30 protein-coding genes and 1 pseudogene are annotated in these 40,823 nt (G+C 73.2%); 10 read left to right on the forward strand and 21 right to left on the reverse strand.

Annotated features, from left to right (window positions below; genetic code table 11):
• The first annotated feature begins 27 nt into the window (after positions 1–27).
• Genes ettA through IE136_RS20725 form a run of 3 tightly spaced genes read left to right on the forward strand, consistent with a single transcriptional unit; the run spans position 28 to position 2,776 of the window.
• Positions 28–1,692: an energy-dependent translational throttle protein EttA gene (gene ettA, locus IE136_RS20715; protein ID WP_158987382.1), complete on the forward strand. Its 1,665-nt coding sequence runs from the start codon at positions 28–30 to the stop codon at positions 1,690–1,692.
• Between the two features lie 2 nt (positions 1,693–1,694).
• Positions 1,695–2,117 (forward strand): acyl-CoA thioesterase, encoded by a 423-nt coding sequence (locus IE136_RS20720; RefSeq protein WP_158987380.1) that lies wholly within the window; start codon positions 1,695–1,697, stop codon positions 2,115–2,117.
• On the forward strand, positions 2,114–2,776 hold the full coding sequence (locus tag IE136_RS20725) for a DUF8010 domain-containing protein (RefSeq protein ID WP_158987378.1): 663 nt from the start codon (positions 2,114–2,116) through the stop codon (positions 2,774–2,776). Before IE136_RS20720 ends, IE136_RS20725 begins: the two co-directional genes overlap by 4 nt.
• On the opposite strand, the gene IE136_RS20730 is transcribed toward IE136_RS20725, so the two are convergent.
• From IE136_RS20730 to IE136_RS20750, 5 genes are all read right to left on the reverse strand, one after another.
• Positions 2,754–3,224, reverse strand: a complete 471-nt coding sequence (locus IE136_RS20730) for a hypothetical protein (protein WP_189601057.1) — start codon at positions 3,222–3,224, stop codon at positions 2,754–2,756. The two genes, IE136_RS20725 and IE136_RS20730, sit on opposite strands and share 23 nt — an antisense overlap.
• A gap of 229 nt (positions 3,225–3,453) precedes the next feature.
• Positions 3,454–4,500 (reverse strand): ABC transporter ATP-binding protein, encoded by a 1,047-nt coding sequence (locus IE136_RS20735; protein WP_229818983.1) that lies wholly within the window; start codon positions 4,498–4,500, stop codon positions 3,454–3,456.
• Positions 4,497–7,271, reverse strand: coding sequence for an FtsX-like permease family protein (locus IE136_RS20740; RefSeq protein WP_189601058.1), 2,775 nt, complete (start codon positions 7,269–7,271; stop codon positions 4,497–4,499). The genes IE136_RS20735 and IE136_RS20740 overlap by 4 nt, the downstream gene beginning before the upstream one ends.
• A gap of 101 nt (positions 7,272–7,372) precedes the next feature.
• The gene (locus IE136_RS20745; RefSeq protein WP_189601059.1) at positions 7,373–10,726 is read right to left on the reverse strand and encodes an FtsX-like permease family protein; all 3,354 of its coding nucleotides are present in this window, start codon (positions 10,724–10,726) and stop codon (positions 7,373–7,375) included.
• Between the two features lie 145 nt (positions 10,727–10,871).
• Positions 10,872–11,276 carry a globin gene (locus tag IE136_RS20750; RefSeq protein WP_189601060.1) on the reverse strand — a complete coding sequence of 135 codons (405 nt, stop codon included), beginning with the start codon at positions 11,274–11,276 and terminating at the stop codon, positions 10,872–10,874.
• Between the two features lie 114 nt (positions 11,277–11,390).
• On the opposite strand from IE136_RS20750, the gene IE136_RS20755 reads away from it, so the two are divergent.
• Positions 11,391–12,365 (forward strand): methyltransferase domain-containing protein, encoded by a 975-nt coding sequence (locus tag IE136_RS20755; protein WP_189601061.1) that lies wholly within the window; start codon positions 11,391–11,393, stop codon positions 12,363–12,365.
• Between the two features lie 11 nt (positions 12,366–12,376).
• Here the strand turns inward: IE136_RS20755 and IE136_RS20760 are convergent, their stop codons facing one another.
• The 14 genes from IE136_RS20760 to IE136_RS20825 form a co-directional block, all read right to left on the reverse strand.
• Positions 12,377–13,651: an FHA domain-containing protein gene (locus tag IE136_RS20760; protein ID WP_189601062.1), complete on the reverse strand. Its 1,275-nt coding sequence runs from the start codon at positions 13,649–13,651 to the stop codon at positions 12,377–12,379.
• A gap of 44 nt (positions 13,652–13,695) precedes the next feature.
• Positions 13,696–15,033 carry a vWA domain-containing protein gene (locus tag IE136_RS20765; protein ID WP_189601063.1) on the reverse strand — a complete coding sequence of 446 codons (1,338 nt, stop codon included), beginning with the start codon at positions 15,031–15,033 and terminating at the stop codon, positions 13,696–13,698.
• An 80-nt stretch (positions 15,034–15,113) separates the two neighbouring features.
• Positions 15,114–16,694 (reverse strand): PP2C family protein-serine/threonine phosphatase, encoded by a 1,581-nt coding sequence (locus IE136_RS20770; protein ID WP_189601064.1) that lies wholly within the window; start codon positions 16,692–16,694, stop codon positions 15,114–15,116.
• Positions 16,695–16,696: 2 nt separating this feature from the next.
• Complete coding sequence (locus tag IE136_RS20775; protein ID WP_229818998.1) at positions 16,697–19,294, reverse strand: serine/threonine-protein kinase; 2,598 nt, start codon at positions 19,292–19,294, stop codon at positions 16,697–16,699.
• Between the two features lie 59 nt (positions 19,295–19,353).
• Positions 19,354–20,652 (reverse strand): coiled-coil domain-containing protein, encoded by a 1,299-nt coding sequence (locus IE136_RS20780; protein WP_189601065.1) that lies wholly within the window; start codon positions 20,650–20,652, stop codon positions 19,354–19,356.
• A gap of 15 nt (positions 20,653–20,667) precedes the next feature.
• Positions 20,668–21,708 (reverse strand): glutamate ABC transporter substrate-binding protein, encoded by a 1,041-nt coding sequence (locus tag IE136_RS20785; protein ID WP_189601089.1) that lies wholly within the window; start codon positions 21,706–21,708, stop codon positions 20,668–20,670.
• Between the two features lie 38 nt (positions 21,709–21,746).
• Entirely contained in the window at positions 21,747–23,180 is a 1,434-nt protein-coding gene (locus tag IE136_RS20790; protein ID WP_158987361.1) for a GlnX family signal transduction membrane protein, read from the reverse strand.
• A gap of 237 nt (positions 23,181–23,417) precedes the next feature.
• A complete protein-coding gene (locus tag IE136_RS20795; RefSeq protein ID WP_189601090.1) occupies positions 23,418–24,371 on the reverse strand; it encodes an N-acetylglucosamine kinase in 954 nt (317 codons plus the stop codon).
• Positions 24,372–24,436: 65 nt separating this feature from the next.
• Entirely contained in the window at positions 24,437–25,702 is a 1,266-nt protein-coding gene (locus IE136_RS20800) for a 6-phospho-beta-glucosidase (RefSeq protein ID WP_189601066.1), read from the reverse strand.
• Positions 25,703–25,711: 9 nt separating this feature from the next.
• Positions 25,712–26,614 (reverse strand): carbohydrate ABC transporter permease, encoded by a 903-nt coding sequence (locus IE136_RS20805; protein ID WP_189601067.1) that lies wholly within the window; start codon positions 26,612–26,614, stop codon positions 25,712–25,714.
• Between the two features lie 2 nt (positions 26,615–26,616).
• Positions 26,617–27,579 carry a carbohydrate ABC transporter permease gene (locus IE136_RS20810; RefSeq protein ID WP_189601068.1) on the reverse strand — a complete coding sequence of 321 codons (963 nt, stop codon included), beginning with the start codon at positions 27,577–27,579 and terminating at the stop codon, positions 26,617–26,619.
• 18 nt (positions 27,580–27,597) lie between these two features.
• Positions 27,598–28,935: an ABC transporter substrate-binding protein gene (locus IE136_RS20815; protein WP_158987355.1), complete on the reverse strand. Its 1,338-nt coding sequence runs from the start codon at positions 28,933–28,935 to the stop codon at positions 27,598–27,600.
• A gap of 84 nt (positions 28,936–29,019) precedes the next feature.
• The gene (locus IE136_RS20820) at positions 29,020–30,234 is read right to left on the reverse strand and encodes an ROK family transcriptional regulator (protein ID WP_158987353.1); all 1,215 of its coding nucleotides are present in this window, start codon (positions 30,232–30,234) and stop codon (positions 29,020–29,022) included.
• A 201-nt stretch (positions 30,235–30,435) separates the two neighbouring features.
• Positions 30,436–31,503, reverse strand: coding sequence for a mechanosensitive ion channel family protein (locus IE136_RS20825; RefSeq protein WP_158987351.1), 1,068 nt, complete (start codon positions 31,501–31,503; stop codon positions 30,436–30,438).
• 265 nt (positions 31,504–31,768) lie between these two features.
• Between IE136_RS20825 and IE136_RS20830 the strand changes: the two genes are divergently transcribed.
• Positions 31,769–32,332 carry an HNH endonuclease gene (locus IE136_RS20830; protein WP_158987349.1) on the forward strand — a complete coding sequence of 188 codons (564 nt, stop codon included), beginning with the start codon at positions 31,769–31,771 and terminating at the stop codon, positions 32,330–32,332.
• Between the two features lie 39 nt (positions 32,333–32,371).
• Here the strand turns inward: IE136_RS20830 and IE136_RS20835 are convergent, their stop codons facing one another.
• Complete coding sequence (locus tag IE136_RS20835) at positions 32,372–35,398, reverse strand: glycoside hydrolase family 84 protein (RefSeq protein WP_189601069.1); 3,027 nt, start codon at positions 35,396–35,398, stop codon at positions 32,372–32,374.
• 207 nt (positions 35,399–35,605) lie between these two features.
• On the opposite strand from IE136_RS20835, the gene IE136_RS20840 reads away from it, so the two are divergent.
• From IE136_RS20840 to IE136_RS20850, 3 genes are read left to right on the forward strand one after another with little or no spacing between them, the layout of a single operon-like run.
• Positions 35,606–35,800 (forward strand): hypothetical protein, encoded by a 195-nt coding sequence (locus tag IE136_RS20840; protein WP_158987345.1) that lies wholly within the window; start codon positions 35,606–35,608, stop codon positions 35,798–35,800.
• Positions 35,801–35,848: 48 nt separating this feature from the next.
• Positions 35,849–37,936, forward strand: coding sequence for a 4-alpha-glucanotransferase (malQ, locus tag IE136_RS20845; RefSeq protein ID WP_189601070.1), 2,088 nt, complete (start codon positions 35,849–35,851; stop codon positions 37,934–37,936).
• Between the two features lie 20 nt (positions 37,937–37,956).
• The gene (locus IE136_RS20850) at positions 37,957–38,187 is read left to right on the forward strand and encodes a hypothetical protein (RefSeq protein WP_158987341.1); all 231 of its coding nucleotides are present in this window, start codon (positions 37,957–37,959) and stop codon (positions 38,185–38,187) included.
• Between the two features lie 95 nt (positions 38,188–38,282).
• Here the strand turns inward: IE136_RS20850 and IE136_RS20855 are convergent, their stop codons facing one another.
• Positions 38,283–38,792 (reverse strand): MarR family winged helix-turn-helix transcriptional regulator, encoded by a 510-nt coding sequence (locus tag IE136_RS20855; protein ID WP_158987339.1) that lies wholly within the window; start codon positions 38,790–38,792, stop codon positions 38,283–38,285.
• Between the two features lie 184 nt (positions 38,793–38,976).
• Between IE136_RS20855 and IE136_RS20860 the strand changes: the two genes are divergently transcribed.
• Together IE136_RS20860 and IE136_RS20865 are read left to right on the forward strand one after the other, a co-directional pair.
• Complete coding sequence (locus IE136_RS20860) at positions 38,977–39,927, forward strand: EamA family transporter (RefSeq protein ID WP_189601071.1); 951 nt, start codon at positions 38,977–38,979, stop codon at positions 39,925–39,927.
• Positions 39,928–39,961: 34 nt separating this feature from the next.
• Positions 39,962–40,720: pseudogene (locus IE136_RS20865) on the forward strand (DMT family transporter); the annotation flags it as partial.
• Between the last annotated feature and the right edge of the window lie 103 nt (positions 40,721–40,823).

A 40,823-nucleotide genomic window follows, 5' to 3' on the forward strand; every position in this document is an offset into this window, starting at 1 on the left:
CACTCACTCTTTGCCGGACGGTTTCTCTTGGCTGAGTACATCTACACGATGCGCAAGACGCGCAAGGCGCACGGCGACAAGGTCATCCTCGATGACGTGACGCTGAGCTTCCTGCCCGGTGCGAAGATCGGTGTGGTCGGCCCGAACGGTGCCGGTAAGTCCACCGTCCTCAAGATCATGGCCGGCCTCGAGCAGCCGTCCAACGGTGACGCGTTCCTGTCGCCCGGCTACAGCGTCGGCATCCTCATGCAGGAGCCGAAGCTGGACGAGTCCAAGACGGTCCTGGAGAACGTCCAGGACGGCGCCGCCGAGATCATGGGCAAGCTCAAGCGCTTCAACGAGGTCGCCGAGCTCATGGCGACCGACTACTCGGACGCGCTGATGGACGAGATGGGCAAGCTTCAGGAGGACCTGGACCACGCCAACGCCTGGGACCTCGACGCGCAGCTGGAGCAGGCCATGGACGCGCTGGGCTGCCCGCCCGGCGACTGGCCCGTCACCAACCTCTCCGGTGGTGAGAAGCGCCGCGTCGCGCTCTGCAAGCTGCTGATCGAGGCCCCGGACCTGCTTCTCCTCGACGAGCCCACCAACCACCTCGACGCCGAGTCGGTGAACTGGCTGGAGCAGCACCTCTCGAAGTACGCGGGCGCCGTCGTCGCCGTCACGCACGACCGGTACTTCCTGAACAACGTCGCCGAGTGGATCCTCGAGCTCGACCGCGGCCGCGCGATCCCCTACGAGGGCAACTACTCCACGTACCTGGAGAAGAAGGCCACCCGTCTCAAGGTCGAGGGCCGCAAGGACGAGAAGCGCGCCAAGCGCCTCAAGGAAGAGCTGGAGTGGGTCCGCTCCAACGCCAAGGGCCGTCAGACCAAGTCCAAGGCGCGCCTCGCCCGTTACGAGGAGATGGCGGCTGAGGCCGACAAGATGCGGAAGCTGGACTTCGAGGAGATCCAGATCCCGCCGGGCCCGCGTCTGGGTTCCATCGTCGTCGAGGTCAACAACCTCTCCAAGGCGTTCGGCGACAAGGTCCTCGTCGACGACCTGTCCTTCACCCTGCCCCGTAACGGCATCGTCGGCATCATCGGCCCGAACGGTGCCGGCAAGACCACGCTGTTCAAGATGATCCAGGGCCTCGAGGCCCCGGACTCGGGCACGGTCAAGATCGGCGACACCGTCAAGATCAGCTACGTCGACCAGACCCGCGCCAACATCGACCCCAAGAAGACGCTCTGGGCCGTCGTGTCGGACGAGCTGGACTACATCAACGTCGGCCAGGTCGAGATGCCGTCGCGCGCGTACGTCAGCGCCTTCGGCTTCAAGGGGCCGGACCAGCAGAAGCCCGCCGGTGTCCTCTCCGGTGGTGAGCGCAACCGTCTGAACCTGGCGCTCACGCTCAAGGAGGGCGGCAACCTGCTGCTCCTCGACGAGCCCACCAACGACCTCGACGTCGAGACCCTGTCCTCGCTGGAGAACGCGCTCCTCGAGTTCCCCGGCGCGGCCGTGGTCATCTCCCACGACCGTTGGTTCCTGGACAGGGTCGCCACGCACATCCTGGCGTACGAGGGTGACTCGAAGTGGTACTGGTTCGAGGGCAACTTCGAGTCCTACGAGAAGAACAAGATCGAGCGCCTCGGCCCGGACGCGGCCCGTCCGCACCGCGCCACGTACAAGAAGCTGACCCGAGGCTGAGCGTGCGCCACATCTACAGCTGCCCCCTGCGTTGGTCGGACATGGACGCCTTCGGGCACGTCAACAACGTCGTCTTCCTCCGCTATCTGGAGGAGGCGCGGATCGACTTCATGTTCCGACTGGCGCCGGGGAACGGCTCGCCGTCGTTCGCGGGCGGGTCCGTCGTGGCCCGGCACGAGATCGACTACGTACGGCCGCTGGTGCACCGGCACGAGCCGGTCACCATCGAGTCGTGGGTCACGAAGATCGGCGCGGCGTCGCTGACGATCGCGTACGAGATCAAGGACCCGGACGTCACGTACGTACGGGCCTCGACGGTCGTCGTGCCCTTCGACCTGGAGGCACAGCGCCCGCGGCGGATCAGCGCGGAGGAGCGGGCCTTCCTCCAGGAGTACGTCGACGACGGGATGACGGCCGCCGCATGATCGCGCCGCTGCACTTCGCCGACGCCAGGGAGGCGGCGGACCTCGCCGCCTTCCTGGGCCGGCTGATCCACTACGACCGGGCCGCCGCCGTCCGCCTGCAGGCGGGAAGCGGCGCGCTCGCCGTGTTCGGGCGGCCGCCGTCGTTCGAGGTGCTGGCCATCCGTACGGCGCGGCTGGTCGACGACGTGCGGCTGGACGTCACCGTCTCGGCCGGCGAGCTCCTGGAGGGCATCGAGGAGTCGGCCGGCAAGGCCGTCGTCCCCGACACCGTCACCGGCCCGCCCTGGGCCGGTGTGCTGCCGCCGCGCGGCGGCTGGGAGCCGGTCGGGGGAATGCCCGGCGCGATGGAGCTGCGGGGCGCGGTCGCCGCGGCGGTCGCCGAATTCCGTTCCCGGGACGAGGAGTTGCCGCAGGAGCGGCGGACACGTGCGGAGCGGGACCGGCTCGGCCGCGAGATCTGGTCGCGCACGGTCGCGGGTACGGACCTTCCGCTCCGGGCGGTCCACGCGGCCCAGTCCCTCGGCTTCCTGCCCCCGCACGAGGTCCCGGTGGCGCTGCTCGCCTCGGGTCCCTGGCTCCGGCTCCGTACGCCCTACGGATCGATCGCCCTGCGTACGGCCCCGATGTCCCTGACGCTCACGCCGGGCGCTCCTCGCTGAGCCTTTGCCGACGCCCGCGCAGCGCGCCCGCCGTGGCCGCCGCCAGTAAGGGCAGCGCAAGCAGTGCCGGCCGCCACGGCGAACTGGAACCCTCCACCGCCGGGGCCACCCGGCGCTCCGCGTCGTAGGCGACCCGCACCTCCCCGCCCTCGGGGGCGGCCCGCCGGTCCTCCGCGAGGGACGAGGGATAGCCGCCGGGACAGCGCAACGCGTGGTGGTACAGGGTCGTTCGCGCGCCGCCCTCGCCGACCGACTCCCGGAGCTCCTCCCGGATCTTCGTCACGACGCAGGTGGCGGTCTCCCCGCGGGCGGCGGCCTGGTCGGCCACGGCCACGGTCAGCAGAAGTCCGCCGATCAGGGCGAGCGCCCCGAAGAATCCGGTGTTGCCGTCGACCAGCAGGAAGTACGCCGCCCCCGCGCCGACGACCAGGGCTCCGCCGACCGACACGGCGACCGTGGTGGACGGCGACGAAGACCCTCCGAAACACCAGGCCGCCCAGGCGTACACCAGCACCGCGGTGACCGCCGGTACGGCCGCGACCAGCCGACCCGGTGAGCCCTGCGACGACTGCGTCGGCTGGGACGACTGCGACGGTTGTGACGGTTGTGACGGCGACTGTGATGGCATGGACACACCCCCCGCCAAGGGGGACGCTCCCGCATCCCCGCCAGGTTCCTCAGCGCTCCTCGTCGTCCGGCCACACCCCGATGTGGTCCCGCTCCAGTTCCAGCATCACGCGGTGCTCCATACCCAGTGCCTCGGTGTACTCCGCCGGGAGCTGCAGCCGGCCCGCCCGGTCCAGCATCGCGTACTCACGAGCCACCAGGGACTCCTGCCCCTCCTCGTCGACCTCCGTGCGGCGCAGGACCTCCGAGGACGTGCGGCCGTCGCGGATGGCGACCGTGCGGCGGACCTCGGAGGCCACCGCCTGGTCGTGGGTGACGATCACGATCGTCGTGCCCAGCTCCTCGTTGGCGCGGCGGAAGGCCGCGAAGACCTGCTCGCCCGTCGCCGAGTCCAGCTCACCGGTCGGCTCGTCCGCCAGCAGCACCGACGGGTTGTTGGCGAGCGCGACCGCGATCGCGACCCGCTGCTGCTGACCGCCCGACATCTGGTGCGGCCGCCGGTCCCGGCAGTCCGCGACGCCCAGCATGGTCAGCAGCTCCTCCGCCCGCGCCGCCTTCTTCGCACGGCTCGACCGGCCGCCCCGCAACTGCATCGGCAGCGAAACGTTCTGTGCGCCCGTCAGGTACGGAAGGAGGTTCCGCGCCGTCTGCTGCCAGACGAAGCCCACCACGTCCCGGCGGTACCGCAGCCGCGCCTTCGCGTCCATGGCCAGCAGGTCGCGGCCCGCCACCTTCGCCGCGCCCGCCGTCGGTACGTCGAGGCCCGCCAGGATGTTCATCAGCGTCGACTTGCCACTGCCCGACGCCCCGACCAGGGCCATCAACTCGCCCTCCTCGACGAGCAGATCGAGGCCCTGGAGCGCCTGCACCTCCACCCCGTCCGTGGTGAAGATCCGTACCAGCCGGTCGCAGGCGATCAGGGCGCCGTGGCCGTACGAGGGCCGGTCGCGCCGCGCCGCCGCCCGCCGCTCCAGCTCGCTGAGGGAGGTGGGAGCGGAGCGAGACGTGGAAGTGGCCCCGGCTCCGGCCCCGGTGGCCCCGGTGGCCTCATTGGCTCCGAAGGCCCCGGAGGTCTGAGAGGTGTCGGTCGTCGTCATCGCGCGTCCCCTGCCCTGAGTTCCTTGATCGATCCTCTGCGCCCCGACCACCACGCCTGGACGGCCGCCGCCGCCCCCGCCAGGACCACCACGCCCGCGGCCGGCAGCCCCAGCGACCACGGATCGGCCCGCAGTGGCACGCCGTCGAGGCCGGCGAGCCCCGGCGTCGCCGACAGGGCCAGCCGACCCAGGTCCACGCCCGGCGCGAGCAGCAGGATCGTCGCCCAGCCGACGAGGGTCCCGCCGACCGCGGCGAGCAGGGCCTGCGGCAGCGCCTCGAGACCGAGCAGCCGCCGGCCCTGCCGCCGGGTCAGGCCCATCGTCCGCAGCCGGGCGAGCAGTGTGGCCCGTTCCGGCGAGGTCTGGAGGAGCGACAGGAGGACGGCGAGCACCGCGTAACCGGCACCCGCGCCGATCGCGGCCAGGTAGATCGACTCGGCGCCCGACTGCATCGGCGAGTCCACGTACGCGGCGCGCCGTTCGGTGCGCAGCGCCACCGAGAAGTCCGGGGACTTGGCCGCCACCGCCTTCCGCAGCGCGCCCCCGTCCAGCGACGGCCCCGAGGCCAGCAGCGCCGTGTCCGCCCGGTTGGTCAGGTCCGCGCCGTTGACCAGCAGGAAGTCGGCGCCGGACAGCGCGGGGGTGGCGGTGCGGACGGCCACGATCCGTACCTTGAAGGTGCCCGCCGCCGCCGCGATCTCCTGCGGCTCGGTGCCGAGCCGCGCCGCGACCCCGGGGGAGGCGACTGCCGGAAGAACCCGTTCCGGATCGATCCGGCCACCCGTTCCGGTGGACTTCAGCAGGGAGGCGGCGAAGGGGCCGAAGCCGGTCCGCCGGGCGATCCGCTCGTACGACTCCGGTTCCACCCCGATCAGCGGCACGCCGCGCGTCTCCGCCGCACGGCCCGTGCCCACCGGCAGCGGGATCCCGTACTCGACCTGGAACGTGGTCACGTCCCGTACCCCCGCCGCCCCGCGCACCGCCCGCGCCAGGCCGGCCGGCAGCGGCATCGCCTCGGCGTTCCCCGCCACCCGCGCGTCCGCGCCGGTCTCCCGGAGCGCCGCCCGGTCGCGCGCGTCGGCGACGCCGGCGAGCACCGAGCCGCCGAACGCGGCCGTCGTCAGCGCCACCAGGAGCGCGAGCAGCGGCAGCGTGCCGGTCGCCGAGGACCGCCCGGCCCGGGCGAGCGACAGATAGCCGACCGCGCCGCGCAGCCTGCGGGCCGGCCGGGCCGCCCACCGCAGCGGCAGCGGATACAGCCGTACGAGAACCAGCGCGGCGATCAGCGCCACCAGTACCGGGGCCGCGCTGACCAGGTAGTCCCCGGCATCGGCCGTGCCCCGGCGGCGCAGCGCGACGACCGCGCCGACGGCCAGGACGAGCAAGGTGAGTTCGGCGACCGTACGTCCCTTGGAGGGGCGGGCGTCGGCCAGGTCCTCGCGGCCGCCGTGCGTGAGCGGCCCGCGGTGGAGGAACAGCGCGCGCAGCGGCAGCACCGCCACGGCGAGGAGCGCGACCGCTCCCGCCGCGAGCAGCGCGGGCAGGAAGCGGGCCCCGGGGAGCGCGAGCGTCGCGAGCAGCAGTCCCAGGCCGGCCGCGGGCAGCGCCAGGACACCGGTCTCGCCGAGGAGCCGGACGCCGATCCCGGCGACGGAGCCGCCTCGCGAGCGCAGCAGCGCCAGTTCGGCGGCGCGCCGCCCGGCGAACAGGCCGCCGGTCATCGCGAGCACGACCGCGGCGACCGCGCCGATGCCGAAGGTGGCGACGGCGACGACCGGCGCGACGGCCGCGCGCAGGGAGCGGTAGGCGCCGACGAGTTCGTCGAGGCCGGTGGCGACCGCGCCGGACCGGCCGACCGCCTCGCGGACCTTCACCAGGCCGGGGCCGCCGGAGAGCGAGGCGATCGCCGCGCTCAGCCGGGGCTCGTCCTGCGCGGTGAGGTGGCCGGAGGCGGGGGCGAGCCGCCAGTACAGCTCCGGGTCGCCGGTGCCCGACAGGAGCACCGGGCCGCCGGCGGGCGCGAGCAGCAGCGCGGCCTGCCAGTAGAACCGCGTGCCGTCGCCGCCGGGCTTCAGCGCGTACACAGGCGTGCGCAGCAGCGGTTCGGCGGACCAGTAGCCGCCCTGCGAGCGCACCGGTTCGACGATGCCGGTGACGGTCACGGCGAGGGGAGTCGAGGAGAACCTGGCCGGTACGTGCACCACCGAACCGACCTTCAGGCGCAGCGACTTCGCCGTCTCGACGGTGACGGCGGCCTCGCTGGTCCCTTCGGCCGGGTCGGCCTTCGTGGGCAGCCGGCCCTCCCGTACCGTGGCGTGCTCGGCGAGCCCGGACGGTGCGGTCAGGGTGAACTCAGGCGGCAGCTTGTACGGCTGCGGCAGCCAGGGGTCGAGCCCGATGACCCGCTGGACGGTCCGCACGCCGTGCACGGACTCCTCGGGGTCGACGCGGAGCGGGGCAGGCAGCAGTTTCTCCAGCTCGGCCCGGTCCTTGGCCAGTTGGTCGGGTCTCATGCCCGCCTCGCGGGACTCCCGCGCGAGATCGGGCGGCGGGGGAGGGCTGGTGATGTCGAGGACGGTGAGACGGGGCGGGGCGGTGGCGAGGTCGTGCCGCAGGCCCTCCGTCTCGTACACGTCGACGGCCCGGGGGAGTGCGGCGGCCAGGAACGCGGTGACCAGCACGAGGAGTGAGAAGGCCCAGGCAGCCCCCGGCGCGGTCCGCAGCCGGGTCCGGACCCAGGGAGCCACGGCGCGGACGGGCTCGGCGGACATGGCGGTCGCCTTTCTCGACGGTGTCCTCGACGGCTTCCTCGACGGTGTCCTCGGGGCTGCCGGATGTCCCGTACGCATCAGTCGCTTCAGCGGCCCGCCCATCAGTGGTCCCCCTGGTGGCGCAGTGTCACGGCCGGGTCGGTGCGGCGCAGCGCGATCCCGGCCACGATCAGCAGCGGCAGCGCGGCCACCCCGGCGAGCAGCAGGGCGACGTGCCCGGGCGGGAGTTCGACCAGGACGCGGGGGACGGGCCGGGCCGCCTGTCCGGTCAGGACGACCAGGGGCACGACGGCCCGGGTCAGCACGGCGCCGAGCGCCGCACCGACCACCAGACCGATGCCGACCAGCAGCCCCTGCTCGGCGGCGATCAGCCGGGCCAGTTGACGGCGCGGGGCACCGAGCGCCCGCAACACCCCGAACTCGGCGGACCGTTCCCGCGTGGAGCCGGCCGCGCTGACCGCGAAGCCGACCGCCGCGAGCGCCGCCGCGGCCGCCGCCACCGCCATCAGCGCCGAGTCGGGGCCCGCGCCCAGCGGGTCCCCGAGCAGTTCGGCGGCGGCCTCGTCCCGGACAAGCACCTGCGCGGGGTCGGCGTCCGGCCGCGCCCGCAGCGTCCGGGCGACCTCGTCGGCGCGCCCGGGCGCCGTGGTGAGCCACCACTCGGTGGGCGGCAGGGTCGCGCCGGTGTGGGAGGGGTGGGAGAGGAGGAACTGGTTGACCGCGCGCAGGTCGACCAGGAGCGCGCCTCCGTCGTCGGGCGTGGCGGTGGGGGCGGCCGCGGACACGGCCCGCGCGCCGGGCCCGGTGGTGGGCAGCTCGCGGGCGGTGTCCACGATCGTCACGGTGACCCTCATGCCGCCGAGCGACGCCTCGACCCGGTCGCCCTTCCTCGCCCCGGCCGCCGCCAGGAACGCGTCGGTCGCCACTCCGCGCAGGGTCGCCGGCGGGGCGGGGCGCGGGGCGGTGACCCGAAGACCGTAGTCCTCCCTTCCGGCGAAGGGGCTCGCCGCCGTCTCGGCCGAAACGGCGCCGACCGAGAAGCCGACGGTGTACGGCGTCGTGGGGGTGGAGCGAGCGGCCAGTGGTACCGCGTCCCGCCGCTCGCCGTGGGCGGTCTCCTGGTAGCCGGTCTTCCAGGAGGCGAAGGCGCGCGCGGTGTCGACCGGCCTCTCCGTGCCGTCCTGGAGGAGGGAGACGAGCCGGTCCACGCTGAAGGTCTGCTGCCCGCCCTCGCCGTCGCGGACCCGTCCGTCGAGCTCGACACCGGTCAGCGTGAGCGGACCGACGGATACGCCGCCCCGGAGGCTGAGGCTCAGCCGGTGCGGCTTCCCGTCCGGGGGGAGCGGGCCGAGGAGTTGGCGGTACGGAATGCCGTACTGGTCCTCCAGTACGACCGTCACCTGGGCCGGCGCCGTGCCTGCCGGCGCCGTGCGCCGCAGGTCGAGCGCCACGCCCGCGGTCCCGGAGGGCAGCGGGATGCCGGGACGCGGACCGGCCGCGGGCGCCGACGACGTCAGCAGCGACGGACCGGGGCGGTCGGCGAGGTCCGCGCGGAGCAGGAAGCCGTCGGCGGCGAGGCGCGTGTCCAGGGCGAGGACGGTCGCGGTGCGGTTGCCGGCGACGTCCATCGTGGCGCGGTGCGCGGGGGACGCCGAGCGGACACCGGGCAGCGAGGAGTACCGGCCGGCCTGGGCCGGGTCCGCCGAGCCGCTGGTGAGGACCCGTACTGCCGTTCCCGTACGGAAGTCGGCCTGGTCCTCCTGCGATCGGCTCCAGGAGGCGCTCTGCCCGACGGCGAGCATGCCCATGGCGACCGCGAGGACGAGCAGCAGCACCGGGCCCGCCCCGCGCAGCGGCCGGCGGCTGAACTGCCAGCCCGCGAGCGCGGCCGGCAGCCCGCGCCCGCCGGCGGCGCGCCGCTCGGCGAGCCGGGCCGCGGGCGGCAGCAGCCGCAGCGTCAGGACGGTGCCGGCGAGCAGGGCGAGCGCGGGGGCGGCGACGAGCAGGGGGTCGATGCCGAGGCCGCCCTCGCGGTCCCCGCTGAGCGCGCCGCTCCCCGAGGCCCCGGTCTGCCGGTCGAGTTGCCAGTAGGCGACCGCGGCGAGGACGAGCAGACCGACGTCGGCCCCGGCCCTGACCGGCGCGGGCAGCGCGGCCGTGCGCCCCTTGCGCAGCGTCACGGCGCCGCCGTCACCGGTGCTCAGCGCGGGGGCCACGACGGCGGCCGCGCAGCACACGGCGACGATGCCCGCGACCAGCCAGACCTGGCCGAGCGGGATGTCGTCGAGTCGTACGCCGAGCGAGCGAAGCGAGGACCGGTCGGCGAGCAGCCGGGTCAGCGGCCCGGCGAGCAGCGGCGCGATCACGGCCGCCGGCAGCGCGAGCAACAGCGCCTCGACGGCGGCGAGGGAGGCGATCCGGCGCCGCGAACCGCCGCGCGCCCGCAGCGACGCGGTCTCCCCCGACCGCTCGGAGCTGAGCAGCCGGGCGACGAGCAGCAGGGCGTACGCGGCGAGCAGCACCAACTGCACGGCCACGATCATCAGCGTGGAGCGGGAGACGAGCAGGGCGCGTTCGGTCTGCTCCAGGACCGTCGGCAGCGCGGTCCGCACGCTCGCCGTGGAGCCGAAGGCGGCGGTGTCGGCGGCGAGCGTCTGCGGCACCCGCGTCGCCGAGGCGCGCAACGCGTCCATCCGGTCGGTGGTGACGCCGGTGAAGTCGGCGGTGGCCAGCCAGGACGTCTCGCCCGGGGTGATCTGCCCGGAGCCGAGGACGGCCGGGTGGGCCAGGAGCGGACCGTATGTCGTGAAGACGACGGTCTTCACCCCGCGCCCGCCGGCCGGGTCGAGCTGCCAGTACGGGTCGGTGAGGTCGGCGGGCCGGTAGACGCCGGTGATACGTGCCTTCACCGGCTTCCCGCCGATCCGGTCGGTGAGGTCGAGTACGGTCCCCGGGCGGACGCGCAGCCGCTTGGCGGCCTCTTCGGGTACGGCGGCCTCGACGGTCCTCGCGGCGGCGGAGGCGCCGGTACCGGAGGCCGTGGGCCAGGCCCCCTCGACGAGGGTGAGACGCGAGCGGTCGAGCGCCGCGACGTGGGTGAGGTCGGGCTCCCCGAGGCGCGCGGCCGGGTCCTGAAGACCCCGCGGCAGCGCGTACGGCCCCGAGAGCTCCAGCCTCCGCACGCTCACGGGCAGCCCGTCGAAGGCCTTCCGCGCGCCCTCCCGGGCGGCGGTGTCGGCTCTCTCCCGCCGCTCCACCGGAACCTGCGCGGCCATCACCAGCGCGGCCGCGGGGGCGGCGCGGCCCCGCAGCGTGCCCTGCAGAGCCGCGTCACCGATGGAGCCGGAGAAGGCGGCGAGGGCGGCGAGGACGGAGGTCGTCAGCAGGACGGCGAGCAGCGCCGCGGCGAGCAACAACCGGTGTGCTCTGACGCGCAGAAGTACGAACCCCGTCACCCATCCCCCTGAACCCACCGAACGCACATCGAACGTTCACGTACGTTCATCGGATGCTTTCAGAGGGCACCGGCCCTGGAAACCGCTTGCACGGGGACCTTGACTGGATCGTGACCGTTATCCGGGACCACGGCTCCGGAATGCGTTACTCCGCGGTGTTCACCATCGACGCCGCCGCGTACGTCAGGTAGTTCCACAGCTGCTGCTCGTGGTCGGGAGCGAGGGCCAGCTCGTCCACGGCCGCCCGCATGTGGCGCAGCCAGGCGTCGTGAGCGGCCTTGTCGACGGTGAACGGGGCGTGCCGCATGCGCAGGCGAGGGTGGCCGCGGTGGTCGCTGTAGGTGCGGGGGCCGCCCCAGTACTGCATCAGGAAGAGCACGAGCCGCTCCTCCGCCGGGCCGAGGTTCTCCTCGGGGTACATCGGGCGCAGCAGGGGGTCCTCCGCGACTCCCTCGTAGAAGCGGCGGACGAGCCGCCGGAAGGTCTCCTCGCCACCCACCTGCTCGTAGAAGGTCTGCTCCTGAAGCGTGCCGCGCGGAATCTCGTTCACCGTTCCATCGTCTCAGATGACCCGGCCGAGGACCGGAGGTCTAGGACCACAGGCTCCGGGACCTGAAGGCCCGGGCCACTCGCCTCCCTCCCCGCCGCGCAGGAGAGTGGAGGCATGGGCGGACACGTGGACGGCTTCGCCGAGGAGGCCGCGCGGGCGCGACGGGCTCTCGTGCGGGAGATCGAGGCGTACGGCGCGCTGCGCGACCAGGCCTGGCGCGCGGCCTTCTCCGAGGTCCCCCGCCACCTGTTCGTCCCCTCCTACTGCGTCTCCGGGACCGGCGGTTACGAGCGGCTCCGGTCCGGTCACCCCGACCCCGCCCGCCGGGCCCGCTGGCTGCGCGGGGCCTACCGCGACGAGCCGCTGGCCACGCGTGTACGGGACGGGGAGCTGGTCTCCTCCTCCAGCCAGCCGTCCCTCATGGCCGAGATGCTGGAGGCGCTGGACGTACGGGACGGTCAGGACGTCCTGGAGATCGGCGCCGGCACCGGCTACAACGCCGCCTTGCTCAGCCATCGGCTCGGCGCGGAACACGTCACCACCGTGGACCTGGACGAGGAGATCACCGAGTCCGCCCGCACCCATCTCGCCGCCGTCGGGTACAAGCCGACCGTGATCACCGGCGACGGCGCCCGAGGCTGCCCCGACCGCGCGCCCTTCGACCGGATCATCGCCACCTGCACCCTGCCGTCGATCCCGTACGCCTGGCTCACCCAGTGCCGTCCCGGCGCCCTCGTCCTGACCCCGCTGTCCACCGGGCTGGTGCTGCTGCGGGTGCGCGACGCCGCTCACGCGGAGGGGCGGTTCCTGGCCACCCCGGCGTACTTCGTCGCCCTGCGCGGCGGCAACGCCCGCTTCCCGCGCGCACGGCCGATGGGGCTGCCCCGGCCGGCGTACGAGGACGACCGGTTCCGGTTCCTGTTCACGCTGGCGGCGGAGAGCCTGGACGCGCGCGAAGCGCTCGCGCTCTGGCAGCGCGAGGGCCGGCCGGAGCGGGAGCGCTTCGGGGTGACGGTGAGCGAGGGGCGGCAGTGGGCCTGGCTGGACGACCCCGAGGGGCCGTACGCCTGGCCACTGCCGAGCGGATGATCCGCCAACCGCTATCCGCGACGGATCGTGATCGTCGTCCAGGCGCCGACGTGCACCCGGTCGCCGTCCTGCAGGGCGACGGGCACGTACGGCTGGATCGGCTCCTCGGCGCCGTTGATCGTGGTGCCGTTGGTGGAGTTCTGGTCCACCACCGCCCACGATCCGTCCGGCTGCTGCACCAGCACGGCGTGCTGGTGCGAGACGCCCGGGTCCTCCGGCGGCACGGACAGATCGATGTCGGGCGACTCGCCGGTGGAGTGCCGGCGGCGCCCGATGCTGACCTGGTTGCCCTGGAGCGGCAGATGCTGCTCGGGGGAGTAGGCGGGCAGGTTCAGGCCCGTCGCCTCGGGACCGCTGCGCTGCATCATCGCCAGGAAGTACTCGCGGTCCGGGCCGATGAAGGCGGACCACCCCCTGGGCGCCTGCTGCTGCGGCGGCTGCGGCGGCTGGTACTGCTGCTGCGGAGCCTGCTGCTGGGGCTGCTGGGGCGCGTGCTGCTGCGGAGCCTGCTGGTGGGCCTGGGCCTGGGGCTGCTGCTGCGGCGCCTGCGGTCTCTGCGGCTGCTGGGGCTGCGAGGGCGGCGGCAGCATCCAGTCGTCGTCCGGGCGCGAGGGTGCCTGCGGCTGCTGCGGCGGTGCCTGCGGAGGGCCCTGGAGGAACGACGGAGGCGGAGGCGGCGGCCCCTGCTGGAACCCCTGCGCGTGCTGAGGCGGCTCGGGCGCCTGGGAGGGTGGCGGTCCCTGCTGCATCGGCGGGCGCTGCGGCGGCGCCTGCTGGTGCGTGGGGTCGGCGGACAGCGGCTCCGCCGGCCGGTTCATCTGCGAGGGCCGCGAGGCCTGGTACTCGTACGGATCGGACTGCTGCGGCTGCCGCGGAGGCTGGGGCTGCTGCTGCTGCTGGTGCTGCGGCGGGCGCGGCGGCGACTGGAACCCCGGCGGCAGGTTGAGCCCGGGCGGCGGGCTCTGCTGCGCGGACGGCGGGGCCACCGGCGTGTAGGAGGTCGCCGTGTTGGTCTGGAAGTTCCAGCGGCACTCCTCGCAGAACGGCGCCATGGCCTCGCGCGGGGTACGGCACTGCGGGCAGAGCTCCGCCTGGGCGGTCGCGTTCGGGTCGTATCCACCCGGGGCGGGACCGGACCCGGCCGGGCCGGGATATCCGTACGCGGGCGGCGGCGGGGGAGGCGGCGGTACGGCACCCGCCGGCGCACCCGCCCCGGCCATGCGATGGCCGCAGACCTCGCACCAGTCGTCGGAGACCGACTGGTGTCCGTTCGGGCAGGTCGGCATGTCGGTGCTTCCCCCTCTCGTCGTCCGGCTCCCTGGCCGGCGGGCTACTTCTTGACGCGAACGGTCTTGGTGGAGCGGGTCTCGAGAGTCATCTCGTCCGCTTCCGCGACCTTCGCCTTCAAACGCACAGTACCCGTCGCCGCGTCCACGACGTCCACCACCTTCGAAAGCAGTTTCGCGGTGTCCGCGTTGCCCGAGGCCGCCGCCAGCTGCACCGCGCGGCCCAGTTTGGCGGTCGCCCCGTCATGGTCACCGGCCTTGCGGGCGTCCAGTCCCTGCTGGATGACCTGGGCCAGTTCGGCCTGTCCGGTGTAGTGGGCGACCTGCGGATTGATCGAGGTGGACATCGCCATGTCGTCCGTCCACACCGCCCGCACCAGGCCCTGGCCGAGCGTCGTCGGGGCGCCTCCCGCCGGGTCCGGGACGATCAGCGAGACCCGGGCGGCGAGCATCTCCTGGCCGATCCCGGCCTGCGGCACCCGGACGCAGACGTGGTAGTCGCGCGACTCGTCGCCCCACGAGCCGGTCGGGTAGTCCCCGGCGCGCGGTCCCGCCTCCGTGCGGCGCCCGGTCAGGTCCTCCACCGTCGGCGCCACCTGCTTCACGAACGCGATCTCGACCCCGACCGGAGTCCACAGGCGCAGCGCGACATCCGCCACCTCCTTGCCCATGGCGTTCTCCATCATCGTGGTGAAGTCCGCGGCGAGGCCGCTCGGATCGGCGACGATGTCGGCCGTGCCGAGCAGCGCGGAGGCGATGCCGGTGACCTCCTTGACCTCCCAGTCCGTCCCGACACCGCGCGCGTCACAGGTGAAACGGCCCGCGCAGGCGTCCAGCGCGGCCCGCAGGTCCTCCGGCGACTCGTGCTCGTTGCGGCCGTCGGTGAGCAGGATGCCGTGCCGGATGGACACCTCGGCGGAGCCGAGGAGCCGGTCGGCGAGCCGCAGCCAGGTGCCGATCGCCGTACCGCCGCCGGCGCTCAGCCGGCGCAGCGCGTCCTTGGCCTGGCCCCGGGTGTCCGGCCCGGCGACGGCGAGCCGGCCGTTGCCGGGGTAGACCTGCTGCGCCAGGTGCGTACCGGCGACCACGGCGAAGGAGACCCCGTCGCGCAGGGTGTCGATGGCGGCGGCCGTGGCCTCCCGGGCGTTGCGCATCTTCGTCGGCGGGTACTCCATCGAGCCGGAGCAGTCGACCATGATCACCACGGCGGCGTCGGCGCCGTCGGCATCGTGCCCAGCGAGCACCGCGCCGCCGGTGGTGCCGCCGCCGGTCGAGGTGACCGTGACGATGGCGCTGACCTCACGCCCGCCCTCCGGCAGGAATTCGTTCTGGTACACGTCCACCGAGAACTGCGGCACGTTCGACTTGGAGAAGTTCGCCATCTGATTCGGCTCCTCGACAACAACGGCGTGTACGGAACGGCGTGTACGGGACAGCGTGTACGGACGGGGACCGGCGGGGGTCAGGCCGATCCTGCCCCTTGCGGCGAGAGGGTGAACGGCAGCAGCGCCACCGTTACGTTGTCGTGGCCACCGCCGTCCAGGGCGTGGCCGACCAGCACCTGGGCGCCGTGCAGCAGGCGCCCCGTGGCGTCCGCCGGTACGACCCGGGCCATGTCGTCGGCGGCCTCCGCGTAGTTCCAGAGCCCGTCGGTGCAGACCACGACGACTCCGGGGCGGTCGGGCTTGAACGCGGAGGTGTGCGGCTCCAGTTCGTACGCGTCGGCACCGAGCCAGCCCGTGATGGCGTGGGCGCGCTCGTCCGCGTACGCCTCGGCCTCGTTCATCAGCCCCGCCGCCACCATCTGGGCCGCCCAGGAGTCGTCCTGGGTGAGGCGGGCGGGTGGGGAGGTGCGGTCGTCCGGCACCCAGTAGACCCGGCTGTCGCCGACCCAGCCGACGATCAGCAGGCCGTCGGCGACGACCGCGCCGACGATGGTGCAGGCGGGGGCGTTCTGGTGGCGGTGCGGATCGTGCTCCATGGCGCCCTGGCCGGGCTCCTCGGCGAGCGCGTTGACCGCCTCGGCCGCCGCGACGATCGCCTCGTGCATGGCCTGCTGCGGGTGGGTGCCCCGGGGGAGCGCGTCGAGCAGCGACTGGTTGGCCGCCTGCGCGGCGGCGGCGGAGGCCTCGTCGGGGCGGGTCGCCGAGGAGACGCCGTCGCAGACGATCGCCAGGGTGGCGGGAGAGCCGTCGGGCAGTGCGGTGGCGGAGACGGCGAAGGCGTCCTCGTTGCGGTGGTGGCGCAGGCCCCGGTCGCTGACGGCGGCCACGGTGGAGAGCTCCTGCTCCATGTGGTCGCGCTCGCGCGGCTGCGCGTGCCCGCAGTTCTCGCAGTAGCCGTCGGGATCCACGTGCCCGGCCCGGCAGGCGACGCACAGCTTCGTCCCGGCCGGCGGGGTGGTGGTCCGCGGGTCGGCCACCGGCTGCGGTGGTGCCGACTGCGGGGGCGCGGGCTGCGCGGCGGCGGCCCGGGGGTCGGGTGCGGCGAGCGCGAAGTCCCCGTCGGCGGTGGGGACCGGCGCGGGGACGGTGCCCTCGGCGAGGGCCGCCAGACCGTCGCCGGACGTCGCCGCGGCGTGTGGCCCGTCCGTGCGGACCGGAATCGTCGGCAGGTCCCGCGCGGGCGGCGCCGCCGGCACCTCGGGCACCTGCGGCTGGGACGCCTGCGCCTGTGCCTGGAACGCCTGCGGCCCTTGCGCCTGCGCCGCCGGCACCTGCGGTTGGGACGCCCGCGCCTGTGCCTGGGCGCCGGGGGCGCCGTGCGCGGGTGGTGTCGTCGGAAGGTCGTGGCCGCCCGAGTCCGTGCCCGGGAGGTCACCCGGGTGCTGGGTCGACGTGGAGAGCGAGCCCGGCTCGCGCGCCGGCGGCTCCGGCCAGCTCACCGGCGTACCGATCGCCACCGTCGGACGGTCGGGCTCCGGCGCCGCCGCCGGTACGGCCGACAGGTCGTATCCGCACGCGCCGCAGAAACGGTCACCCGACTCCAGCGGTTCCGCGCAGCCCGGGCAGGCGGAGAAGTCGTGCTGGGGCATCTGGGACATACTCACACCCACGTCCGGGGGCGGAAACGGTTGGCCCGCTCCACCAGTTCGATCCTCTCCTCGCCCCGCTGAGCGAGCCGGGCGAGCACCCGGTACGAGCGTTCGAGGCCGAAGCGCAGTCCGCGCTCGTCCAGTTCACTGCCGAGCAGCAGCGTGCCGCCGGGCCCCGCTCCGGGACTCCCGGAGAGTACCCAGTCGAGCGCCGTGCCGAGGACCTCCGTCGACAACCGCTCCCGGCGCACCGCGTCCAGACCGAAGCCCTGGAGAGCGGAGACCTGGGCCGCGGCCGCCGTCAGGTCCTCACCGAGCGGCTCGTGCGCCGCACGCCGCCGCAACCGCGCCCGCACGGTGGCGACCCTGGCCGCCGTGTAGTGGATGGACGCCTCCGGTACGGATTCCAGGGTCCGTACGGCTCCGGTGCGGTCGCCGGCCGCCAGCCGCACCCGGGCGAGCCCGAACGCGGCGCTGACGTAGCTCGGGTCGGTCGCCCACACCAGGCGGTAGTACTCGGCGGCGTTGTCCAGCTGGCCGAGCACCTCGGCGCAGATGCCGAGGGCCAGCTTCGGCGCGGGCTCTCCCGGGAAGGCGTCGTAGATCGCGTCGAAGGAGAGCGCCGCGTTCTCGTGGTCGCCGGTGACCAGCGAGCTGACGCCCCGGTACCAGACCACCCGCCAGTCGTCGGGGTACTGCTCCTCCAGCGCGGCGAGCGCGCCCGTCGCGGCCCCCAGGTCGCCCATCTCCAGGCGGGCCCGCAGTTCGCGCAGGCGCAGTTCCACGGAGGGCGCCGGCGCGGAGTGCAGCGCGCTGATCAGCTCGGCGGGCGCGGAGGCCATCAGACCGGCGAGGAAACCGGCGTTCGGGTCGCCCGGGTCCACGCGCGGTACGGGCAGCGCGAGCGAGGCGGCCCGCCCGTCGAGAGGCCGCAGGAACGCGCCCGCGCCGGGTGCCGCCCCGGACGCCAGGGCTCCAGGCACAGCTCCAGGCACAGCCCCCGCCACCGCTCCGGGACCGGGCACAGCCCCCGCCACCGCTCCGGGACCGGGCACAGCCCCCGCCACCGCTCCGGGACCGGGCACAGCCCCCGCCACCGCTCCGGGACCGGGCACCGCCCCCGTCGGCGCGCCACCGCCCCGCTTCCGGCCGCCGCCCGGCCGGCGCGCGCCGAGCAGGGAGACGTCCTCCGTCTGCTCCGCGAACAACTCCGTGTCCGTCACGCGCACTTCCGTGCCGAACAGCGTCGAGAGCGCCGGGCGTGGACGGCCCGACTGGAGGGCGACGACCTCGCGCAGGACGCCCGTCAGCTGGTCGGCCATCTCCTGCGCGGAGGCGAACCGGCGGCCCGGGTCCGGGTCCGTCGCGCGGACCAGGAGACGGTAGAACGACTCGTACGTCCGGAAGACCTCGATGTGCTCCGGGTCGGGCAGCGAGTCGACGAAGACGTTCGTGTAGCCCTGGAAGTCGAAGGTCAGCACGGCCAGTGTGCGCGCCACCGTGTAGAGGTCGCTCGCCACCGAGGGGCCGACCTCGGCCACCTCCGGTGCCTGGTAGCCGACCGTCCCGTAGATCGCGGACTCGTCGTCGTCCATCCGCCGGACCGCGCCCATGTCGATCAGCTTGAGCTGGTCCTCGGTCTGGATCGCGTTGTCGACCTTGAAGTCGCAGTACAGCAGGTTCCTGCTGTGCAGGTGCCCGAGCGCCTCCAGGGCCTCGATCCCGTACGCGCACGCCTGCTCCACCGGCAGCGGATCGCGCCGCCCGTCCGCCGTGCGGCGGTCGTTGGCGATCTCCTTGAGCGACTTGCCGCCGACGTACTCCATGACGATGTAGCCGTCCAGGGAGCCCGTGCGCTGGTCGAGGTGCTCGACGAAGTTGTAGATCCGGACGATGTTGGAGTGCTCGATCTCGGCGAGGAAGCGGCGCTCGGAGATCGCCGCGGCCATCGCGTCCTGGTCACCGGTGTCGAGGAGACCCTTGAGGACCACCCACCGGTCCGAGACCGCCCGGTCCACGGCGAGGTAGATCCAGCCGAGACCGCCGTGCGCGAGACAGCCGGCGACTTCGTACTGCCCGTGCACGATGTCCCCGCCGCGCAGCTTCGGCACGAAGGAGTACGGGTGCCCGCACTTGGTGCAGAAACCCTCCGTGCGGCCCGGCCGGTCCCCTCGGGAACGGCCCACCGGAGCCCCGCAGTCGGAGCGCGAGCAGAATCGCTTCCGCTCGGGGACCTCGGGTTTCTCCATCACCGCCGCGCGCGGATCGGGACGCGGCACCTCCGGGATCGACACCAGGCCCGCGCCCAGCCGGTTCCGCCCGGACTGCGCGGTCGAGGAGCCCGAGCTGCGCACGGAGACCGAACGGCCGGTGCTGCCACCCGACAGCGAACGCGACAGACGGCCGGAGACCGACCGGCGCGAGGTCGAGGAGCGCGAGGAGCGCGAGCTGGACCGGGACGAGGCGCGCGAACCGGACCGGGAGGAGCTGAAGCCCGCACCGGCCCTGCCGGGCACCGCCATTCCGGTCGGCGTGGACGCGAGAAGGCCGCCGGGCGCGACCACCGGGGCGAGCCCGCAGGTGTCGCAGTACAGCTCGCCGCCGCCCATGTCCTCGTACGACCCCTCGCACGACGGACGCTGACAGGTGCTCACCACTGCCTCCCCGCTCACCACTGACTCCCCTTGGCATCTCTGGGGCCGGACAGAACCTCTGCCGCGGCCTGCTGGTAGCGCAGCACCGCCTGCTCGGCGACCCGCAGGTCGCACGGCGCGCTCCACAGCATCCGGCGCGCCGTGTCGTACCGCTCGATCAGCAGCGGGTCCTCCGCCGCGCCGAGCCGTGCCACCTTCGCCCTGTAGGCGTCGAGCCTGCCGCGCAGCTCGGCGCGGACCGCCAGCGGCGCGGTGACGGCGGTCAAGGACTCACGAGCCCGCATCAGTTCGTTTTCGGCCTCCCGCTCCAGGGACTCCAGGAGCGGGGAGAGCCGGTGCCACCGGGCGTGCCTGCGGTGCTCGGCCGCCGTCGCGAGCCGCTCCTGCAGGGCGGTCGGCGGGCCGCTGACCGCCGGTACCTCGGAGGCGGCGATCTTGGCGAGGACCTCGCCGCGCGCCACCCGTGCCTCGGCGAGCGTCCGGTCGGCCCGGGAGAGGACGTCCCGCAGCCGCAGCAACCGCTCCTCGGAGTCCTGCCGGACCGCGAGCACCGCCTCGATCTCCCGCCGGATGTCCTCCAGGGCACGGGCAGCCCGGTCGTACCGCGTGGTGTCGGGCCGCCCGCCGCCGGGCGCCGAACTGCCCGTCGCGGGCCGCCAGAAGGCCAGCGGATCGGTGACGACCTGGGTGCGCAGGGCGGTCAGCTCTGCCGTGATCGACTCCAGTTCGTCGCCGGCCGGGTGCTCCCCGGGGCGTACGCCGACGGAGTGCGCGAGCGAGCGGGTCCGCCCGAGCTCCGCCGCGAGCAGATCTATCCGGGCGGGCAGCGCGGACCAGACGGCGTCGGCGGTCACGATCACGTCGAGGGAGGACGCGTACAGCTCGTTCATCCGGCTCACCAACCGCTCCAGTGTGAACCGTTCGCTGAGCTTGGCGGGCCCGTTGACCGACGCGTCCGGCTGCTGGGCCCCGCCGGCGACCTGCACGCTCTCGCCGCGCAGCCGCTCGGTCAGCTCCACCAGGTCCTCGCGGCTCGACCAGCGCCGACGCGCCCGCAGCTCACGGGCGTCGTTCAGGGCGTCGGTGTACGCGTCGAAGTACGTCCAGAGCCGCGTGATCGTGGCCTCGGTGACCTGCCAGCGCTCCCGGGTCGTCCCGGTCAGCTCGGCCCCTTCGAGCAGCCTGCGGCCCGCGTGGTCCTGGAGCGCGAGGAGCGAGTCCTCGATCGCCTTGTGCTCCGCGCCGAGCCGCGCCAGCGCACGGTCCACCTCGTCCCGGTCCATCACCGGCCCGGGGGGTCCCGTGACGGCCATCGATCACCTCTCGCTCTACTTGTACTTCGGTGCGGGCGGCCCGGATATCCCGGGCAGGTCCGCCTTCAGCCACTTGTCGTACGCCTTCGTCCAGGCGCCCTGCCGGTACTGGACGAGGATCTGGTTGACCCGGCGGACCAGGTCGTCGTTGCCGAGCTTGGCCGCGACACCGTAGTACTCGGTGGTGAACGGCTCGCCCTTCAGCTCGACCGCCGGGTCCTGGGCGGCCTGGCCGGCCGCCAGCGCGTTGTCCGTGACGACGGCGTCGACCTCGCCCAGCTGGAGCCGGGCGAGGCAGTCCAGCTGGTTGGGGACGGTGAGCAGGTCCTTGTCGTCCTTGGTGCCGTCGTGCTCGTCCTGGAAGACGGCGCCGAAGGGGTTCTTCTCCAGGGCCTCGTAGGCCGTGGAGCCCTCGGCGGTGCAGACCCGCTTCCCGTTCAGCGAGGAGTCGTAGCCGGTGATCCCGGGGCCCTTGGGCGCGAGGACCTGCTGCCCGGCCTGGAAGTAGGCGGTGGAGAAGGCGACCTGCTGGATCCGCTTGCAGTTGATCGTCATCGTCCGCACGACGAGGTCGACCTTGCCGCTCTCCAGGGCCGCGATCCGCTGGTTGGTCGGGATGGCCCGGAAGATGATGTGTTCCTCGCTGCCGAGGATGTCCTTGGCGATCGCCTTCGCCAAGTCGATGTCGAAGCCCTCGATGACGCGCTTGTCCGGGTTGCGGTAGCCCCACCGGAAGCTGTTCTGGTCGACGCCGACGACGAGCTTGCCGCGGGCCTTGATCGCGTCGATCGACGGCCCGTCGGCGCCGGACGGCCGGAGCGAGGCCTCCGGGTTCTCGCAGCTGTCCGCCTTGACGTGCACACCGGTGCCGACGCCGGGGCCGGTCACCTCCGGCGGGCCGGAGTCGCCCCGCCCGCCGTGGGCGAGCGGCAGCAGGGTCAGCGAGGCGGTCAGACCGCAGGCCACGGCCATCGCCGCGACCCCGCCCCAGCCGCGCAGCCGTCCCAGGGGGCGTCTTGTCGATCTTGCCCGGCCGTCCGGACGGCGGCCGGGCATCCCCGCGCCGTCGACGCCGCTTCGCATCCCGCTCCCTCTCACCGGTACTCCGACAGCCTGCGGTTGATGCCCAGGACGGCGCCCACCGCACCCAGCACCCCGAGCGCGGCCGCGCCCAGCGGCAGCGCGGTCAGCGCGCCCCGACCGCCCTCGGCGGCGCGGGTGAACTCCGACTGCTCATGGTCCAGGGCCCGCTTCAGGGCGGCGTCAACCTGGTCGAACGACTGGCCCGTGGTGTCCTTCGGGCCGACGACCCGGAGCCGTGCCCCCTCGAAGTCGCCCGCGTCGTCCTTGGCCCGGGCGTCCTTGTGACGCTCCTGCCACTGCGCGGTGCGCTCCGCCGCCGCGGCCAGCGGGTCGCGACCCGCGTCGTCGTCGGCCAGCTCACTCGCCTGGGCGAGCGCGTCGACCAGCGCGTTCATGCTGCTCGCGTAGTCCGTCTCGTACTTGTCGTTCTTGCCGTCGTCGGTGAGGACCGCGCCCCGGGCGACCAGCGTCAGGTTCTCGTTGGCCCGGGCCTTGAGCGAGCTGATCCGGGCGGTGGTGAGCACCCGCAACGAGTCCTGTCCGTGTTCGCGGGCCTCGTTCAGGCCCGCACGGGCGACGCCGTGCGCGGCCAGCAGCCAGAGCAGGACGACCACGGAGGCGGCCGTGGCGGCGACGAGCCCCTGGTTGAACACCCGGTTCGTCCGGGCGTAGGTGCGGCGCTGCGCCCAGACCAGGACGGCCAGGACGAGGATCCCGAGGGCGAGGGAGAGGAACGGCCAGTCGCGGGCGTCCTGGTCGTCCTGGCTCAGCCGCGCGGTCTCCGCCTCGTACAGCCGCTCGGCGGCGGGCAGCAGTTCCGTGGTCATCGTCCCGTTCGCGTACCGCAGATAGGCGCCGCCGAGCGGCAGCCCCTGACGGTTGGCGGCCCGGGCCCGCTCGATCAGTCCGGTGTAGCGCGGCAGTTGCTCGTTCAACGTGGCGATCTCGCGGCTCGACTCGGCCGAACCCTCCGTGCCCGCCGCGGCCTTGACGAGGAGCCGGGAGGCGGTGGCGATGTCGTCGGCGTACCGCTTCTGGACGTCGGGGGGCTCCTGCGCGCCGGCCAGGAAGGCGCTGGCGGCGGCGGTGTCGGCGTCGGCGAGCGAGCGGTAGATGGCGGCGGCGTCGGAGCTCAGCGGCTGGCTGCGGCTCACCACGTCGTCGGCGGAGGAGGCCCGGTCGGCGACCTCGAAGGCGGTGACGGTACCGAACGCGACGACGAGCAGGGCCAGTACGGCGCCGAGGATCTGCAGCCGGCCCGGTTCGGTCGTGGCCGCGCGGCGGAGCCGCTCACGGACCTCGGCCCAGGTGCCGGGCCCGGCGGGCGGTGCGGCGGCGGGCGGCGCGGCGGCGGGCGCCACCGACGGCTGCGCGGGCACGCCGGTGCCGGCACGCGCGGGCGCGGTGCCCTGCGCCGACGCGGGCGCGTTCGGCGGGTATGTCACGTGACCTCCCCCTCGGTCGATGACGACTCCCCGGAGGGCAGTATGGCCTCAGGGGCCCCACCCGCACACCAGGATTGACGCGATCTTGCGCCTATCGTGCCCCATGGCCCCGTCACCCCCGCAGGCGAACCCCTACTTTGAATACGCCGCCCGGCCGGAATCGGTTCCACACGTACGGGTGAACGGGGCGTCCCCCCACCGAGGAACGCCCCGTCCGTCACGAGCCTTTCGGGCCCGTCAGGCGTAGTGCGCGCGCAGCCGTGCCGCCGCCTCCGGGCCCGCCGCCACCTCGTCGAGGGCGAGCAGTGCCGCGCCGAGGACCGGCGGTGAGGTGACGACGCCGACCACGGCCTTCGGAGCCTTCACGGCCAGCAGCTCCGCGATCCGGGCGTCCAGGCCGGGGTGGCGGGCGGCGAGCACGCTGCCCCCCAGCAGGACCGGCGCCTCCTCGTCGAGCAGCCCGAGCCGCCCGAGGGCGACCGTCGCGAGCGCGACGACCTCTTCCGCCTGCCGGTCCACCAGCGCCCGTGCGACCGGGTCACCGGCCGCCGCGACCGCGAACAGCACGGGCGTCAGCTCGTGCCGCCGCTCGTGCCGGATCCGTCCCAGGTGCAGCGCCTCGATCAGCGCGTACATCGTCTCCAGGCCGAAGTGCGCGGGCAGCGCGCGGGCGAGCTCGGTCGGTTCGCCCCGCCCGTCCTCGGCCCGCGCCGCGAACCACAGGGCCTCCTCGGACAGCCCGCCCCCGCCGCCCCAGTCGCCGGAGAGCTTCCCGATCGCGGGGAAACGGGCGGTCCGCCCGTCCGGCAGCATGCCGACGCAGTTGATCCCGGCGCCGCACACGACCGCGACACCGCGCGGCTCGTCGACGCCGGCCCGCAGGATGGCGAAGGTGTCGTTGTACACGTGGACCGAGCGGCTCCAGCCCCTCGCCTCCAGGGCGGCCGTCAGCCGGGCCTCCTCCACCGGGAGATCCGCGTTGGCGAGGCAGGCGGAGACGTGTGCGAACGCCGACGGCGGCCCCGCCTCCGCCGCCGCCTGCCGCACGGTCTCCGCGAGCGCGTCGAGCGCCGCCTCGACCCCGACGACCGGCGGTTGAAACCCGCCGCCGCGCGCCGCGCCGAGGACGCTTCCGTCCGCGCCGACGACCACGACGTCGGTCTTGCTGTTGCCGGCGTCGATCGCCAGCACGGCGGAGCCGGTCGCCGCCCCGGCTCGGTGCGAGCGCGGGCCCTTCGCGTTCAGGCCCTTCTCGTTCAGGCCCACGCGAGGTGCTCCCGGTTGTGCGCGATCAGCCGGTCCGTGAGCCCCTCGGCGTACGCGTACTGCCCCACCAGCGGGTGCGCGAGCAGCGCCTTGAAGACCCGGTCCCGGCCGCCGCGCAGCGCTGCCTCCAAGGCCAGGTCCTCGTAGGCCGTCACGTTCGCGATCAGTCCGGCGTACAGCGGGTCGAGCGGGGCGACCGGCAGCGGTGAGGCGCCCTGCGGGCCCACCGCCGCCTGCACCTCGATGACGGCGTCGTCCGCGAGGAAGGGCAGCGTGCCGTTGTTGTACGTGTTCACCACCTGGTACGGCGAACCCGCGCCGCCCAACAGGGACGCGGCCAGGTCCACGGCGGCCTCCGAGTAGAAGGCGCCGCCCCGCTTGCCGAGCAGCGCCGGCTTCTCGTCGAGCGCCGGGTCCCCGTACATCTCCAGGAGTTCCCTCTCCATGGCGGCGACCTCGGCTGCCCGCGAGGGCTTGGTGCCGAGCTCCCGTACGACCTCGTCGTGCGCGTAGAAGTAGCGCAGGTAGTACGAGGGGACGACGCCGAGCCGGTCCACGATCGCCCGCTCCATGCGCAGGTCGTCGGCGATGGCGTCGCCGTGCTCGGCGAGCAGCCGGGGCAGCACGTTCTCGCCCTCGGGTCCGCCGAGACGGACGGCCGTCTCCCAGGTCAGGTGGTTGAGCCCGACGTGGTCGAGGTGGACGTCGGCCGGTGCCACGCCGAGGAGCCCGGCGAACTTCCGCTGGAAGCCGATGGCCACGTTGCACAGGCCGACGGCCTTGTGGCCGGCCTGCAGCAGCGCGCGGGTGACGATGCCGACGGGGTTGGTGAAGTCGATGATCCAGGCGTCCGGGTTGGCACGCCGGACCCGGTCGGCGATGTCCAGGACCACGGGCACGGTCCGCAGCGCCTTGGCGAGGCCGCCGGCACCTGTCGTCTCCTGCCCGACGCAGCCGCACTCCAGCGGCCAGGTCTCGTCCCTCTCGCGCGCGGCCTGTCCGCCGACCCGCAGCTGGAGCAGGACGGCGTCGGCGCCCTCGACCCCGGCGTCGAGGTCGGAGGTGGTGACGATCCTTCCGTCGTGACCCTGCTTGGCGAAGATCCGGCGGGCGAGCCCGCCGACCAGTTCGAGGCGGTCGGCGGCCGGGTCGACGAGGACGAGTTCGGTGATGGGCAGGGTGTCGCGCAACCGCGCGAATCCGTCGATCAGTTCGGGGGTGTAGGTGGACCCGCCCCCCACGACAGCGAGCTTCATGACAGTCGGTCAGCCCTTCACTCCGGTCAGTGTGACTCCCTCGACGAACGCCTTCTGGGCGAAGAAGAACACGAGGATCACAGGGGCCATGACCAGTACGGTCGCGGCCATGGTCAGGTTCCAGTCGGTGTGGTGCGCTCCCTTGAACGACTCCAGGCCGTAACTCAGGGTCCACGCGCCGGGGTTCTCGGAGGCGTAGATCTGCGGCCCGAAGTAGTCGTTCCAGCAGTAGAAGAACTGGAACAGGGCCACGGCGGCGATGCCGGGCTTCGCCATCGGGAGCACGATCTTGACGAGGGTGCGCAGTTCGCCGCAGCCGTCGATCTTCGCGGCCTCGATGTACTCGTCGGGGATGGTCAGCAGGAACTGGCGCAGCAGGAAGACGGCGAAGGCGTCACCGAACGCCATCGGGACGATCAGCGGCCACAGGGTGCCGGAGAGGTCCATCTGCTTCGCCCAGAACAGGTACATCGGGATGATGACGACCTGCGGCGGCAGCATCATCATCGAGATGACGAGCAGCAGCGACAGATGCCGGCCGCGGAAGCGGAACTTCGCGAGGGCGTACGCCACGGGGACCGAGGACACGACCACGAGCGCGGTGCCGAGACCCGCGTAGAGCAGTGAGTTCTTCCACCACGTGAGGAAGCCGGGGGTCTCGAAGACCTTGACGTAGTTGTCCCAGTGCCAGGTGTTGGGGGTGAGGTCCCGGGTGAGCGCCTGCTGGTCACTCATCAGGGAGGTCAGGAAGACGAAGACGAACGGCAGGACGAAGAAGAGGGCGGTGGCGATCCCGAGCGAGTGCACGGCGATCCAGTGCAGCAGGGCCTTGCGCCGGGCCGTCTTCTCGGCGGCCCCGGCTGTGGGTGTCCTGCTCGCGGAACGGTCGAGCGTGGATACGGAGGAGGTCATGGTCAGTCACCCGAGCCGATCAGGCCGCCCCGCCGGCGCATCAGCAGCGCCGTGAAGGCCATGGAGAGGGCGAACAGGACGAGGGCCACGACGCAGGCCGCGCCGTAGTCGAAGCGGCCGAAGCCGAGGTCGTAGACCAGCTGCGGCAGCGTCAGTGTCGAGTCGTCGGGGTAGCCCGGCTCGAAGGTCTGGCCGGAGCCGCCCATCACACCGGACGCGACCTTCGCCGCCACGATCGGCTGGGTGTAGTACTGCATCGCGCCGATGATCCCGGTGACGACCGCGAAGAGCACGATCGGCGAGATGTTCGGCAGGGTGACGTAGCGGAACCGCTGCCAGGCCGAGGTGCCGTCCAGCTCCGCCGCCTCGTACTGCTCCTTCGGTACGTCGAGCAGTGCGGCCATGAAGATGACCATGAGGTCCCCGACCCCCCACACGGCGAGGACGGTCAGCGCCGGCTTGGCCCAGGCGGTGTCGTTGAACCAGGAGGGCGCGGGGATGCCGACGGCCTCCAGGAGCGAGTTGACCGGTCCTGTGCCGGGGTTGAGCAGGAAGACGAAGGCCAGCGTCGCGGCCACCGGCGGCGCCAGATACGGCAGGTAGAAGAGGGTGCGGAAGAGTCCGGCACCCAGCTTGATCTTGGTGATGAGCAGGCCGGTGCCGAGACCGAACACCACCCGGCAGGCGACCATGACGACGGCGAGCCAGAGGGTGTTCTGCATCGCCGGCCAGAACTTCGGCAGGTCGGAGAAGACGTACGTCCAGTTGTCCAGGCCCCGCCAGGTCGGTGGGTTCAGCCCGTCGTACTTCATGAACGAGAAATAGACGGTCGAGACGAGCGGGTACGCGAAGAAGACGCTGAAGCCGATCAGCCAGGGCGACATGAACGCCGCGGTGCGAAGCGTGTTGCGCACGCGCTTCGACCGCAGCGCCGCCTGCCGCCCCTCGAGGGAGTCGGAGGACATGAGGTACCGGTCCCGGTCCTACTTCGCCTGGGCGATGTCGCGGTCGATCTGGGCCGCCGTCTCCTCAAGGCCCTTCTTCAGGTCCTTCACCTGGCCCTTCTCGTACTTCTGGGCGAAGTCCTGGAAGGTGTCCTGGTACGTGGAGCCGTTCACCGCGCCGTCGGAGGTGGAGGACTCGGGGTGCTGGGCGATGTCCAGGAAGACCTTGAAGTGTTCGTCGACCTTCAGCTTCGGTGACTTCAGGGCCTCCAGGGTGGAGGGGACGTTTCCGATGCCGTTGGCGAACTCCACCACCGCATCGGTGTCCATGGTCATGTACTTGATCAGTTTCCAGGCCGCGTTCTGCTTCCTGCTCTGCGGCGCGAGACCGATGATCGTGCCGGAGAGATAGCCCTTGCCGTACTCGGCCACCTCGTCGTCGGCGACCGGGAGCGGCGCGACGCCGACCTCGAAGTCGACCTTGGCGTCCTTGATGAAGTTGAGCCGCCACTCGCCGTCCAGCTGCATGGCGACCTGACCGGTGTGGAAGGGGTGCTTGGCGCCCCACTCGTCGCCGAAGGTGGTGCGGTACTTGTCCAGCTTGGCGAACCCGCCCAGGCCGTCGACCAGCGACTTCTGGTAGGTCAGCATCTCGGCGAAGGCCGGGTCCTCGGCCAGGTTCGACTTGCCGTTCTCGTCGAAGTACGTGTGGTCCCACTGCGACATGTAGTGCGAGGGGACGGTCTCGTAGCCGAGGTAGTTCGGCATGAAGCCGAGCTGCTCGTAGCTGTCGCCCTTCTCCTTGGTCAGCTTCTTGGCGACCTCGCGGAACTCGGACCACGTCTTCGGCGGGGCGGTGATGCCGGCCGCCTTGAAGGCGTCCTTGTTGTAGTAGAGCCCGTACGCGTCGGAGAGCAGGGGCAGCGAGCAGCGCCTGCCCTCGAACTGGGTGTAGTCCTGGAGGACCTTCGAGAACGTCTTGTCCAGATCCACCTTGTCCTTCTCCAGGAAGGGCTTCAGGTCCGCGAGCGCGCCGGAGTGGCAGAACTTGCCGACGTTGGACGTGGTGAAGGAGGCGGCCACGTCCGGGCCGTTCGAACCGCCCGCGCGCAGCGCCTGGCTCAGCTTGGCGTCGTTGATGTTGCCGACGACCTTGACCTTGATGTTCGGGTGCGCCTTCTCGAAGCGGGCGACGTTGTCCTGGATCGCCTTGACCTCGGCGGGCGCCGACCAGCCGTGCCAGAAGGTGATCGTGGTCTTCGCGTCCGGGTCGGCGCTCGCGCCGTCGGCGGCGGAGCCGGTGCAGGCGGAGGCGAGGAGCGCGGTCGAGGCGGTGACGGCGAGCGCGACGGCTGCTCTGCGCGGGTGTACGGGCATGACGGAGTCTCCCTGGGGCGGAGGGGGTTACGGAGGGACGGGCGACTGCTGGTGCTGCCGGGACGTGTGTCGCCGGGACGGGTGCTACCGGGACGTGTCGAACACCTCGTCACGGGTGGCGGCGAGGGCGCTTTCCAGAGCTCCGCGCAGCACGGGGTGCTCGCACACGTCCCCGAGGACGAGCCGGGGACGGGAGGCGGCGAGTTCGGCCAGCTCGGACTGGACGCGCTCGCGCAGGGGTTCCCCGCCGGCGACGATCACCTCGCCGGACAGGACGAGGAGCTCGGGGTCGAGCACGGCGACGAGGGAGGCGAGACCGGTGGCGAGCCGCTCGGCGTACTGGTCGAGGAGCGCCGCGTACCGGGCGTCGTCGCCGTGGTGCGCGGCCGCGTGGGCGAGCAGCCCGGAAGCGGTCGGTACGTAGGGCTGCTCGGCGGTCTCGATCCCGAGGGCCCGGGCGAGCCGGGGCACGGACTGGACGCCGGCCAGCTCCTGGAAGCCACCGGAGTTGGCCTTGGCGACCTGTCGTACGAGCGGCGTGCCGGGCACCGGCAGGAAGCCGACCTCGCCGGCGCCGCCGGTGAAGCCGCGGTGGAGCCGGCCGCCCAGGACGAGGGCGGCGCCGAGGCCCTCCTCGTTCCACAGCAGGACGAAGTCCTCGTGGCCGCGTGCCGCGCCCAGCCGCTGCTCGGCCACGGCGACGAGGTTCACGTCGTTCTCGTACTCGAACGGCATCGGGAGCACCGCCGCCAGCTCCGCCAGGAGCGTGGGGGAGTGCCAGCCGGGCAGGTGCGAGGCGTACCGCAGCCGCCCGGTCGCCGGGTCGAAGGCGCCGGGGGTGCCGATGACGAGCCGGTGGACGTCGGCCGGGGTGATCCCGGCGTCCTTGGCGGCGGCGTCGAGGGCGGTGGTGACCTGGCGCACGACGCCTTCCGCGGCCCGCCCGGGGGTTCTCAGCTCGAACTCGCCGACGACCTCGCCCGTGATGTCGGCGACGGCGGCAAGGATCCGCTGCGGGGTCACGTCGAGTCCGGCGGCGAAGGCGGCCCGGGCGTTGACCGCGTACAGCTGGGCGCTGGGGCCGGGCCGCCCCGCCGTGGTGCCGGTGGCGACGACGAGCCCGGCCGCTTCGAGCCGTGCGAGCAGCTGGGAGGCGGTCGGCTTGGACAGGCCGGTGAGCTTGCCGATCCGGGTGCGGGACAAGGTCCCGTGTTCAAGGAGCAGATCGAGGGCGGCGCGGTCGTTCATCGCGCGCAGCACGCGCGGCGTGCCGGGAGTCCCCGGAGTCGTACCGGCCATGACGGACGCACCTGCCCTTCGTCTTCCCACTGTTCACCGTGCCGGACCGCTGCACTGTTAGGAAACTTTCCTATTGGGTAGGAGGACCGTAAGGCGGCCGTCACCGGGCCGTCAATACCTCTGGACGCAGGACGCCCCCGGAGGCAACCAAAGAGTTACCTGCGGGGGCGTCGGGCCGGGGGAGGTCCGTACGGGGAGCGGCTACTTCGAGAGGTTCGGCTGCGAGGGCGGGATGGGGGTCGCCGCCGCCGACTGCGGGGAGGTCGCCGAGGCGAACACCGAGGGAGCCGCCATGCCGGCGGTCGGGTCCGCAGCGGACTCCTCCGGCTGGGCCGGGACGCCGCCGACGATGCGGATGCCCGCCGCGTCCAGGGCGCGCTTGATCCGCCAGCGCAGCTCGCGCTCGACACCCAGGGCCTTGCCCGGCATCGTCTTGGCCGAGACGCGGATCGTCATGGAGTCGAGCAGCACCTCGTTGAGGCCGAGGGTCTCCACCGGGCCCCACAGGCGCTCGTTCCAGGGCTCCACCTTGGAGATCTCGTCCGAGACCTGGGCGATGACCTCGTTGATCCGGTCCAGGTCCTCCGTCGGCCGGACCGTGACGTCGACCGCCGCCGTGGCCCAGCCCTGGCTGAGGTTCCCGATCCGCTTGATCTCGCCGTTGCGGACGTACCAGATCTCACCGTTGTCGCCGCGCAGCTTCGTCACCCGCAGGCCGACCTCTATGACCTCACCCGAGGCCACCCCCGCGTCGACCGAGTCACCTACGCCGTACTGGTCCTCCAGGATCATGAAGACACCCGAGAGGAAGTCGGTGACCAGGTTCCGGGCGCCGAAGCCGATCGCCACACCCGCGACACCGGCCGAGGCGAGCAGCGGCGCCAGGTCGATCTTGAAGGCGCCCAGGATCATCAGCCCGGCCGTGCCCAGAATCACGAAGGACGCGACGGACCGCAGCACCGAGCCGATCGCCTCGGAGCGCTGGCGCCGCCGCTCGGCGTTGACCAGCAGACCACCGAGCGCCGTGCCTTCCACCGCCTGCGCGGAGCGGTTCATCCGCTCGATCAGCTTCGTCAGGGCGCGGCGTATGGCCATCCGCAGCAGCAGGGCGACGACCAGGATGAGCAGGATCCGCAGACCGGTGTTCAGCCAGGTGGACCAGTTCTCCTCCACCCAGCCCGCGGCGTTCGTCGCCTTCTGCGCGGCCTCGTCCAAGGTGACGGGGACGGGCTGCGGCTCGTCGGCGGTCGGCAGGGCGGACCAGGACACGTGGAAACCTCCGGGCGTGGCGTACGCGGACCATCCACCTACGCGGACCATCCACACTAACGGGGCATCGCATGTACTCCCGTTGTCCTGCGCGAGGGAGAGACCGAGTTCACCCGGGGAAGTACCGGGAGACGGTTTCCGTGTGGTCGAGAACACTTCCAGCCCGTTACCGGTACGTGGTAGCGCTCCGACCTGGCATGAGGAGAAACTGAGAGCAGTTCGTCCCGGCGCGAGCCACGCGCCGCCGGCGTATTAGGAGGCATCCGTGCCGCACGTCCTGGTCCTCAACGCGTCGTACGAGCCCCTCGGCGTCGTACCGCTCCGCCGCGCGCTCGTCCTCGTCCTCGAGAACAAGGCACTCTGCCTCGAGGAGTCCGGCGCCTTCCTGCACAGCGAGACCCGCGTCATCGCCGCGCCCAGCGTGGTGCGGCTGAAGCGGTTCGTACGGGTCCCCTACCGGGGGCCCGTTCCTCTGACCCGCAGAGCGCTCTTCGCCCGCGACGGTGGACGCTGCATGTACTGCGGTGGCGTCGCAACCAGCGTCGACCACGTCGTTCCGCGCAGCCGCGGGGGTACGCACGCCTGGGAGAACGTCGTGGCGGCCTGCCGCCGCTGCAACCACGTCAAGGCCGACCGGCACCTCCGGGAACTGGGCTGGCGGCTGCGCCACCCACCCGCCCCGCCCAGCGGTCTGGCCTGGCGGATCATCGGAACCGGTCACCGGGACCCGCGCTGGCTGCCGTACCTGCAGCCGTACGGCGCGGACGACGTGATGGCCCGGATCGACGCTGTCCCCACCGCCCCCACGGGGGCCGTGAAGACGGGCTGATCCGGGCCGTCGTCGTACGGGGCCTCCGGGGCGCCTCCCCTACTCCTCCGGCCGCCCCGGCCCCGAAGGCTGCCCGGGCGGCGGTCCCGGCGGCTTCGGCGGTGGGGCGACGGCGTACGTCTCCACCGACCAGAGCGAGTACCCGTACTCCGTCGCCCGCGCGTCGCCCTGCACCCGCAGGAAGCGGGTGTCCGCCGCGTCCATGCGGACCGACTCGCGGCCGCCGCGACCGTCGGCGACGGTCGCCGCCGTGCGCCAGGTCCGGCCGTCGGCGGAGACCTGGACGCGGTAGCGGGAGGCGTACGCGTCCTGCCAGTGGAGGACCACCTGCCCTATCCGGGCCGGTCGCGGGAGCTCCAGCTGCCACCAGGCGCCGTCCTCGGCCGGCGAGGACCAGCGGGTCTTCGGGTCGCCGTCCACGGCCGAGGCGGCCGGGAAGTCGGGGGTCTCGTCGCCCGAGGAGGAGGCCGTCGCCGTCCGCGCCAGGTCCGGGCCCGCCGTGCGGGGGAAGGCGCGGACCGTCAGCACCCGCTCCTCGCCCGCGAAGGAGACCGGCACCTGGTACGAACCCGCCGCCACGTCCGGCGCGACCGAGACCTCCAGCGGCACCGTCGTCCGCGTGCCGCGCGGCACCAGCGCCTCCTTCGGCAGCCGTACGGTGACGCCCTTCGGCGCCCGTGCCGTCAGCGGCCCGCGCACCTCGCCCGCCCGCCGGCCCGTCAGCCGGACCTCCACCCGCCGCGCCGGGCCGCCGATCTCGGCGTCCGTCTCGCTCCGGGCCAGCTCCATCTCGGCGCGCGGCTCGTCCGCGAACCACGGCACCAGGGACCGGACCTCGGGGGCCGTGCCGCTCCACACGACCCGCACCGCCTCCGCGCGCAGCCCCTTCACGTCCGTCTGCGTCCAGCCCGAGGCCGACAGGAGCCCCAGCGAGCGCCATCCCTCACCGGGGACGTACGCCTCCACGCGCGCGTGCGGGCCGGCGCCGCCGGCCCCGCCCGCGCCCGGCTCCGTCATCACGGTCACCGTCTCCACCGGACGGGAACGGTCGAGCCGGAGCGTGTAGGAGTCCTCGGCACGGTCCACCGACTGCCGGCGGTCCCGGTCGGCGCCCGTCCAGGCCGCCGACTCCGCCACCGCGCGCGTGAGGAACGGGTCGAGGACGCCCTTGCCGACCGTCGCCTCGCTCGCCCTCAGCGCCTCGCGCAGGGGTTCGAGCCGCAGATGGGCCCGCCAGGCCGCCGCGCCGTCGCCGCGGGCCTGCGCGAGCAGCATGTCGACCGCCGTCTCACCCGCGAGGCCGTACCGCGACAGCTGCTCCAGCCAGGGCCGCACCTCGTCGTCGAGGGTGCCGTCCGCCGTCCCGGCCAGCCGCCGGGGCGCCTCCCGCATCACGGTGAACGCGGCCCTCAGCTCGCGTGCCGCCTTCTCCCGCGCGGCCTGGTCCGAGGCCGTGCGGCTGTTCCAGAACGCGGTCGTCAGCGGCTTGAGGTAAGCCGACTCGCCCGCCGGGTCGAGGATCGAGGAGGCGTCGTTCCCGGCCAGGGCGCGCAGCGCCTCGCGGGCCGCCCGGTCGGGTCCGGCCAGCTCGTCGACGGCGGCCCGCCAGGACTCCCGAGGCCGGTAACCCTTCGGGTTCCAGGCGTAGTCGGCCGCCGTGAACAGCGGGATGCGGGAGACCGCGGCCTGCTCCATGGCATTGGCGAGGAACGCCGCCGAACCGGCCGCCACCGCCGGCTCGCGGCCCATGGAGGGGCCGAGGAAGAGCCGGTCCTCGGCGTAGTCGTTGACGGGGTAGTTGTCCATGGTGACCAGCGGGCGGCGCAGCGCGTCGCGGGCGCCGGCCAGTTCGCGCCCGGTGATCGTGCGCGGGACGACGCCGACGCCCGTCCAGGCCACCTGCACCCGGTCGTCGAGCCGCTCGGCGAGCGCGGTGCGGTACTCCGTCGCGCCGTCCTGGTAGTACTCCGTCGGCATCAGGGTCAGCGGCTGCGCGTCCGGGTACCGCTCTGCGAGATGCCGGGCCACGGCGCCGGCCACGCGCGCGTGGGCGGTGGCGGCCGCCGCCGGCCCGCGCCCGAAGGTGTCCGCGTCCTTCGAGCAGTGCCACTCGGTGTAGCTGACGTCCTGGAACTGGAGCTGGAAGGACCGCACGCCCAACGCCCACATCGCGTCCACCTTGCGGGTGAGCGCCCTCACGTCGTCGTCCGACGCCAGACACATGGACTGGGCGGGGGCGACCGCCCACGCCAGCGTCACGTGGTTGGCACGCGCCCGCTCCGCGAGCTCGCGGAACGCGGCGCGCTGCTCGGCGGGGTAGGGATCGCGCCACTGCGTCTGGCGGTACGGGTCGTCACCGGGCGCGTAGAGGTAACGGTTCTGTTTGGTGCGGCCCATGAAGTCGAGCTGGGCCAGACGCTGTTCCCGGGTCCAGGGGTGGCCGTAGAAGCCCTCGGTCAGGCCACGCACGGCGGTGCCGGGCCAGTCGCGGATCAGGACACCGGGCACGCGGCCTCCGCCGTCCTGCCCGCCCGTCAGCTGACGCAGGGTCTGGACGGCATGGAAGAGGCCGTCCTCGCCGACCCCGTCCAGGACGACCGTGTCCCGGCCCTCGAACCGGCCGGTCGCGAGACGGTAGCCGCCGAGCGGCAGATCGGCCCGCTCCGGCGTCCGCAGCGCCCGCAGGGCCTCCTGAGCCCCGGAGACCTCGGTGGCCGAGCCTCCGGGACCGGCCGCGCGGACGACGGTCCCGGCGCCCGGCAGGGACGTGTGGACGGTCCGTACCCCCGCCGCGCGCAGCACCTCGCGCAGCGCGGCGACGGCGTACGGATCGGCGTCGGCGTCCGTGAGGAGCGTCACCTCGTCACCGAGGGGCACCGGGGAGTCCGTGGGCGTGAGGGACTGTGGGCGAGGCCACACCGAGGGCACGGCCCGCTGCTCGTCGGGGGCGGTCACCGGCGAGACCGGCGCGGCCTGGGCGAGACCGGGGAGGCCGCCGCCGAGGAGGCCGCCGATCACCGCGGCGGCCACGGCCGATGCGGTCCGCTTCCTGCGCCCGAGGTGCACGGGGGACTCCTTTGTCACGAGGGGGTTACGAGCCCACCACCCGCCCGGCTGAGGTGTCAATGCGACTGGTCGATGTGTCTGCTTTGCCCGGCGGCCTTTCGGCGAGGTGGCACTCCTCGGCCAAGTTCGGCCGGTAAAACGGGGTGCGCTGGGTAGGGCTCAGTCGTTGTCCCCCTGGTCCCACCTTCGAGACATCCGGGAGCCCTCATGTCCGTGACCACCCCCCACGCCGCTCACTCCAAACAGATACCGGTCCTGATCCCGGGACCGCTGACCAGCGAACCCCCGCTCGCCCACGCCACCCCCCTCACCAGCGAGCCGCCCCTGACCTACGCGGCCCCCCTCACCAGCGAACCCACCGCCCCCGGCACGGCGGGCGGTACCGAGTCCCCCGGAGTCTGACTCCCCCTCGGGCCGCTCCTCCCGGCCCCGGAGCCCTCGGAGTGTGAAGTGACCCTGGCCCGCCTCGCCGCCCTCCATGGCGTCGCCACGTCGTACGAACCCTCCGAGGGCGTCACCGTCCAGGTGCCCGACGCCACGGTCGTGGCCGTGCTCGGCGTCCTGGACGTCGACGCGTCCACGCCGGAGGCGGTCGCCGCCTCGCTCGAAGCGGCGCTGCGCGAGGAGCGGGAGCGCCTTCTGCCGCCCACTCTGGTGTGCTGGCAGGACGGCCCCGTGGGCCCGCCGGAGGGCCTGCCGCCCGGTACCCGGCTCCGCGTCACGACCGAGTCCGGCCAGATGCTGGAGGAGACGGACTGGGAGCACACCGACTGGGAGCGGCTGCCGCTCGGCGTGCACCAGGTCGACGCCGTCGCCCCCGAGGGCCGGGGCGGCCGGAGCACTCTCGTCGTCGCCCCCGCGCGCGTGCCCCGGCCCGAGGGACGGGCCTTCGGGCTGCTCGTCCAGCTCTACTCCGTGCTCTCCGCCCGCTCCTGGGGCATGGGCGACCTCGGCGACCTGCGCGAACTCGCCGCCTGGGCGGGGCGGACGCACGGCGCCGGGTTCGTCCAGGTCAACCCGCTCCACGCGGCCGTGCCGGGGGCGCCCACCGACCCATCCCCGTACCGCCCTTCCTCGCGCCGCTTCCCGGATCCCGTCCATCTGCGGATCGAGGAGGTCCCCGAGTACGGCTTCGTGGGCCCCGAGTACCACGACGAGCTGGAATCCGTCCTCGCCGACGCCACCGAGCTGCGCGAACGGGTGCTCCGCAAGGGCGCGCTGATCGACCGGGACGCGGTGTGGGAGGTCAAGCGGCGCGCCCTGGAACTCGTACGGACCGTGGAGCTCGGGCCCGGCAGACGCGCCGAGTACCGTGACTTCCTCGCCGAGCGCGGCCGCGCCCTGGAGGACCACGCCACCTACTGCGCCCTGGCCGAGCGCCACGGGCACCACTGGCGGTCCTGGCCGGAGGAGCTGCGCGACCCCCGTTCCGCGGCGGAGGCCGTACGCGCCGACGGAGAACTGACCGCCCGGGTCGATTTCCACTCCCGGCTCGCCTGGCTGACGGACCGGCAGCTCGCCGCGGCCGGCGAGGCCGCGCGGGCCGCCGGGATGGCGGTCGGGATCGTCCACGACCTTGCGGTGGGCGTCCATCCCGACGGTTCCGACGCGTGGGCCCAGCAGGACGCGTTCGCCGCGGGCATGTCGGTCGGCGCCCCGCCCGACGCCTTCAACGCCCGCGGCCAGGACTGGGGGCTGCCGCCCTGGCGCCCCGACGCCCTCGCCGCCTCGGGCTACGCGCCGTACCGCGGCCTCCTCAGGGAGCTGCTGCGCCATGCGGGCGCACTGCGGATCGACCATGTGATGGGTCTGTTCCGGCTCTGGTGGGTGCCCGAGGGGTGCGAGCCCACCGAGGGGACGTACGTCCGGTACGACTCCGAGGCCATGCTCGCCGTCCTCGTCCTGGAGGCCCACCGGGCGGGGGCCGTGGTCATCGGCGAGGACCTCGGCACCGTCGAGCCGGGCCTGCGCGAGCGGCTGTCCCGGCGCGGGGTGCTGGGCACCTCGGTCCTCTGGTTCGAGCGGGACTGGGCGGGTGGCGGGCGCCCGCTGATCCCGGAGGAGTGGCGCCCCGACTGCGTGGCCACCGCCACCACCCACGACCTCCCCTCCACGGCGGCCCGCCTGAGCGGGGACCACGTCGCCCTGCGCCACCGGCTCGGGCTGCTCACCGGCGACCTGGAGCGCGAGCAGGGCCGGGACGCGGCCGAGGTGCGGGAGTGGCTGGCGTACCTCCAGCGCCTCGGGCTGCTGCCGGAGGGCCCGGGGGACGAGGAGGCCGAGATCAGGGCCGTCCACCGGTTCCTGCTGCGCACCCCGGCCACGATGGTCGGGGCGTGGCTGCCGGACATGGTCGGGGACCGGCGCCCGCAGAACCTGCCGGGCACCTGGGACCAGTACCCGAACTGGCGGCTGCCCGTGGCGGGCCCGGACGGGCAGCCGCTCTCCCTGGAGCAGCTGGCCGACTCGCCCCGTCTGCACCGTCTGATGAGCGTCTTCGGGTCCCGTACGGCACCCCCGGACGCGCGGGCGGTTTAGGTGTTCGCTACGTTTGCACCGTGGACAAGAAGAACGCCCTGCGCGCCGGTGCTGTCGCGGCCGGTACGACGCTGATGATGCTGCTCATGTCGTCCCCCGCGCTCGCGCTCACCCGCGACGACGGTGACGACCCGGCCCCCAAGCTGAGTGTCGTCGAGACCCTCGGCCTGTACGTGGCCGCGCCGATCGTGCTGTTCCTGGTGATCGCCGGTCTGGTGATGATGCTCGACAAGTCCAAGAAGCAGGTCTGAGCACCGGCCTCGGCTGAATCTTTTCGAGGGCGCCGTACGGTACGCGAGTACCGCACGGCGCCCTCGCATGCGTTCGCGCCGAATCCCGGGCGTTCCTAGACGGTGCCGGCGAGCAGCTTGCGCAGCAGGCCGGCCAGCTGCTCCCGCTCCTCGGGTTCGAGCGCCGATTCCAGCGCCTCGCGCTGCTCCGCCAGACCGGCCGCGACGGCCTGGTCCACCAGCTCGCGCCCGCGTTCGCTGAGCGTCACCCGCAGTCCGCGCCGGTCGTTCGGGTCGGGGCTGCGGCTGAGCAGTCCGGCCTTCTCCAGCCTGTCCAGACGGCCCGTCATCCCGCCGGTGGTGATCATCAGGGTCGCGGTGAGCTCGCGCGGCGAGAGCGTGAACGGCTCACCCGAGCGGCGCAGCGTCGCGAGCACGTCGAACTCCCCGAGCGCCATGCCGTACGGCGCGTACGCCTTGTCGACGCGGCCGCGCATGGCGTTCGCGAGGCGGTAGATCCGTCCGAAGACGGCCATCGGGAGTGTGTCCAGGTCCGGGCGGACTGCTGCCCACTGGTCGGTGATGGCGTCGACGGCGTCGTGAGCGGGGGCTTCGGTCCGGTCCATGGCGGCGGTCTCCTCGGTCGGTCGCCTCGACGGCGGCACTTCCCCCGAGGGTAAGCACTCCGGACCAAGCCGGTCAGCCATGACCCACTTAACGAGTGGCCTCTTGTTAATAAGTAGCTTACCGATAAGCTACTTATCGTCAAGCAACATCGCCTCGCGAACGAGGAACAAGGGGGGACCCGTCATGTCCCGCAAGGCCGCCGTCACCGCGCTCACCGCGCTCGCCCCGATCTCCTGGGGCTCCACCTACCTCGTCACGACCGAGTTCCTGCCGCCCGACCGGCCGCTCTTCACCGGCCTTATGCGCGCCCTGCCCGCCGGGCTCCTGCTCCTCGCCGTCACCCGCAAGCTGCCGCGGGGTGCCTGGTGGTGGAAGTCGGCGGTCCTCGGCGGCCTCAACATCGGCGCCTTCTTCCCGCTCCTCTTCCTCGCCGCGTACCGCCTGCCCGGCGGGGTCGCCGCCGTCGTCGCGTCGGTGGGCCCGCTCTTCGTCGTCGGGCTGGCCGCCCTCTTCCTCGGCGACCGGCCCACGGTGCGCTCCGTGCTCACCGCCGTCGCGGCCGCCTTCGGCGTCAGCCTGGTGGTTCTGAAGGCGGGAGCCGCGCTGGACCTGGTCGGTGTGGTCGCCGGACTGCTCTCCGCCCTCTCCATGTCCGCCGGAACCGTCTTGACCAAGCGCTGGGGGAGGCCCCAGGGGGTCGGAGCGCTGGCGATGACCGGCTGGCAGCTCACCGCGGGCGGCCTGACCATCCTGCCGATCGCCCTCCTGGTCGAGGGCGCCCCGCCGGCGCTGGACTCCACCGGCCTGCTCGGCTACGCCTACCTCGCCCTCGGGAACACCGCGGTCTCCTACTTCCTCTGGTTCCGCGGGATCGAGCGGCTGAGCGCCTCCTCGGTGACCCTCCTCGGCCCGCTGTCGCCGCTCACGGCGGCCGTCATCGGCTGGGTGGCGCTCGGTCAGGCGCTGGGCCCGGTGCAGCTGGCGGGCATGGCGCTCGCGTTCGGGGCGACGATCTTCGGACAGCTGGGCGGCCCGCGCCACCCCGCCGTGAGAACTACTGAACCTTTCACTTCAACTGAAAGGAACAGTCAAGAATTTTCGATAGACCGTGAAGTTTCTGGGGTGCGACGGTAGAGCCACCGCAACCGGAAGGACCACCGCGGCACTCCTGGACCGCGTCCGCCCCGAACCGAGCGGGACCGACGAGCCGGCCACCGCGAAGAACCTCGTGCGGGGAGCCGGCCCCGGCGTTCTCCTCGCGCTCGTCGCCACGGTCGTCTGGTCCGGCAGCTTCGTCACCTCCCGCGCCCTGCACGACTCCGTCCCGCCCGTCCAGGCCGCGTTCTGGGGCTGGCTCGTCGCCCAACTCGCCGTCGCCCCCTTCGCGGCCCGCGAGACCTGGTGGCAGCGGCGGCTCGTCCGCCGCCACCTCGGCTTCGTCACCCTCGCCGCCCTGCTCGGTGTGACCGTCTACAACACCCTGGTCAACCAGGCCGGACTCACCGTCACCGCAGGCAACATGGGCCTGATCATGGCCGCCTCCCCGGTTCTCATGGCGCTCTACGCCCGCCTCGGCGGCGCCCGGCTCGGGGCCCGGCGCGTGACCGGCATGCTGATCGCCTGCGCCGGGGTGCTGCTCCTGGTCGGCAAGGGGTCGCTGCCCACCTCCCTCGCCGCCGGCGAGCTGTGGATGCTGGCGGCGGCCGTCAGCTTCGCCTCGTACAGCGCCCTGCTCAAGCGCCGCCCGGCCGAACTCGGCGGCGTCGTCTTCCTCTTCACCACCTTCGTCCTCGGCGCCCTGATGCTGCTGCCGGCCTACGGCATCAGCCTCGCCGTCCAGGGCGGCTTCGAGCCCTCCGCCTCCACCGTCGGCCCCCTCGTCCAGGTCGGCGTCCTCTCCTCCGCCGTCGCCTTCTCCGCCTGGAACTAGTGACCTGAGTCGGGGATTCGTCGGCAGTAGGCGGCTACTTTGTCGAGGATCTCGTCGGCGGTCTTCGTCCAGACGAACGGCCTGGGGTGCTCGTTCCAGT

This window comes from Streptomyces lateritius, from assembly GCF_014649715.1.
Lineage (GTDB): Bacteria > Actinomycetota > Actinomycetes > Streptomycetales > Streptomycetaceae > Streptomyces > Streptomyces lateritius.

Coding starts and splice junctions, on each gene's coding strand:
- IE136_RS20755 (WP_189601061.1), top strand. CDS start 11,391: ATGGGCGGACACGTGGACGGCTTCGCCGAGGAGGCCGCGCGGGCGCGA.
- IE136_RS20840 (WP_158987345.1), top strand. CDS start 35,606: ATGTCCGTGACCACCCCCCACGCCGCTCACTCCAAACAGATACCGGTC.
- IE136_RS20800 (WP_189601066.1), bottom strand. CDS start 25,702: ATGAAGCTCGCTGTCGTGGGGGGCGGGTCCACCTACACCCCCGAACTG.
- IE136_RS20765 (WP_189601063.1), bottom strand. CDS start 15,033: ATGGCGAACTTCTCCAAGTCGAACGTGCCGCAGTTCTCGGTGGACGTG.
- IE136_RS20820 (WP_158987353.1), bottom strand. CDS start 30,234: ATGGCCGGTACGACTCCGGGGACTCCCGGCACGCCGCGCGTGCTGCGC.
- IE136_RS20815 (WP_158987355.1), bottom strand. CDS start 28,935: ATGCCCGTACACCCGCGCAGAGCAGCCGTCGCGCTCGCCGTCACCGCC.
- IE136_RS20855 (WP_158987339.1), bottom strand. CDS start 38,792: ATGGACCGGACCGAAGCCCCCGCTCACGACGCCGTCGACGCCATCACC.
- IE136_RS20810 (WP_189601068.1), bottom strand. CDS start 27,579: ATGTCCTCCGACTCCCTCGAGGGGCGGCAGGCGGCGCTGCGGTCGAAG.
- IE136_RS20785 (WP_189601089.1), bottom strand. CDS start 21,708: ATGCCCGGCCGCCGTCCGGACGGCCGGGCAAGATCGACAAGACGCCCC.
- IE136_RS20770 (WP_189601064.1), bottom strand. CDS start 16,694: ATGTCCCAGATGCCCCAGCACGACTTCTCCGCCTGCCCGGGCTGCGCG.
- IE136_RS20760 (WP_189601062.1), bottom strand. CDS start 13,651: ATGCCGACCTGCCCGAACGGACACCAGTCGGTCTCCGACGACTGGTGC.
- IE136_RS20740 (WP_189601058.1), bottom strand. CDS start 7,271: ATGTCCGCCGAGCCCGTCCGCGCCGTGGCTCCCTGGGTCCGGACCCGG.
- IE136_RS20780 (WP_189601065.1), bottom strand. CDS start 20,652: ATGGCCGTCACGGGACCCCCCGGGCCGGTGATGGACCGGGACGAGGTG.
- IE136_RS20725 (WP_158987378.1), top strand. CDS start 2,114: ATGATCGCGCCGCTGCACTTCGCCGACGCCAGGGAGGCGGCGGACCTC.
- IE136_RS20860 (WP_189601071.1), top strand. CDS start 38,977: ATGTCCCGCAAGGCCGCCGTCACCGCGCTCACCGCGCTCGCCCCGATC.
- IE136_RS20735 (WP_229818983.1), bottom strand. CDS start 4,500: ATGACGACGACCGACACCTCTCAGACCTCCGGGGCCTTCGGAGCCAAT.
- IE136_RS20805 (WP_189601067.1), bottom strand. CDS start 26,614: ATGACCTCCTCCGTATCCACGCTCGACCGTTCCGCGAGCAGGACACCC.
- IE136_RS20775 (WP_229818998.1), bottom strand. CDS start 19,294: ATGGGCGGCGGCGAGCTGTACTGCGACACCTGCGGGCTCGCCCCGGTG.